The 57538-nt window shown below is 65.7% G+C and carries 44 protein-coding genes, 5 tRNA genes and 1 other RNA gene (2 of these 50 cut by a window edge); 15 read left to right on the top strand and 35 right to left on the bottom strand.

The window, feature by feature from the left end:
- A protein-coding gene (locus tag AC1RQK_RS11645) for a sensor histidine kinase (protein WP_492809166.1) crosses the window boundary here: on the top strand, positions 1–1405 show its 3' portion. 35 nt of this gene lie to the left of the window's left edge; 1405 of the gene's 1440 nt are visible here — the last part of the coding sequence; its start codon lies beyond the left edge, outside the window; it ends in the stop codon at positions 1403–1405.
- Positions 1406–1517: 112 nt separating this feature from the next.
- Here the strand turns inward: AC1RQK_RS11645 and AC1RQK_RS11640 are convergent, their stop codons facing one another.
- The 13 genes from AC1RQK_RS11640 to AC1RQK_RS11580 all read right to left on the bottom strand — a co-directional run bounded on the left by AC1RQK_RS11640 (position 1518) and on the right by AC1RQK_RS11580 (position 16359).
- A complete protein-coding gene (locus AC1RQK_RS11640) occupies positions 1518–2222 on the bottom strand; it encodes a hypothetical protein (RefSeq protein WP_492809165.1) in 705 nt (234 codons plus the stop codon).
- A 208-nt stretch (positions 2223–2430) separates the two neighbouring features.
- Positions 2431–3222, bottom strand: a complete 792-nt coding sequence (locus AC1RQK_RS11635) for an ABC transporter permease (protein ID WP_492372442.1) — start codon at positions 3220–3222, stop codon at positions 2431–2433.
- Positions 3223–3285: 63 nt separating this feature from the next.
- Positions 3286–4098 (bottom strand): ABC transporter ATP-binding protein, encoded by an 813-nt coding sequence (locus tag AC1RQK_RS11630; protein ID WP_492372443.1) that lies wholly within the window; start codon positions 4096–4098, stop codon positions 3286–3288.
- A 197-nt stretch (positions 4099–4295) separates the two neighbouring features.
- Positions 4296–5342 carry an ABC transporter substrate-binding protein gene (locus AC1RQK_RS11625; RefSeq protein ID WP_150993111.1) on the bottom strand — a complete coding sequence of 349 codons (1047 nt, stop codon included), beginning with the start codon at positions 5340–5342 and terminating at the stop codon, positions 4296–4298.
- A gap of 232 nt (positions 5343–5574) precedes the next feature.
- Positions 5575–6612: a Bug family tripartite tricarboxylate transporter substrate binding protein gene (locus tag AC1RQK_RS11620; RefSeq protein ID WP_416049079.1), complete on the bottom strand. Its 1038-nt coding sequence runs from the start codon at positions 6610–6612 to the stop codon at positions 5575–5577.
- A gap of 146 nt (positions 6613–6758) precedes the next feature.
- A complete protein-coding gene (locus tag AC1RQK_RS11615; RefSeq protein WP_492372444.1) occupies positions 6759–7727 on the bottom strand; it encodes a hydroxymethylglutaryl-CoA lyase in 969 nt (322 codons plus the stop codon).
- Positions 7724–8920 (bottom strand): CaiB/BaiF CoA transferase family protein, encoded by a 1197-nt coding sequence (locus AC1RQK_RS11610; RefSeq protein WP_492809164.1) that lies wholly within the window; start codon positions 8918–8920, stop codon positions 7724–7726. The genes AC1RQK_RS11615 and AC1RQK_RS11610 overlap by 4 nt, the downstream gene beginning before the upstream one ends.
- A gap of 205 nt (positions 8921–9125) precedes the next feature.
- On the bottom strand, positions 9126–10031 hold the full coding sequence (locus tag AC1RQK_RS11605) for a LysR family transcriptional regulator (protein ID WP_492372446.1): 906 nt from the start codon (positions 10029–10031) through the stop codon (positions 9126–9128).
- Positions 10032–10083: 52 nt separating this feature from the next.
- Positions 10084–10698, bottom strand: coding sequence for a recombination mediator RecR (gene recR, locus AC1RQK_RS11600; protein ID WP_492372447.1), 615 nt, complete (start codon positions 10696–10698; stop codon positions 10084–10086).
- Positions 10695–11012: an antibiotic biosynthesis monooxygenase family protein gene (locus AC1RQK_RS11595; protein WP_174423318.1), complete on the bottom strand. Its 318-nt coding sequence runs from the start codon at positions 11010–11012 to the stop codon at positions 10695–10697. Before AC1RQK_RS11595 ends, recR begins: the two co-directional genes overlap by 4 nt.
- 18 nt (positions 11013–11030) lie before the next feature.
- Positions 11031–11363 (bottom strand): YbaB/EbfC family nucleoid-associated protein, encoded by a 333-nt coding sequence (locus AC1RQK_RS11590; protein ID WP_006157727.1) that lies wholly within the window; start codon positions 11361–11363, stop codon positions 11031–11033.
- Positions 11364–11445: 82 nt separating this feature from the next.
- Positions 11446–13755, bottom strand: a complete 2310-nt coding sequence (locus tag AC1RQK_RS11585; protein WP_492809163.1) for a DNA polymerase III subunit gamma/tau — start codon at positions 13753–13755, stop codon at positions 11446–11448.
- Between the two features lie 93 nt (positions 13756–13848).
- On the bottom strand, positions 13849–16359 hold the full coding sequence (locus AC1RQK_RS11580) for an adenosylcobalamin-dependent ribonucleoside-diphosphate reductase (protein WP_492373879.1): 2511 nt from the start codon (positions 16357–16359) through the stop codon (positions 13849–13851).
- A gap of 116 nt (positions 16360–16475) precedes the next feature.
- On the opposite strand from AC1RQK_RS11580, the gene ffs reads away from it, so the two are divergent.
- Positions 16476–16574: signal recognition particle sRNA small type (gene ffs, locus AC1RQK_RS11575), an RNA gene on the top strand.
- A 183-nt stretch (positions 16575–16757) separates the two neighbouring features.
- Here the strand turns inward: ffs and AC1RQK_RS11570 are convergent.
- From AC1RQK_RS11570 to AC1RQK_RS11560, 3 genes are all read right to left on the bottom strand, one after another.
- On the bottom strand, positions 16758–20375 hold the full coding sequence (locus AC1RQK_RS11570; RefSeq protein WP_492809162.1) for a UvrD-helicase domain-containing protein: 3618 nt from the start codon (positions 20373–20375) through the stop codon (positions 16758–16760).
- Complete coding sequence (locus AC1RQK_RS11565; protein ID WP_492809161.1) at positions 20372–23287, bottom strand: PD-(D/E)XK nuclease family protein; 2916 nt, start codon at positions 23285–23287, stop codon at positions 20372–20374. The genes AC1RQK_RS11570 and AC1RQK_RS11565 overlap by 4 nt, the downstream gene beginning before the upstream one ends.
- 126 nt (positions 23288–23413) lie before the next feature.
- Positions 23414–23680 carry a hypothetical protein gene (locus AC1RQK_RS11560; RefSeq protein WP_150983336.1) on the bottom strand — a complete coding sequence of 89 codons (267 nt, stop codon included), beginning with the start codon at positions 23678–23680 and terminating at the stop codon, positions 23414–23416.
- A 530-nt stretch (positions 23681–24210) separates the two neighbouring features.
- Here AC1RQK_RS11560 and trxA point away from each other — a divergent pair.
- The 6 genes from trxA (at position 24211) to AC1RQK_RS11530 (ending at position 30806) form a co-directional block, all read left to right on the top strand.
- Entirely contained in the window at positions 24211–24537 is a 327-nt protein-coding gene (trxA, locus tag AC1RQK_RS11555; RefSeq protein ID WP_010814265.1) for a thioredoxin TrxA, read from the top strand.
- Between the two features lie 188 nt (positions 24538–24725).
- Positions 24726–25988, top strand: coding sequence for a transcription termination factor Rho (gene rho / locus AC1RQK_RS11550; protein WP_043347534.1), 1263 nt, complete (start codon positions 24726–24728; stop codon positions 25986–25988).
- A 104-nt stretch (positions 25989–26092) separates the two neighbouring features.
- Entirely contained in the window at positions 26093–26947 is an 855-nt protein-coding gene (locus AC1RQK_RS11545) for a M90 family metallopeptidase (protein ID WP_492809160.1), read from the top strand.
- Positions 26948–27190: 243 nt separating this feature from the next.
- Positions 27191–27454 carry a type B 50S ribosomal protein L31 gene (locus AC1RQK_RS11540; RefSeq protein WP_006157720.1) on the top strand — a complete coding sequence of 88 codons (264 nt, stop codon included), beginning with the start codon at positions 27191–27193 and terminating at the stop codon, positions 27452–27454.
- A gap of 187 nt (positions 27455–27641) precedes the next feature.
- Positions 27642–29429: an ArnT family glycosyltransferase gene (locus AC1RQK_RS11535; RefSeq protein WP_492373883.1), complete on the top strand. Its 1788-nt coding sequence runs from the start codon at positions 27642–27644 to the stop codon at positions 29427–29429.
- Between the two features lie 24 nt (positions 29430–29453).
- Positions 29454–30806, top strand: coding sequence for an MATE family efflux transporter (locus AC1RQK_RS11530; RefSeq protein WP_492809159.1), 1353 nt, complete (start codon positions 29454–29456; stop codon positions 30804–30806).
- A 250-nt stretch (positions 30807–31056) separates the two neighbouring features.
- Here the strand turns inward: AC1RQK_RS11530 and AC1RQK_RS11525 are convergent.
- The 4 genes from AC1RQK_RS11525 to gltX all read right to left on the bottom strand — a co-directional run bounded on the left by AC1RQK_RS11525 (position 31057) and on the right by gltX (position 33152).
- A tRNA-Asp gene (locus AC1RQK_RS11525) sits at positions 31057–31133 on the bottom strand.
- A gap of 68 nt (positions 31134–31201) precedes the next feature.
- Positions 31202–31277, bottom strand: a tRNA-Glu gene (locus tag AC1RQK_RS11520).
- A gap of 110 nt (positions 31278–31387) precedes the next feature.
- Positions 31388–31463: transfer RNA gene (locus AC1RQK_RS11515), tRNA-Ala, on the bottom strand.
- Between the two features lie 282 nt (positions 31464–31745).
- Positions 31746–33152, bottom strand: coding sequence for a glutamate--tRNA ligase (gene gltX, locus AC1RQK_RS11510; RefSeq protein WP_492809158.1), 1407 nt, complete (start codon positions 33150–33152; stop codon positions 31746–31748).
- A gap of 248 nt (positions 33153–33400) precedes the next feature.
- On the opposite strand from gltX, the gene AC1RQK_RS11505 reads away from it, so the two are divergent.
- Positions 33401–34351 (top strand): patatin-like phospholipase family protein, encoded by a 951-nt coding sequence (locus AC1RQK_RS11505; protein ID WP_492373886.1) that lies wholly within the window; start codon positions 33401–33403, stop codon positions 34349–34351.
- Positions 34352–34431: 80 nt separating this feature from the next.
- Here the strand turns inward: AC1RQK_RS11505 and AC1RQK_RS11500 are convergent, their stop codons facing one another.
- The 5 genes from AC1RQK_RS11500 to AC1RQK_RS11480 form a co-directional block, all read right to left on the bottom strand.
- Positions 34432–35118, bottom strand: a complete 687-nt coding sequence (locus AC1RQK_RS11500) for a C40 family peptidase (RefSeq protein ID WP_150983330.1) — start codon at positions 35116–35118, stop codon at positions 34432–34434.
- A 286-nt stretch (positions 35119–35404) separates the two neighbouring features.
- On the bottom strand, positions 35405–37045 hold the full coding sequence (locus AC1RQK_RS11495) for an ABC transporter ATP-binding protein (protein WP_492373906.1): 1641 nt from the start codon (positions 37043–37045) through the stop codon (positions 35405–35407).
- A 101-nt stretch (positions 37046–37146) separates the two neighbouring features.
- Positions 37147–38274: an ABC transporter permease gene (locus AC1RQK_RS11490; protein ID WP_150983329.1), complete on the bottom strand. Its 1128-nt coding sequence runs from the start codon at positions 38272–38274 to the stop codon at positions 37147–37149.
- Positions 38271–39323, bottom strand: a complete 1053-nt coding sequence (locus AC1RQK_RS11485; protein ID WP_150983328.1) for a microcin C ABC transporter permease YejB — start codon at positions 39321–39323, stop codon at positions 38271–38273. Before AC1RQK_RS11485 ends, AC1RQK_RS11490 begins: the two co-directional genes overlap by 4 nt.
- An 18-nt stretch (positions 39324–39341) precedes the next feature.
- Positions 39342–41222: an extracellular solute-binding protein gene (locus tag AC1RQK_RS11480; RefSeq protein WP_492373887.1), complete on the bottom strand. Its 1881-nt coding sequence runs from the start codon at positions 41220–41222 to the stop codon at positions 39342–39344.
- Between the two features lie 238 nt (positions 41223–41460).
- Here AC1RQK_RS11480 and fabI point away from each other — a divergent pair, with 238 nt between their 5' ends.
- Positions 41461–42249, top strand: coding sequence for an enoyl-ACP reductase FabI (gene fabI, locus AC1RQK_RS11475; protein WP_492373888.1), 789 nt, complete (start codon positions 41461–41463; stop codon positions 42247–42249).
- Positions 42250–42352: 103 nt separating this feature from the next.
- Here fabI and AC1RQK_RS11470 read toward each other — a convergent pair whose 3' ends face one another.
- From AC1RQK_RS11470 to AC1RQK_RS11460, 3 genes are all read right to left on the bottom strand, one after another.
- Complete coding sequence (locus AC1RQK_RS11470; protein ID WP_492373889.1) at positions 42353–43240, bottom strand: alpha/beta hydrolase; 888 nt, start codon at positions 43238–43240, stop codon at positions 42353–42355.
- A 164-nt stretch (positions 43241–43404) separates the two neighbouring features.
- Positions 43405–43481, bottom strand: a tRNA-Arg gene (locus tag AC1RQK_RS11465).
- 129 nt (positions 43482–43610) lie between these two features.
- Entirely contained in the window at positions 43611–44828 is a 1218-nt protein-coding gene (locus tag AC1RQK_RS11460; protein WP_492809157.1) for a GGDEF domain-containing protein, read from the bottom strand.
- 398 nt (positions 44829–45226) lie between these two features.
- On the opposite strand from AC1RQK_RS11460, the gene AC1RQK_RS11455 reads away from it, so the two are divergent.
- The 4 genes from AC1RQK_RS11455 to AC1RQK_RS11440 all read left to right on the top strand — a co-directional run bounded on the left by AC1RQK_RS11455 (position 45227) and on the right by AC1RQK_RS11440 (position 48154).
- Positions 45227–45303, top strand: a tRNA-Pro gene (locus tag AC1RQK_RS11455).
- A gap of 748 nt (positions 45304–46051) precedes the next feature.
- Complete coding sequence (infA, locus tag AC1RQK_RS11450; RefSeq protein WP_006157708.1) at positions 46052–46273, top strand: translation initiation factor IF-1; 222 nt, start codon at positions 46052–46054, stop codon at positions 46271–46273.
- A gap of 412 nt (positions 46274–46685) precedes the next feature.
- On the top strand, positions 46686–47162 hold the full coding sequence (locus tag AC1RQK_RS11445; protein ID WP_150983323.1) for a SixA phosphatase family protein: 477 nt from the start codon (positions 46686–46688) through the stop codon (positions 47160–47162).
- Positions 47163–47299: 137 nt separating this feature from the next.
- Positions 47300–48154: a GNAT family N-acetyltransferase gene (locus AC1RQK_RS11440; RefSeq protein WP_082054896.1), complete on the top strand. Its 855-nt coding sequence runs from the start codon at positions 47300–47302 to the stop codon at positions 48152–48154.
- A gap of 84 nt (positions 48155–48238) precedes the next feature.
- Here AC1RQK_RS11440 and ppx read toward each other — a convergent pair whose 3' ends face one another.
- The gene (gene ppx / locus AC1RQK_RS11435) at positions 48239–49771 is read right to left on the bottom strand and encodes an exopolyphosphatase (protein ID WP_043347570.1); all 1533 of its coding nucleotides are present in this window, start codon (positions 49769–49771) and stop codon (positions 48239–48241) included.
- 145 nt (positions 49772–49916) lie between these two features.
- Here ppx and ppk1 point away from each other — a divergent pair, with 145 nt between their 5' ends.
- On the top strand, positions 49917–52040 hold the full coding sequence (gene ppk1, locus AC1RQK_RS11430; RefSeq protein ID WP_492809156.1) for a polyphosphate kinase 1: 2124 nt from the start codon (positions 49917–49919) through the stop codon (positions 52038–52040).
- A gap of 77 nt (positions 52041–52117) precedes the next feature.
- On the opposite strand, the gene phoR is transcribed toward ppk1, so the two are convergent.
- The 6 genes from phoR to pstC form a co-directional block, all read right to left on the bottom strand.
- The gene (phoR, locus tag AC1RQK_RS11425) at positions 52118–53461 is read right to left on the bottom strand and encodes a phosphate regulon sensor histidine kinase PhoR (RefSeq protein ID WP_492809155.1); all 1344 of its coding nucleotides are present in this window, start codon (positions 53459–53461) and stop codon (positions 52118–52120) included.
- Positions 53462–53577: 116 nt separating this feature from the next.
- Positions 53578–54285, bottom strand: a complete 708-nt coding sequence (gene phoB, locus AC1RQK_RS11420) for a phosphate regulon transcriptional regulator PhoB (RefSeq protein WP_043347578.1) — start codon at positions 54283–54285, stop codon at positions 53578–53580.
- Between the two features lie 23 nt (positions 54286–54308).
- Positions 54309–55013 carry a phosphate signaling complex protein PhoU gene (gene phoU / locus AC1RQK_RS11415; RefSeq protein WP_441636912.1) on the bottom strand — a complete coding sequence of 235 codons (705 nt, stop codon included), beginning with the start codon at positions 55011–55013 and terminating at the stop codon, positions 54309–54311.
- A 55-nt stretch (positions 55014–55068) separates the two neighbouring features.
- The gene (pstB, locus tag AC1RQK_RS11410) at positions 55069–55857 is read right to left on the bottom strand and encodes a phosphate ABC transporter ATP-binding protein PstB (protein WP_492373893.1); all 789 of its coding nucleotides are present in this window, start codon (positions 55855–55857) and stop codon (positions 55069–55071) included.
- Positions 55858–55910: 53 nt separating this feature from the next.
- Positions 55911–56801 (bottom strand): phosphate ABC transporter permease PstA, encoded by an 891-nt coding sequence (pstA, locus tag AC1RQK_RS11405; RefSeq protein ID WP_416049100.1) that lies wholly within the window; start codon positions 56799–56801, stop codon positions 55911–55913.
- An 11-nt stretch (positions 56802–56812) separates the two neighbouring features.
- On the bottom strand, positions 56813–57538 hold the 3' portion of the coding sequence (gene pstC, locus AC1RQK_RS11400) for a phosphate ABC transporter permease PstC (protein WP_174423342.1). Its footprint extends 240 nt past the window's final position; the window shows 726 of its 966 coding nt (coding positions 241–966); its start codon lies beyond the right edge, outside the window; its stop codon occupies positions 56813–56815.

Raw genomic sequence — 57538 nt, 5'->3', positions numbered from 1 at the left:
CTGGTTGCTGCTGCCGTTGCTGGCCCTGCTGGCAATGGACGCATGGATGACCTATCACCGTGCGATGGACGCCGCCCACGTGGCGTTCGACCGCACGCTGGAAGCCTCGCTCAAATCGATGCGCGAAGGCATCCGCCTGCATGAGGGCCGCTTCGCCATCGACGTGCCTTACCTGGCGCTGGAGATCTTCGAGTCCGAGGCCGGCAGCCGGATCTACTACGTGATTCGCGACGAGCACGGCGCCACGCTGACCGGCTACGACGACCTGCCGATGCCGGCCACGCCAAAGCAGCCGCTCTACAAGACCGTCTTCTACGACGCCGTTTTCCGCGGCGAGCCGGTGCGCATGGCGGCGCAGCCGCTGCCGGTGCGCGACATGCCGTCGGGGCAGGCGCGGCTGGTCTGGGTGCTGGTCGGCGAGACCATCGAGCCGCGCCAGTCGCTGGCGCACGAGATCCTGGCCGGCTCGTTGCAACAGGAAATGGTACTGGTCACGCTGGCGCTGGGCATCGTGTGGTTCGGCGTGCGGCGCGGCCTGCGGCCGCTGCACCGGCTCAGCGCCACGGTGGCCGAACGTGGCGCCGACGACCTGGCGCCGCTGGAGAAAAAAGACCTGCCCGCAGAAATGAAGCCCCTGGTCGAGGCGATCAACCAGTACGTCGCGCGCCTGCATCGCATGTTGCTGGCGCGCAAGCGCTTCTTTGCCGATGCCGCCCACCAGTTGAAGACCCCGCTGGCCATCATGCAGGCGCAGTCAGAACTGGCGCTGCGCGAGCGCGATGGCGAACGCATCCTTCGCCATCTGCGGCCGCTGCACGATACCGTGCGCCACGCCGCCAAGGGCGTGCAGCAACTGCTTTCGCTATCGCGCCTGGAACCGGACAGTGGCTACGCGCCGGCGTTGCTGCCCTTGCGCCTCGATACGCTGGCCAGGGACGTGGCCCTCGAATGGGCACCGGTGTCGCGGGCCGGCCAGGTCGACCTGGGCTTCGAAGCCGATGCGCCGGTGCAAGTCTTGGGGCAAGCGGAACTGCTGCAGGAGTTGGCCGGCAACCTCGTGGACAACGCGATCCGCTATGCCGGCCCCGGCGCGCAGGTGACGGTCCGCGTGGCGGGTCCGGAGAACCAGCCGTTGTTGCAAGTGGTGGATAACGGCCCGGGCGTTGCTGCCGACGAGCGCGACAAGGTATTCCAGCGCTTCTATCGCGGCGAATCCACCCCGGGGCAGGATGGCAGCGGCCTGGGCCTGCCGATCGTGCGCCAGATCGCGCGCGCCCATGGCGCCACGGTGGCGCTTGAGGAAACCCCGGGCGGCGGCCTGACCGTCAGCGTGCGCTTCGCGGTGACCGCGGTGGCAGGCGCCGGGGCCGGGCTCGCGTCGCGCCAAAGCTGGCGGGACCACTAAGCGGCGGTTTCAAAATGAAGCGAAGCGGTTCTGGCTAGGCGGGCGGCCGCAGACAGTCAAGTGGATCGGCCAAAGCCGTGCAACGACGCCAGCATCCTTTTGGAAATGGCCTCTAAGGCGGGCAATTGGACGGCAGCGCCAGCTCCTGCCGAAACGGATCGACCTTCAGGCTTGGATCCTTCATGCGCAAGCAGTAAGTCCCTGCAGCGCCGCGCACGCGCGCGGTACGATTCGTGCCCACCTGCGACTCGACAAGGGCTTCGCCTTGCGCGGCCCCTGCCATGCCCGCGGCAAGCCGCTGCGCAGGCGAGGCCACCGCGTCAGAGGCGGCGCGCTCGAAGGCGGCCTCGCCCCGCTGACGACTGCGGGCGATATTGTCCCGCGCAACGCCAGTGGCAGATGCCGGATCTGCGGAGCGCATTGGTGCCAGCGGCAGCATGGGCACGCTGGCCGCACTCGAACTGTTGAAAGGTACGCCCGCCCCGGGCGGCAAAGCCATCGTTGCGACTGGCTCCCGGCCGGGCTGCCCTGCGCACGCGCGCTCAGGCCGAGGCGCAGGCAAGGTCTGCGGCTTGGGAGAGGATGCAACGGGCTTGACGGTAGCAGCCGGCGTTGGCAACCCGGTGAACGGCAACACTGTCACCCACTGCATGGCCCGCGGGTCCCGCTCGCCCGGCCAAGGCAACGAGAGCGAGGCCTGCCGTGCCGGCCAGGGCACCGGACCCAGCACGAGCCCATGCGCCACCAGCACCAGCGCCACCACGATCGGCCACTGGCGGCGGCGCATGGCGTTCGCGCCGCGGTCAGCATTGGGCATCACGCTGGCTTAGCACCAGCTGACACGGACGATGCGTGAGGAAACAGGAGGATGCATAGCGACTCCGGTGACGGTGAGCAAGTCGTGATTCTATGCGGAAATGATTGTTTTACAAACAATTTTTATTGTAAAACAATAAATTACAGCCAACTTCCACCACGTCCCGGCTCACTCTCGCTATCGCCCGGGCGCCAGCCCGACGGCTGGCTTACAGCCGCTCGGTCTCTCCGCTCTTGGGCTGCCACTTCATCAGCCGCTTCTCCACGCTGCCGACCAGCGTATCCAGCATCAGCGCCGCCGCGGTCAGCACCACGATGCCCGCAAACACGGTGTTGATGTCGAAGGTGCCCTCGGCCTGCAGGATCAGGTAGCCGACGCCGCGCGCCGAGCCCAGGTACTCGCCCACCACCGCGCCCACGAAGGCCAGGCCGACTGACGTATGCAACGAGGAAAACACCCAGCTGGTCGCGCTCGGCAGATAGACATGGCGCAGCAGCTGCTTGCGGTTCGCGCCCAGCATGCGCACATTGGACAGCACCACGGGGCTGACTTCCTTGACGCCCTGGTAGACGTTGAAGAACACGATGAAGAACACCAGCGTCACCGCCAGCGCTACCTTTGACCATATGCCCAGGCCAAACCAGACGGCGAAGATCGGCGCCAGGATCACGCGCGGCATCGAGTTCATCGCCTTGATATAGGGATCGAGGATGGCCGAGGTGAGCGGGCTGAGCGCCAGCCACAGGCCAACGCCGAGGCCCGCGGCCGTGCCGATGCCGAAGGCCAGCAGCGTCTCGATCAGGGTCACGCCGAGGTGGACGTAGATGTCGCGCTCGACGACGAACCAGTTCCAGATGCGCTGGGCCACCATCAGCGGCTCACCGAAGAAGAAGGCAACCTGCTGAGAGCGCGTGGCGGCATGCCAGGCGCCGAGGATCACAACGAGGACGAGCAACTGCCAGAATCGCAGCATGCCCTTGGAGTCGGGACGGAAAGCCATGGGAATCGAAACTCGAATTGAAATCAGACCGGATTGAATGGGAACGAAGCGCGCCAGGCCGTCTCAGGCCACCTTGCGCTGCTGCGCATAGCCCTTGAGGACTTCCTCGCGCAGCACGTCCCAGATGGCCGCGTGCAGCTCGATGAAGCGAGGATGGTTGCGGATCTCGGCCACGTCGCGCGGGCGCGGCAGGTCGATGGCGAACTCGCCGATCGGGTGCGTGCCGGGACCTGCCGACAGCACCACCACGCGATCGCTCATGGCGATGGCCTCGTCAAGATCGTGGGTGATGAACAGCACTGCCTTGCGCTTGGCCGCCCACAAATCCAGCACCTCGTTTTCCATCAGCTGGCGGGTCTGGATGTCGAGCGCGGAGAACGGCTCGTCCATCAGGATGATGTCCGGATCCAGTATCAGCGTCTGGGCCAGGCTCACGCGCTTGCGCATGCCGCCGGAGAGCTGGTGCGGATAGCGGTCGCCAAACCCGCCCAGGCCGACGCGGCGCAGCCAGGCCTCGCCCTCCTGCTGCGCTTCGGCACGCGCCATGCCGCGGAACTCAAGCCCGGCAATGACGTTGTCGAGCGCGCTGCGCCACGGCATCAGGGCTTCGGCCTGGAACATGTAGCCAGCGCGGGTGTTAATGCCGCGCAGCGGCTCGCCGAACACCCGTACCTCGCCGATCGAGGGCTGCAGCAAGCCGGCCCCCACATTCAGCAAGGTGGACTTGCCGCAGCCGGTCGGCCCCACCACGGAGACGAACTCGCCGGGCTGGATGTCCAGGGTGGTCTCCTTGACGGCGGTATAGCGCTGGCTGCGATCGTCGCGGGAGACGAAGGTGCAGGTGACGTTGTCGAGGGAAAGTGCGGGAGTGCTCATGGCAGGCTCTTGGCGGATACGGTGCTGAATGACGCAACGGGTGCGATCGATGCAGGCACCGCGGCTCCGCGCGATAGTAATGACGTGGAAAGCAGGTTCAGGACGGCGCACCGGATGCCATGCATGGCATCCGGTGCGCCAATGCAAAGGCCCGCTGCACGCAGCGGGCCGCCGGCACCCTGGGCGCGGGCGATGCCTTACTTGTACTTGGCGTTCGCCTTCTGCACGAAGGTGTTGGTGAAGGTGTTTTCCAGCTTGATGGTCTTGCCCTTCAGGTCCGGGTCGAACTGTTGCAGCGTGTTGAGCGCGGTCTTGGGACCGTCGGCCGGCATGGTGCCGTCCGGCGAGATGGCTTCCTTGACCTTTTCCCAGGCGGACAGGTACAGCGCGCGGTCGCCCAGCAGGTAGCTTTCCGGCACGGTCTTGACGATGTCCGACGGGCCAGCCTTCTGCAGCCACTTGAGCGCGCGCACCATGGCGTTGGTCATGGCCTGCGTGGTGTTCGGGTTTTGCTGGATAAAGGCGGTGGACGCGTACAGGCAACCCGACGGCATATTGCCGCCGAAGACAGCCTGGGTGTCCTTGAGCGTGCGGGTGTCAGAGGCGATGTGCACTTCATTCTTCTGGGTCAGCATCGACACCACCGGATCGAGGTTGGCCATCGCGTCGATCTGGCCGGAGCGCATGGCCGCCACCGCGCCAGCGCTGGCGCCGACACCGATGAAGGAGACGTCCGATGCCTTCAGGCCCGCCTTTGCCAGCACGAAGTTGGCCATCATGTTGGTGGAGGATCCCGGCGCGGTCACACCGATCTTCTTGCCCTTGAGGTCGGCCACCGACTTGAAGTTGGGCATGGTCTTGTTGGAGACCACCAGCACGATCTGCGGGGCGCGGCCCTGCAGCACGAATTCCTGGTACTGCTGGCCCTTGGCCTGCAGGTTGATAGTGTGCTCGTAGGCGCCGGAAACCACATCGGCGCTGCCGCCCACCACGGCCTGCAGCGCCTTGGCACCGCCGGCGAAGTCGACGATCTCGACGTCGAGCCCTTCATCCTTGAAGTAGCCGAGGCGCTCGGCAATGGTCAGCGGCAGGTAGTAGAACAGGTTCTTGCCGCCCACGGCGATGGTGACCTTGGTCTTCTCGGGCTTGCCCTGTGCCTGGGCGTAGCCGCCAAAGGTGAACCAGCCCGCAAGGAACAGCGCCAGCGCGAGCAGCGCCTGCTTCCAGAATTTCTTGTTATACATTTCTCTCTCCTACCTGATTACCCGTCAACTGCAGCTCTCGCGCTGATGCATGCCGCTTGTGCTACGGCTTGCGTCGTGCCGCGTAGCGGCAAGTTGCGATGCTAGCCGATGCCGCAAAGGGCCGCATCGGGATCAACACCTATGCCACGCCGGCATCCGCACCAGCGTGTGGGCATCGAAGATACAGGGTGCGCCTTTCGGCCGGCTTACTACCGGCCCCAGGGCACAGGCATCATTCCGCGTGGATATCGGCCGCCTTGATGACCTTGGCCCAGCGGACCAGCTCGTTGCGCTGATAGGTCGCGAGTTGCTGCGGGCCCATGAACTTCGCCTCGGCGCCGAGCTCTTCCGCCTTCTTGCGGAAGGCCTCGGTCTGCATGATGCGCTCGATCTCGCCGGCGAGCTTGTCGATGATCGGCTTGGGCGTGCCGGCCGGCGCGTACATGGCGAACCAGGACGACACATCGAGATCGGGGTAGCCGGCTTCCGGGGCGGAGGGCACGTCTTTCAGGCTGGGCAGGCGCTGCTTGCTGGTGACCACCAGCGCTCGCAGCTTGCCGCCCGCGATATGCCCCATCAGGGGCGGCGGCGTGGTGATGGTGAGATCCACCGAGCCGCCCAGCAGGTCGGTCATGGCCGGGCCGGTGCCTTTGTACGGGACATGGGTGATCTGGATGCCGGCCATCTGGTTCAGCAGCTCGGTGGAGACATGCTGCAGGGAGCCGTTGCCCGACGAGGCGTAGTTGAGCTTGTTGGGGTTGGCCTTGGCATAGGCCACCAGCTCCTTGAGCGTCTTCACCGGCAAACTCGGGCGCACCACCAGCACCTGCGGGGCCGAGAGGATGTTGGCGACCGGCGCGAAGTCCTTCACCGGGTCCCACGCGTTCTTCATCAGCAGCGGCGAGATGACCTGGTAGCCCGAGTACTGCACCATCAGGGTGTAGCCGTCCGGCTTGGCGCGCGCCACCGTCTGCGCGGCAATGCCGCCCGAGCCACCGGGGCGGTTGTCCACGACCACCGGCTGGCCCAGGGCCTTGGACAGGGGCTCGGAGATCATGCGCGCGGCCAGGTCGGTCGTGCCGCCGGCAGCGGCGGACACCACCAGCGTGACCGGGCGCGTCGGGTAGGCGCCGTCCTGCGCCCATGCGGCCGTGCCGGCCAGGCCGGCGGCAGCCAGCGCCACGGCGGCGGCGAGCGTCTTGCGGCGCGCGCCGGATGCGCACAGGGAAGATTGGGGACGTGCGATGGCAGATGCCGGATTGCGAGGCATGAAGTGTCTCCTGCTTGGTGCTTGTTGATCTTGGTTTTCTGTTCAGCGCCCGCCGGCCCTCGCCGTGCGGTGCGCACCCGTCCTTCGGGATTCTTGCGGCGGGCCCGCTGTCAGCCCTAGCATCAGCCCTGATGTCAGCCCTAGCATCAGCCCTGCCCGGCGAAATGCTCGGCCAGCCAGGCCGGCGGCTGGTGCGTGCGCAGGCGCGTGCCCGCGCGCAGCAACTGGCTGGCGGTGTCACGCTGGACCAGCGCGGGCAAGCCAGCCACCACGTCGAGCAGGCGCGCCAGGTCCACGCCGGTGTCCACGCCCATGGCATCGAACATATGCACCAGCTCTTCGGTGCTGACGTTGCCGCTGGCGCCGGGCGCAAAGGGGCAACCACCGAGGCCGCCGGCAGCGGCGTCGAAGCGGGTCACGCCCGTCTGCCAGGCGGCCAACGCGTTGGCCAGGCCCATCCCGCGGGTGTTATGCAGGTGAATGGTGAGGCCCGCCTGCGGCAGGCTTCGCTGGAAACGCTCGCACAGCGCCGCCACCTGCGTGGGATACGCCATGCCGGTGGTGTCGCACAGCGTGATACCTGCCGCGCCGGCATGGGCGAAGGACTCGGCCAGCGCCATCACGGCATCGGCATCGACCTCGCCCTCGAAGGGGCAGCCGAACACGGTGGACAGCGAAACATTGACCGGCACAACCGCCGCGTTAGCCGCCTCGATCATTGCCAGCAACTGCGCTTGCGACTGGGCGCGCGTCATGCGCAGGTTGGCGCGGTTATGCGTCTCGCTGGCCGACATCACCAGGTTGAGCTCATCGGGCCGGCACGACAACGCGCGCTCCAGGCCGCGCAGGTTCGGCACCAGCGCGGTGTAGCGCACGTCCGCGCCGCGCTGCATGCGGTGCATGACCGCCTCGGCATCGGCCAAAGCGGGGATGGCCTTGGCCGAGGTAAATGACGTGGCTTCGATGCGGGCAAAGCCACAGGCGGACAAGGCGTCGAGGAAGGCGACCTTGGCATCGGTGGGCACCACGGCCGGCTCGATCTGCAGGCCGTCGCGCGGTGCGACTTCGTTGATCTCGATGCGGGCCGGGCCGCGCAGCATGGATGACGCGCTCATGCCACCACCCCGCGTGCGCGCATGTCAGCGATGGTGGCAGCGTCGAAGCCGGCCGCCTCCAGCACGCTGTCGGTGTGTTCGCCCAACGTGGGCGCACGGTCGTGGATGGCGCCCGGGCTGGCCGAAAGCTTGGGCATGATGCCCGGCACTTCGACGGTCAGGCCGCTGGCCGCGGTCACGCTCTCGATCACGCCGCGCGCACGGTAGTGCGGGTCTTCCGAGATGTCCTTGACGGTGTAGATGCGCCCGGATGGCACTTCGGCCTGCTTGAGCACCACCAGCGCGTCTTCCACGCTTTGCGTGCGGGTCCACGCCGTGATGGCGGCATCGATCTCGTCGACGCGTTTCACGCGCCCGTCGTTGCGCGCGAGCGCCGGGTCGTCGCCCAGGTCGGCGCGGCCGATCGCGTGCATCAGGCGCTTGAAAATGGCGTCTCCGTTGGCGGCCACCAGCACGTACTCGCCACTGGCGCAGGGATAGGCGTTGGACGGCGCGATGCCGGGCAAGGCGCCGCCAGCCGGCTGGCGCACGGCACCAAACGCCGAATACTCCGGCAGCAGGCTTTCGCTCAGGTTGAACAGCGACTCGTACAGCGCCACGTCGATCACCTGCCCTTCACCGCCGCGCGCATCGCGTTCGTACAGCGCCAGCAGCACGCCGAGCGCGCCATGCAGCCCGGCAATGGTGTCGCCTAGCGACAGACCGGCGCGCACCGGCGCACGGCCCGGCTCGCCCGTGAGGTAGCGCAGGCCACCCATGGCCTCGGCCACCGCGGCAAAGCCCGGCTCGTCCTTCTTCGGGCCGGTCTGGCCGTAGCCGGACACGCGCACCATGATCAGGCCGGGGTTTTCCGCGCGCAGCGCTTCATAGCCCAGGCCCCATTTTTCCATGGTGCCCGGGCGGAAGTTCTCGATCAGCACGTCGGCCTCGGCGGCCAGCTTGCGCACCACGGCCTGCCCTTCCGGAATGCGCAGGTCGATGCAGATGGATTGCTTGTTGCGCGATTGCGCTTCCCACCAGACAGAGGTGTCCTCGTAAAGCATGCGCCATTTGCGCAGCGGGTCGCCCTGTCCGGGCGGCTCCACCTTGACCACGTGAGCGCCGAAATCGGCGAGGGTCTTGGCGGCGAAGGGGCCGGCAATCAGTTGCCCGAGTTCGAGGACCCGAATGCCTTCAAGGATCTGTCGCGCCATGGTGGGGGTGTCTCCGTGCGGTGTGGGTTACAGCGGGCGTGTGCCGATGGGAAGCGCCGCGGCTAGTGCGGCCGGTGCGGCTGGCAGCACGCCTTGTTTCGACGCAGTGTGCCCCAGCCGGGCGGCTGGCGGAATCGGCATTCGGAGAAGCGGGCCTTCTCGGAACGCGAAAGCCCCGAACGAGCCACGTTGAAGCCCAAGGGCGTCAGAACGGCGCGCGGTCGCCGCAGAGATGGGTAATGAGCAGCCGCGCCGACACCGTCAGCGCCGCAGGGTCACGCATGCCGATCAGCAGCGTGCGGCGTGCCCACGCATCCTGCAGCCCCACCAGCGACAACCCCATCGACTGCACGTGCGGCTCGGCCGCGATGCGCGGCAGCACGCCCACGCCCAGCCCCGCCATCACCATGCGGCACATGGCGTCGAAGCTGCGCACCTGGATGCGCAGGCGGAAAGGCCGGTCCAGCCGGCTGCTTTCCTCCAGCAGGCGAGCCGCCAGCGAGGTGACCTGCGGCAAACTGACGAAGTCGTATTCCAGCGTGTCCGCATAGCGCACGGGCCCGCGCTCCGACAGCGGATGGCCCGGCGGCGTGACCAGCACCAGTTCGTCCTGCCGGTACTCCACCGTGACCAGGCCCGCGCTGGGCGTGCGGTCGGCAAAGATGCCCACGTCCGCGCGGTTTTCCACCAGCGCGGCCACGATCTCGCTGCTGTTCTGCTCTTCGAGCTCGATGCGGATGGTGGGATGCAGCGCCATGAAGGTCGCCAGGTCGTCGGGCAGGAACTGCGTGATGGCCGAGGTATTGGCGCACACGCGCACCTGGCCACGCACGCCGCTGGCGTAGTCCGACATCACGCCGGCCATGCGCTCCACGTCCTGCAGGATGGTCAGCGCATGGTGGAAGCAGGCCTGCCCGGCCTCGGTCAGCTGCACCCCGGCCGCGTGGCGAAAGAACAGCGGCGCGCCAACGGCGGCCTCCAGGTCGGAAATGCGCTTGCTGGCCGCCGCCACCGCCAGGTGAGACTGGCGCGCGCCGGCGGAAATGCTGCCCTGGCGGGCCACGGCCACGAACAGGCCAAGCGTGACAAGGTCGAAACGGGCGAGATTCATGCGGTTGTGGCCCCGCGCACGGACCCAGGCATGGCAATACGACCGGGCACGGCTACACCGCGCGCCGGTCCATCACCGCGCGGGCAATGGTGCCGGCATCGACGTATTCGAGTTCGCCGCCCACCGGCACGCCGCGCGCCAGGCGCGACACCTTGAGGCCGCGCGCCTTCAGCATCTCCCCAACATAGTGCGCCGTGGCCTCGCCTTCGCTCGTGAAATTGGTGGCGACGATCACCTCCGTCACCGGGCCGCCCATGGCGGGGTCGGTGGCGCGCGCCAGCAACCGGTCCAGGTGGATTTCGCGCGGGCCGATGCCGTCGAGCGGAGAGAGCCGGCCCATCAGCACAAAATACTGGCCGCGATAGGTCAGCGTCTGCTCGATCATGATCTGGTCGGACGGCGTCTCCACCACGCACAGCAGCGAGGCGTCGCGCCGCTGGTCCAGGCAGGTCGCGCAGATTTCCTGCTCGGTGAAGGTATTGCAGCGCGAGCAATGCTTGATGCCGTCGGCCGCGCCGCGCAAGGCGTCGCCCAGCTTGCGGGCACCTTCGCGGTCGTGCTGCAGCAGGTGGTAAGCCATGCGCTGGGCCGACTTCGGCCCCACGCCCGGCAAGACCCGCAACGCCTCGATCAGCGCCTGCAGCGACGTCGGGGGGGCGCCCTTCATGCCGCCCCCCCGGACGCCGCCATGCTCACCACCGGCAAGTGATGCAGCACGGTGGGAAACGGCTCATAGAAATGATGCAGCAAGGCTTTCCACTGCTGGTACTCGGGCGAGCCGCGGAAACCCTCGGTGTGGTCTTCCAGCGTGCGCCAGCGCACTGTCAGCAGGTACTCCGACGGCTGCTCGATGCCGCGATGCAACTCAAGCCCAAGAAAGCCCGGCATGCCCGCGATGATATGACGCGCCTGCCCGAAGGCCGCTTCAAAGGCGGCTTCCTGGCCGGGGCGCACCGGCAGCACTGCGGATTCGAGAATCATGCGGGCTCCGTGTCAGGCTCAGAACGGCAGCTTGAAGCCCGGGGGCAACGGCAGGCCGGAGGTCATCGAGCCCATCTTTTCCTGCGAGGTGGCCTCGGCCTTGCGCACGGCGTCGTTGAACGCAGCGGCGACCAGGTCTTCCAGCAGTTCCTTGTCTTCGCCTTCGGCAAGCAGGCTGGGGTCGATGGAGACGCGCTTGACATCGTTCTTGCAGGTCATCACCACCTTGACCAGGCCGGCGCCGGACTGGCCCTCGACCTCGATCAGGGCAAGCTGCTCCTGCATCTTCTTCATGTTTTCCTGCATCTGCTGGGCTTGCTTCATCAGCCCAGCCAGTTGGCCCTTCATCATGGAGTGCTCCTGATTAGCGTTTGGATAGAAGTTACGGGCCGCCGCGCGTCATGGGCGCCGGCAGCCTGGCAAAAATAAGAGGTCAGGCGGCGCGCGGCTGGATCGATCCCTCCAGGATCGTGCCACCGAACTCGCGCAGCAGACCCTGCACGAAGGGATCCCCTTCGATGGTGGCCTCGGCTTCGCGCTGGCGCTCCGCGCGAGCCTGCGCATCCGCGGCGGCGGCGGTATCGGCTACCGCGCCAATCTCGCACTGCACCCGCACGTCGGTGCCGAGGTGCTCGGCCAGCGTCTGCTGCAGGCGCTCGACGACGCCGGCCTCGGTAATGGGCGCCACCGGCGCGCGCAGGTGGAAGGTACGGCCCACGACCTGGACAAGCTCGCTCTGGTAGGCCAGTTGCTGCGCAAGGCCCTTGAGCGGCAGGCTGGCAGCCAGTGCCGGCCACGCGCCGGTAAACACCGGCGGCGTGCCATCTTCGCCGGCCACCGGCGGCTTAGGCGGCGTGAGCCGCACCGGAGCCACGGGTTCGGCCGGGGCAGCTTGCACGGCAGCGGGAGCAGGCGGTGCGGCGCGCGGGGCAGGTTCGCGCCGGGGCGCGGCCTGGCGCGAGGGCATCGGCTCGGGATCGCTGTCGTACGGCCCGATCACGGGCAGGTCGGGCGGGAGGTCTTCCCAGGGCGGCACGTCGCTGCTGCCTGCGTGCTCCCACGGCGGGACGTCGTCGCTCGGGCCGCTGTCGCGGACATCGCGCGCATCCGCGGCGGCTTGCCGCGCGGGCGCAGGCTCCCGGCGCGAAGGGGCTGCGGCCTGGGCGGCAGGCATCGGGGCCGCCGGCCTCGACACCGCAGCGGGTGGGCCGGGCGGACGCAAGGGCTGGGCCGAGGGCGGGCGCGCAGCTGGCGCAGCAGCAGCTACGGCTGCAGGCGGCAGCGTGCGCGGGCTGCCCCCTGCGCGCGCGGCGGAGGCCAGGCGCGCCGCGGCCAGCGCCGCACGGGCCGGCGACATCGGCGCCCCGGCGGCGGGAGCGGCTGCCGGCGCGACAGCTGCCGGAGCCGGGCTCAGCGTCCTTGCGGGTGCTGCCGGCGTCGGGGCCGACACTGGCTGTTGTGCCTGGACTGGCGCGGGATCGCCGGCCGGCATCGGCGCGGCCGCACGCAAGCTCGGAGCAACAGGCGCCACGGCGGCGCTGGCTGCGGCCGCATCTGCCGCAACCCGGGCCACCGGCGCAGCGCCACCGCGTGCGCGCGGCGCCTGTTGGCCGCCACCCTGCGCCACCGCAGGTGTGGGGCTGGCCGACGGGCGGAACGCCAGCATGCGCAGCAGCGTCATGGTGAAGCCCGCGTACTCGTCGGGCGCCAGCGCCAGCTCACTGCGGCCAAGGTTGGCGATCTGGTAGAACAACTGCACTTCCTGCGCATCGAAGGCGGCGGCAAAGCGGCGCACTTCGGCGGCTTCCGGCCATTCTTCCTGGACCGAGGCGGGCACCGCCTGCGCCAGCGCGATCTTGTGCAGCAGCGAGGCCAGGTCCTGCAAGGCGCCGGCAAACGACAGGCTGCGATCCGCCATGCCGTCCGCCACCGCCAGCATGGCGGGGCCGTCTTCGGCGGCCAGCGCATCCAGCAACTGCACCAGGTAGCTCTGATCGATCGCGCCCAGCATGCCGCGCACGGCGGCCTCGGATACCTGGCCGGCGCTGTAGGCAATGGCCTGATCGGTCAGCGACAGCGCGTCGCGCATCGAACCGTGGGCGGCCTGGGCCAGCAGGCGCAGCGCATTGGGCTCGCGCACGATGCCCTCCTCGCCCAGCACGTGGTCGAGGTGGCTGACGATATGGCCCGGCGGCATCTGCTTGAGGTTGAATTGCAGGCAGCGCGACAGCACCGTGACCGGGATCTTCTGTGGATCGGTGGTAGCCAGGATGAACTTGACGTGCGCGGGCGGCTCCTCCAGCGTCTTCAGCATGGCGTTGAAGGCGTGGTTGGTCAGCATGTGCACTTCGTCGATCATGTAGACCTTGAAGCGCCCCGCCGTGGGCGCGTACACCGCCTTGTCCAGCAGCGACGCCATTTCATCGACACCGCGGTTGGAGGCCGCGTCCATCTCGATATAGTCGACGAAACGCCCGCTATCGATCTCGGTGCAGGCCTTGCACACCCCGCAAGGTTGCGCGGTGATGTCGCCCGTGCCATCCGGCCCGATGCAATTCAGCGCCTTGGCGAGAATCCGGGACAAGGTGGTCTTGCCGACGCCCCGCGTACCGGTAAACAGGTAGGCATGGTGCAGCCGCTGTTGTTCCAGCGCGTGCGTGAGCGCGCGGACCACGTGCTCCTGGCCGACCAGCGTGGTGAAATCCCGGGGGCGCCATTTGCGCGCTAGCACTTGATAACTCATGGCGGCGATTGTAGCAAAAGGCAGCCGTCCTTCAGGCGGGATTCACGCCCGCTTCACATGGTGGCCAGGTGCGTTGCCCTGCGCCCCAGGCCCCTAGCCACATTCCCCGACATACCCGCAGTTGGCGCACTTGGCGCAGCCATCGACCTTATGCAGGGCATGGGCACCGCACTCCGGGCATGGCTTGCCCGAGCGCAGCCCCATCCCGGCGGCCGGCATGCCAGCGCCACCCGTTGCCGGGGCCGCGCCACCACTGTCAACGGCACCGCCGCCTGGCCCTTCCAGCCCGGCCAGGCGGGCCGCAAGCGCCGCCACCGGCACTTGGATGCCCTCCGCATCGAGGAAACCCCGCTTGATCAGGATGCGCTGCAGGGCATACCCGATCGCCGCCACCTCGGAATCGTGGAAGCGCGGCACCTCGGTGCCGTCCTGGCGCGCCAGCATGCCATAGCGCACCGTGCCTTTATCCCATACAACATTGCGCATATCGGCCAATGCCTTGGCGATCGAGCCCCCGGAACGCGCCACCATCGACAGCAGCCGCATGGTGGACGTGATCCACTGCTGGCCGTCGTTGCGTTGCCCGGCCGGCATGAAAAACTCCACCGGACGCTCCACGGCCACCGGCTTGCCATCGAGCTGGCCGGCCACACGCATGAAATTGACCGTCAGGTAGACCGTCTTGTGCCCCTCGTAAGTCATGTACTCGACCTTGGACGTCACCCCTTCAAGGTCACCCACAGGCCGGCTCGCGAATGGCTTGCGCAGCGGGTCATCCGTCACAGCGGCCGTGGCGGGCGCAGCCGGGGCGCCGGCCGGCGGCGGCGTCACCGACAGCACCGCGCCCAGCACGCTATTGGGGCGGTAGGTGGCAAGCCCCTTCAGCCCCGCGCGCCAGGCTTCCAGGTAAAGATTGCGGAAGGCCTCGTATGGATAGTCCTCCGGCACGTTCACCGTCTTGCTGATGCTGGTGTCGATATAGGGCTGGACCGCCTCGAGCATCTTCATATGATCGAGCGCCGACATCTGCAGCGCCGTGACGAAACTGTCAGGCAACTGCGCCATATCACCGCCGAGGTGGCGATAAAGGCGCCAGGCATGATCGGCCACCTCGAACACCTTGTAGCTATCGTCCGCCATGCGCTTCTTGCGGTTGTAGGTCCACGAGAAAGCGGGCTCGATGCCGTTCGACGCGTTGTCGGCGAACGCCAGCGTGATGGTGCCGGTCGGGGCGATCGACAGCAGGTGCGAGTTGCGGATGCCGTCGCGGCCGATGGCGTCACGCACCGCCGCCGGCAGGCGCCGCGCGAAGCCGCTGGCCAGGTAGGCCTCGGCCTTGAAGAGGGGGAAGGCGCCCTTCTCCCGCGCCAGCCCGGCCGAGGCCAGGTAGGCTGTGTCGCGCAGGGTCTGCGCGATGCGCGCAGCCAGCGCGCGCCCCGCCTCGGCGTCATAGCGGATGCCCAGCATCACCAGCGCGCTGCCCAGCCCGAGGAAGCCCAGGCCAATGCGCCGCTTGGCATGCGCCTCGGCCTGCTGCTCCGGCAACGGCCAGTAGGTAACGTCGAGCACGTTGTCGAGCATGCGCACCGCCAGCCGCACCACCTCGGCGAAGGCTTCGAAATCAAAGCGGCTGTCCGTGCCGAAGGGCTGGCGCACGAAACGGGTCAGGTCGATCGAGCCGAGGTCGCAGCAGCCATAGGACGGCAGCGGCTGCTCCGCGCAGGGATTGGTGGCCTCAATGCGCTCGCAGTAATAAAGATTGTTGTCGTCGTTGATGTGCGACAGAAACAAGATGCCGGGCTCCGCATGGTCGTAGGTAGCCTGCATCACCTGATCCCACAGCTGGCGAGCCGGCACGCGGCGATAGGCCCACTGGCCGTCGTCGCGCCGGTACGCGCCCGCGGCGATGGTTTCCGCCGCGGGCTCGGCCTCGTGCACCAGCTCGACCTCGCCATCGGCCTCGACTGCGCGCATGAAGTCATCACTGACGCCGATCGAGATATTGAAGTTGGTCAGGTCGCCGCGGTCCTTGGCGTGGATGAAGGTCTCGATATCCGGGTGGTCGCAGCGCAGCACGCCCATCTGCGCGCCACGGCGCGAACCGGCAGATTCCACCGTGGCGCAGGAGGCATCGAACACCTTCATGAACGACACGGGCCCCGAAGCGCGCGAGTGTGTGCCCCTCACCAGCGCGCCGGCTGGGCGGATCGCGGAGAAGTCGTAGCCCACGCCGCCGCCGCGCCGCATGGTCTCCGCCGCCTGCGCCACCGCGGCGTAGATGCTCGGCTTGCCGCCACGCGCCTCGGAAACTGAGTCCCCCACCGGCTGCACGAAGCAGTTGATCAGCGTGGCCTCGATGCGCGTGCCGGCCGCCGAGTTGATCCGCCCCGCCGGCACGAAGCCCTGCTCCTGTGCCCACAGGAAGCGCTCAGCCCATTGCGCGCGCTGCGCCTCGGGCTCTGCCTCGGCCAGCGCGCGCGCCACCCGCTGGCGCACGTCGGCGGCGGTCGCCTCCTCACCCTTGGCGTACTTCTCCAGCAGGACTTCCGTGGAGATGTCCTGGGGCGGCAGCGTGGCGCGGAGCATCTGGTCTTTGGCATTCATCGTGGATCTCGCAGGTGTCTGGGTTGCATGGCTCAATCAAGCGACTCAATCAATTTACGCAATCAATTTCGCGGAAAACTGCCGGACCCGCCCGCTCTGGGTTACAATGCCGACCGGACGGGCCTCCTCGCATGGTGGCGCGGTCAACCTGGTCAGGTCGGGAACGAAGCAGCCACAGCCGTTTTCCGCCAGTGCCGAGGGTCAGGCTCGTCCCCCTAACATCCCCCTAGCTGTATTGCGCAGCTATCCAGCCGCAGCTGTCCAGCAGTAACTCCCCTCGCATCATCGCGCTTTCTTCAGGTCTGCGCATCAGGCCGCCGATAGCACAATGTTCGGCAGGGCCTCGCTGAATCCGCATCCACGCAATGCCCTCCCGCTTTCCATGATCCAGGACTCGCCTAGAACAGCGTGCCCTGGCGCGACGTTTGCAGCGCATCCGCCGCAATCCACTCCCCATCGGCCGTGGCCACGCCGGCCTCGACCCGCCGCCCGGGGAACATGGGCCTGACCGCTGCCACATAGCCTGCGAGCTGCTGCGCGTAGGCCGCGTGCTCCTGCGGCAGCAGGCGCAGCTTGTAATCGATGATCACCACCCGATCGGCAAACTCCACCAGGCGGTCGATCCGCAGCAGGCGGCCACGCGCATCGTAAAGCTCGACCTCATTGCGGGCGCTGAGCGCGCCCTGCGGGAACAGCAACGGCCGCAATGCCGGCGCCTCCAGCATCAATCGCGCGCCTTCGACCGCGGCATGCGCCTGGTCCCGCCACAGCGTGCGCGCCTGCGCCGTACCGGCTCCTGCCAGCGGGAACCAGCGCATCACCACCTCGGGCGTGGGCAAGCCCTCGAACGCCTCCGGGTAGCGCGTCACGCGTTCCAGCAGCGCGTGCAACAGTTCGCCATGGCGCGCCGCGTCGGCATCGAACACAATCGTGTGGTCGCCGTCCTCGCTCGTGGCGGCGCCCTGCCCCGCCTCCTCGTCCTCCCACGCCAGCACCGGCGCCAGGCTCTCGGCCGCTTCACGGTAACGCTGGCGAAAATCGGTAAAGCGCACGCATGCATCACTGCCGGCGGCGGCATCCGCCACGTCCTGCGCGGTGGCCGCCGGAAAGGGCTCGACTTCCACGCCGACGCCGGCCGCAAGCAGCCGCGCATACCAGCTACCGGCGATCTCGCGGTTGCCCTCGGCGCTGTCGGCGCTGCGCGATGCGCGCCCCTTGACACCGCTCACCAGCAAGCCCTGGCGCGCGCGCGTCATCGCCACATAGAGCAGGTTCCAGTTCTCGCGTTCGGCCAAGGCGGCCTCAGCCTCGAACAACGGCGCGCGAGCGAGCCCGCGCGTGCTGCGCTTGCCATAGGCGGAAAAATGCACCGGCACGCTTGAGGACGGCGGCCAGTCGATCAGGATGCCGCTCCGATCCGCGGCGGCGTCGCTATGATTTGCGTCGAGCAGCACGACGAACGGGGCCTCCAGCCCCTTGGCGGCGTGCACGGTGAGGATGTGGACCGCGTCCTGCGCATTGTCGGTGGCGTCGTCGGCATCGGCCTCGCCTTCCGCGTCTTCGGCGCTATCGGCCATGCCGCCTTCATCCGGGCTTTCGCCTTCTTCGCCGCGCCGGATTTCCTGCAACTCGTCGATGAACTTGGGCAGGCTCGGGTAGCGCCCGCCATCGAGGTCAAGCGAGAGCTTGAGGAAGGCATCGAGGTTGGCTAGTACCTGGTCGCGGATCTCGGCCGGCGCGGCCTTGGCGTAGCGCCGGCGCACTTCGCCGCCATGGTAGATGTGGTCGATCAGGTCATGCACCGGGCGATGCGGCGCCACCTCAAGCCAGTGGCGCAGGCGCGCGACGCCATCGCGCAGCGCCGGGCTGCCGAATTCGGGCAGCCCCTGCTCCCGCAGGCAGGCCCACCAGCCTGGCCGCGGCTCGCGCGCCTGGGCCATCTGCGCGATGGCGATCAGGTCCTCGTCGGTCGCGCCCACCAGCGGGCTCTTGAGCACATGGGCCAGGTCCAGGTCAGACTCCGGCGTCATCAGGAACGCCAGCAGCGCGGACAGGTCGAGCGCTTCCAGCGTAGCCAGCAAACCGCCGCGGCGCGGGCTCAGGCAGGGAATGCCGGCCTCGCGGAAAGCGCGCTCGTACTCCGCCAGATGCGTCTTGCGGCGCACCAGCAAGTGCACATCGCTCCAGCGCGCGGGCCGCGGGCCATTGCTGTCGGCAACCGGCACCGTGGCGCGGACATGCTTTAGCCAGGCCGCCACGCGCCGGCCCTCTTCGAGCCGCAGCGAATCGCCTTCGTGCTGGCGCGGCTGCGTCAGCGTATCGCGGTGGATGGCGGGGTCCCGCTCGGCTTCATCGTCATCGCTAGCCGCGTCGTCCTGCGGTGCCGGCTCTGCCTCGGGCTCGACCAGTGGCAACAGCCACACCGGGCCGCCGGGCTCGTCCAGCGCGGTCGTCTGCGTCTCGAACAGCGGATAGCGCCCGTCGGCGCGCGCGGTGTCGAACACCGCGTTGACCCAATCGAGCACTTCCGGGCGGTTACGGCGGGTGCGGTTGGTCCGCAGCACGGTGGCGCCAAAACCCGACTGCAGCATCTCGCCGGCGGTCTGGAACAGGCGCGCATCGGCGCGGCGGAAGCGATAGATCGATTGCTTGGGGTCGCCCACCAGGAATACCGTGGGCCGCTCACCCAGGCCTGCGTAGCCGGCCAGCCAGCCCTGCAGGATGCGCCATTGCAACGGGTTGGTATCCTGGAACTCGTCGAGCAACAGGTGGCGGTAGCGCGCATCGAGCCGGACTTGCAGGTAGGTCGCGGTCTCTTCGTCGCGCATCAGCCGCGCGGCCAGCCATTCGAGGTCGGCGAAGTCCATCGCGCGCTGCTCGGACTTGTGGTGCTGGTAGCGCGTCAGCAGCGCGTCGCCCAGTTCATACAGCGCCAGGTTGACCGCCAGCACCGCGGCCTCGCAGCGGCGTTGCGCGACCTGCTCCAGCGCGGCGCACATGTCGCCGTGCTCGGCGAGGAACGCATCGACCATCGCCTCGCCACCGAGCGCTTTGGTCAGCGCCGTGGTGGCGCGTAGCGATCGCGGCTTGCCGGCGGCGGTAAAAAACGCGTCGCGCAATATCGCGAAGGTGCGCTCGGCGGGCTCGCCCCCTTCGGCGCCCGCCTCGCGCCAAGCGCGGATCGCCAGGATCGCATCGGCCAGGCGCGTAGCGTGAGCCTGCTCGGTCTTGCCGCCCCGGCCCAGTTGCGACGCCATGCCCTGGCAAGCGTCAAGCCAGCCGTCATCGGCCAGCACGTCCAGCAGCACGTCGACCTGGGCATCCTCGCCCAGGTCCGCGGCGAGCGCCTCGGCGGGATCGGCGCTTTCGCGGAACGCAAACCACTCGCTGCGCGCATGGAACATGGCGTCGAGCAAGGCCCGCGCCTGGAACTCGCCGATGGCATCCACCAGCCGCTCGAAGGCGACGCGCAGGTTGGCATACGGCGGCGTGGCCAGGGCCTGCCAGAACGGCGCCCAGGCCTCGCGCTTCATGCGCAGTGCGTCTTCGCGCAGCGTGGCGCCCGGCACGATGCCCGACGCCAGCGGCGCGCCGCGCAGCAGCGTGCCAAACCAGCCGTGGAAGGTATCGATGGCCATGCGCCCGGGCGCGGCCAGCACCTGTGCATGCAGGCCGCGCGCGCGCGGCAGCGCGGCGCGTGCGGCATCGGGCGACAGCCCGCGCTGCGTGAGCGCGGCAATCACCGCGTCGTCATCGTCGCGCGCGAGCTGCGCCAGCACTTCCAGCAAGCGCTCGCGCATTTCCTCCGCGGCCTTGCGCGTGAAGGTGATGGCGAGGATCTCGTGCGGCGCCGCGCCGGCCAGCAGCAGGCGCAGCAGGCGCGCCACCAGCAGCCAGGTCTTGCCGCTGCCCGCGCAAGCCTCGACCACCACGGAGCTGGCGGGGTCGCAGGCCGCGCGCGTGAACTCGGCCTCGGCCACCGGCTGGCCATCGCGCAGATAGGCGTGGATGCTCATGCGCGGCCTCCGATCCCCGGCGGCAACGCCGTGCTTTCCCAGAAGCCCTTGCGACACAGGCCGCGGGCGGTGCAGTAGGTGCATGCGCTGGCGTCCCCGAAGGCCGGCAGCGGCGCGTCCTGGCGCAGGCGCATCACGTCGCTGCGCAGTTGTTGTTCGAGCCACGCCACTGCGGCATCGAAGTCAGGCAGGCTCACTTCGCGCTGTGGCGCCGGCGGCCCGTCCTTCGCGCCTTCGAGCGCCACCCAGCTGCCAGCGGCAACGTCGGCGCGCAGCAATCCATAAAACGGCAACTGGCAATCCTCTTCCACGTCCCCGACCTTGCGCTTCAAGCGCAGCACGGTCTGGGTCTTGTAATCGAGCACCGCGCGGCTGCCGTCGCGCGCGCGATCGAGCCGGTCGATGCGGCCATTGACGCGCAGCGACTGGCCGTCGGGCATGGGCAGGTCGACAGTGGCATCGAGCTCGCCATCGTCCCAAAACCATCCCTGTGCCTCGCGTTCAGCCTGCCATGCCACGTAGGACGGCAGCACTTCGCACCAGCGGCGGTAGTAGCCGATGGCGTTGCCGTCTTCCTTCATCAGCGCGCCGAACTCGTGATCGGAAATCTCGCGCAGGCGCGCCAGGCGAGCATCTTCACGGCGCAAGCCGTCCTGGGACGCTTCGCGGTGGTAACGCAGCAGCACGCGGTGCAGCAGCTCGCCGATGTCGCGTTTTTCGAGGTCGTCGCTGACGACTTCCAGCCCCGCCAGCCCGAGCATGCGGCCGGCAAAAAACTGGTAGGGACAGCGACGCAGCATGTTGTACGCCTGCGCGCTCCAGCGCGCAGGCACCAGCTCCGATGCCGCGGGCGCGGGCATGCCGTCCACCTCGGCGAAGGTCTCGTGCAGCACCGGCAGCGCGCTCGCCTCGATCGGCGCGCCCGCGCGCGAGCACAGCGCGCTGAGCCGCTCGATCCAGCCCGACACATGCTTGGGCTCGCCACGCGCGCCAAGGCGCTGCCAGGTGAGCACCACGTCGTCGTTGTTCAGCAGGACTTCGGCCAGGTCGCGCGCCTGCTGGGCGAAGCGCACCTCGCGGTCTTCCAGTGCGAGCTCGCGCCGCATCTGGTTGGAGAAGAACATCAGCTCGGCCGCGCTGGAGGGAAGCTGCGTGTCGTCGCACCCCACCACCACGACCCCATCGAAGCGGCGCATGCGCGCGCCGTTAAGCGGCAGGATGGTGATGCGCGCGGCGCCGCTGGCCGAGGGCTCCTTGTAGGCAACCGACTCAAGCAAGGCTGACAGCATGGAGCGGAATTCGCCGAGATTGAGCGTGGCGCCCGCACCCGTCTCGTCCTGCGGCAGGTCGGCAAGACGCGCCAGCGCATCGAGCATTTGTGTGCCCGCATCGTCGGCAGACAATGCCTTGCGCATGCCGAGCACATCCAGCGTGGCATCGAGGCGTTCCAGCCAGGTCGAGACCGGATGCTGTGCGTTGCCGCGCGGCCACGCGCCGGCTTCGGCCGCAAGGTGCTGCACCAGCTCGCAAGCGGCCTGCCGGGCGGCGCGGCGCGCGTCGTCTTGCGCGGCGTCGCCGGCATTGCTATCGCCGCTGGCCTGGTCGGCCGTATCAGGACGGAAGCGCTGCTGCAAGCGGCGCCAGCCACCGCTGATGCCGTCGCGCCGGATCTGCCGCTCCAGCGCGGCAATGGCCTCGCCGCGCAACGCAAAGTCTGGCAGGCAAAACGGGCTCTTTAGCAGGTCGAGCAAGGCCGAGGTATCGCCGTCCTGGTTGAGCAGGTCGAACCATCGCATCAGCGCAGCCGCGGCTCGCGTGGTCGAGAGCTTCCAGCCGGTTTCATCGCGCACCGGCGCACCGGCCCGCGCCAGCAACGCGCGCGCGCGCCGCGCTACTACGCGATCGTGCGCCACCAGCGCCACGTGGCGGCGGCCTTCGTTGAGCCACTGCACCAGTTGCTCGGCGGCAGCGCCGGCCTCGTCCTCGAAGCGCGCGCTGCCGATCACGCGCACGCGCGGGCGCTCGGCCGGCAGGCTACGTGGCGCGCGGCGCGCGGCGGCTTCGTTCGCGCCAGGCAGCCGCGCCTCGGGCCACAGTGCCAGCAAGGTGTCGTACCAGTCGAGCTCCCCGTCCTCATCGCCCAAATCGGCATCGAGCGCGCTGCTCGGCGCCTGCGCGGACTGCGCGGTCCAGTCGTAGCCGATGCGGATCACCGGCACGAGCTCGGCGGCCTGCCGCAGGAACGCTTGCTCGATCGGCTGGGGCGGCGTTGGCCCGAGCCAGATGACCGGGCCGTCCAGGTGCTGGGCCAGCCGGTGCAGCGCGCGCCGGCGCGCGGGCAGCGGATCGTCCGGGCCGGACAAGGCTTGCCAGAAGGCCATCACGATGCGGGCTTCCTCACCGAGGAAGCGGGAGGACAGATGCGCGTAGGTCCGCTCCAGCGCGCCCTGCAGCAGGGCTGCTCGATCGTCCCCATCGACATCTTCATCGCGGATGGCGTCATCGTCGAGCCAGCGTGCGCTCAGTTCGTCGCTGATGGTGAGCAGCGTCTGCGCCAGCCCCCACGCCGCGGCCTCGGTCTGCGCGCCGAATGCCCGCCGCAGCCAGTCCTGCGCGCGGATGGCTTGCTGCACGGCCAGCAGCCGCGCCGCATGGCTGCGCACCGGGATCGGGTCGGGCGGCAGGTCGAGCAGCCAGTGGCCAATGGTGACGACCCGCGGCAGCAGCCGCGGCTTGCCGGCCGCGCGCGCGGCAGCATCCAGCGCCTGGCGCACGCCCGGGATCTGCGCAGCGGTGGGCACCACCACATGCGCGGCGGCTTGCTGCTCCCCGCAATGGTCGAGGAAATACCAGGCCGCGGCGGCGGCCTGCGGCAGGAAGTCGGGGCCGGGACGAAATTGCAGCGAGGTCATGAAGCGAGAGTAACGGCCGGATCGGATGCCATGGCGAGAAAGCGCACGGCGGTCAGCGCGCGCAGCCGGGCATCGCGCACGGGATGCGCGAAAGACGCGGGAATAACCGGCGAGCCCGGAGAGCCCTCAGTGACTGCCGGCCTCGAGGCGCGAGCGGATTTCGCGCGCGGTCTCCAGCAGGCCCTGGTAGCCGGAGCGTGCGTGCTCTGGCAGGTCGGGGTCGCCCACCAGCGTGCCCAGGGTCTCGATGACGCTGTAAAGGAGGCCCTTGGCCGCGCCGCCGGCAATGCTCTCTTGCTCGACCGCGGCATTGATGTGATCCAGCGCGTCGCTCAAGTGTTCCACTTCGGGGGGTTGCTGCGGATCCGGCTTGGAAGGGGTGTCTGGCGTCATGGTCTGTAGCCTTGTCTGTTGCGCGGGAAGGCGCCGGGCCGAGGCCGGGCGCATGATTCTATTCTACGCGCCCGGGGGCGCCGCGCGACCTTTGCATCGCATTGGATTGCGTTTGCTCAAGCCCCCCGCGCCGCGTATCAAAGCCGTGGCGGCGTTACTCATAAGTCACACATCAGGCACCTGACGGCGAGCTTCGGCGCGGCTCCCGATTGATAAAAGCTCTTGCGCCGATTAATACAATCATCCCACCAGGCTTGGCTTCGCGGGCAGAATGGTGCTACACGCCGCCGCATCGGCGGGTTTCATCACCGCGTACGGCAGCGCACCGTGAGGTTGATGGGCAGGGTATTGAATTCCCATCAACTGGTAACATATGAGCAACATCCCGCCAATCGTGGCTGTCCCGTCGCTCGGGACAAGCCCGCACCGGGTAAGGCGCGTGCCTACAGGTATGCGCAAACTCGTGTAATGTAGCGGTTCGGCAAATCCCGCCTTCAAATTAAACAGAGCGAAACCAGAGGTTTTCCGCCATGAGTGAACAAATCAAGTATGTGAGCGACGCCTCCTTCGACGCAGACGTGCTCCAGTCCGACAAGCCTGTCCTGCTCGACTTCTGGGCAGAATGGTGCGGTCCTTGCAAGATGATCGCCCCGATCCTGGACGAAGTGGCCAAGGACTACGGCGACAAGCTGCAGATCGCGAAGATCAACGTCGATGAGAACCAGCAAGTGCCGGCCAAGTTCGGCATTCGCGGCATCCCCACGCTGATCCTGTTCAAGAATGGCGCGGTTGCCGCGCAAAAGGTCGGCGCGCTGTCCAAGTCGCAGTTGACCGCATTCCTCGACGGCAATCTGTAATATGCCGGCCCGGGGCGCGGCGCCATCAGGCGCCCCCCCGGTGTAGCCACAATCCGACGTGCGTGCGCCTTCCCTGGCGCACCGTCCGGATTGTGCTAAGATGGCATCAACAACTTCCCCGAGCGTTCGCTCATTTCCTCCCCCTCCTTTAGGTCCAGCCCGTCCGGGCGCCTCTGTACCCCTCGTCTATGCACCTGACAGAACTCAAATCGCTTCACGTGTCTGCGCTTCTCGAAATGGCCGCGACCCTCGAGATCGACAACGCACAACGGATGCGCAAACAGGAGCTGATGTTTGCGATCCTGAAGAAGCGCGCCAAGCTGGGCGAAATCATCTTTGGTGACGGCACCCTGGAAGTCCTGCCGGACGGCTTCGGCTTCCTGCGCTCGCCCGAGACCTCCTACCTGGCAAGCACGGACGACATCTACATCAGCCCTTCGCAGATCCGCCGCTTCAACCTGCATACCGGCGACACGATCGAGGGCGAAGTACGGACCCCCAAGGACGGCGAGCGCTATTTCGCACTGGTGAAGGTGGACAAGGTCAACGGTCAAGCACCTGAAGCGGTCAAGAACCGCATCATGTTCGAGAACCTGACGCCGCTGCACCCGAACCGGCCGCTGACGCTGGAGCGCGAAATCCGCGCCGAGGAAAACATCACCGGCCGAATCATCGACATGATCGCGCCGATCGGCCGTGGCCAGCGCGCCCTGCTGGTGTCCTCGCCCAAGTCCGGCAAGACCGTGATGCTGCAGCACATCGCCCACGCGATTGCGAACAACCATCCGGAAGCGGACCTGTTCGTGCTGCTGATCGACGAACGCCCGGAAGAAGTGACCGAAATGATGCGCTCGGTGCGCGGTGAAGTGGTGGCGTCGACCTTCGACGAACCCGCCATCCGCCACGTGCAGGTCGCTGAAATGGTGATCGAAAAGGCCAAGCGCCTGGTCGAGCTCAAGCGCGACGTGGTGATCCTGCTGGACTCGATCACCCGCCTGGCACGTGCCTATAACACGGTGGTGCCGGCCTCGGGCAAGGTGCTGACTGGTGGTGTGGACGCCAACGCGCTGCAACGCCCCAAGCGCTTCTTCGGCGCTGCGCGTAACCTGGAAGAAGGCGGCTCGCTGACCATCATCGCCACCGCGCTGATCGAAACCGGCAGCCGCATGGACGACGTGATCTACGAAGAGTTCAAGGGCACCGGCAACATGGAAGTGCACCTGGAACGCCGCCTGGCGGAAAAGCGCGTCTATCCGTCGATCAACCTGAACAAGTCCGGCACGCGCCGCGAAGAACTGCTGATCAAGCCCGAGATCCTGCAAAAGGTCTGGGTGCTGCGCAAGTTCATCTCGGACATGGATGAAGTGCAGGCCATGGAGTTCATTCTCGACAAGATGAAGGCGACCAAGAACAACGCCGAGTTTTTCGATATGATGCGCAGAGGCGGCTGATCGTTCGCTATGCCGCGCGCTGCGGTTCGCGCGTTGGCAATGCACTGGAAGGGCGCGCCTCGGCGCGCCCTTTTGCATTTCCGCCCTGTGCCTGCAGGAGTCCCATGTTCGGCCGACTGAGCCACTTCCTGCGTGCGCGCTCGCGCGTGCGCAAACTCGAACACTACGCCATTCCCGACGCGCTGTGGGCGCACACGGTGGCCACGCTGCCGTTCGTGCAGCGCTATGGCGCCGCCGAGCTCGCCGCCTTGCGCGAGCTCGCCACCCTGTTCATCGCCGACAAGGAATACTCCACCGCGCACGACCTGCCGCTCACCGACGAGATGGTGACGAGCGTCGCGCTGCAAGCCTGCGTGCCCATTCTCAAGCTGGGCATCGAGTGGTATCGCGGCTGGCGCGGCATCGTGCTCTATCCCGGCGAATTCGTCATCCGCCGCACTGTCGAGGACGAGATCGGGCTGGTGCATGGCGTGGTCGAGCAAGCCAGTGGTGAAGCCTGGGAACACGGACCGGTCATCCTTTCCTGGCCTGATGTGCAGATGCCCGGCGCCGGACTGAATGCACGCCATGCCCACCACCCCGATGACACCTACAACGTAGTCATCCACGAGTTCGCCCACAAGCTCGACATGCTCGACGGCGAGCCGGACGGCGTGCCGCCCTTCTCACGCGTGCTCCATCCGGGCATCGACCGAGAGCAATGGGCCGAGTCCTTCCTCACAGAGTACGACCGCTTCGCGGACGCCTGCGAGCAGCAGTCCGACCATGCCTGGGACCATCCGGAACGGCTGCCGCCCGCGCTGCGGGTGATCGACCCATATGGCTGCGAGGCGCCGAGCGAGTTCTTCGCCGTGGCCTCGGAGACCTTCTTTGTCGAGCCGGCCGGCCTTCGCAGGCACTGGCCGGTCCTCTATGATTCGCTCGCGGCGTTCTATCGTCAGGATCCGGCCTCGATGTGATCGAAGATCAACCTTTCGGCACCCTCGGCCGCCGTGCGCATCGCGCACTCAAAACTTGCCCAGCTTTTTGTTTTTCTGCGATAATCCCGGATTGTCCGTTATCGGCAAGTGGTTCGTTCGCCGCAACGCTGCCAGTGCAATCAGCACATCCAGCTTCTGGCGCTTTTTTTAGCGCTTTTGGCAATGGCAGCAGCAGCAGCACGGCAAACAACGGACTGGCTACCCAACCTGAAAGGAAACACCATGAAAGAAGGCATTCACCCGAATTATCGCGAAGTCGTATTCCTCGACGTGTCGAACGACTTCAGCTTTGTGACCCGCTCGACCATCCAGACGCGCGACACGATCACCCGCGACGGCAAGGAATACCCGCTGGCCAAGATCGAAGTGTCGTCGGAATCGCACCCGTTCTACACCGGCACCCAGAAGATCATGGACACGGCCGGCCGCGTCGAGAAGTTCCGTCAGAAGTTCGGCAGCAAGCTGAACAAGCTCACCGCGAAGTAATTCGCCGCGAGCCCGCTCGCTGCATGGCCTCGGACAAAATGCTCCGGCGCCGCGCACCCAAGCAAAGAGGCAGCATCGGCTGCCTCTTTGCTTTTGCAGCCTCCGCGCGATCGGCACCAACCGGCGCCCTGCGGACGCAGCTAACCGGGAGCGCCCCGCCCCGGCGGCCCCCTAGACCCACCAATCAATGAGCGCAGCCAAGACTTCCCGTGTCCACCTGACCGCAGCCGCCACCGGTACGCTTCCGCGCGCACTGTTGCTGGCCATCTGCATCATTTACGGCCTGGCTGGCCTGTTCGGCCGCGATCCGTGGAAAAACGAGGATGCGGCCGGCTTCGGCGTGATGTGGCAACTGGCCACCGGCGGCACCCAGGACTGGCTGATGCCCAATATCGTGGGCCGCCCTTACGGCGAAGACGGCCCGCTGGTGTTCTGGGTTGGCGCCCTGATGATCCGCCTGTTTGGCGGCTGGCTTGGCGCGCCGGACGCGTCGCGCATCGCCACGGCACTCTTTTACTTCGGCACCTGTTCACTGATCTGGTACGCGACCTACCTGCTCGGCCGGCGCGCCGAGGTCCAGCCTTTCGCCTATGTCTTCGGCGGCCAGCCCAACGCGCGCGACTACGGCCGCACGCTGGCCGACGGCGCCCTGCTGATCTTCCTGGCCTGCGTGGGCCTGGCCATGCGCGGCCACGAAACCACGCCACAGGTTGGGCAGGTTTGCTTTGTCGCCATGAGCCTGTATGGCATGGTGCGTAGCCTGGACAAGCCAATCCAAGGTGGCATCTGGCTGGGCGTCGGGCTGGGCGCGCTGACCCTGTCCAGCGGGCCAGTCATTCCGCTGGTCTTGCTGGCGTCGGTCATCATCTGCGGCCTGGCCTGCAAGCCCCTGCCCCTGCCGCGCGTGCTGCTGGCAAGCGTGCCGCTGGCACTGGCGCTGGTGGCAGCCTGGATGGCCGCCGCCTACTTCGGCGCGACCGACCACAACGATGCCGTGACTTTTATCCGCGAGTGGTCGCGCTACGATCGCCGCACCTATGGCGCGCCGAACGCCGCTGCGCTCAACTTCATTGCACGCAACCTGCTGCTGTTTACCTGGCCGGTGTGGCCAATTGCCTGCTGGGCCTGGCTGAGCTGGTCGGGCATGCGCCGTGCGCCGCATGTGGCGCTGCCCCTGGCGATGCTGCTGCCGCCGCTGCTGCTGCTGTTTCTGCTGCGTGCGCCGGGCGACGTACAGTTCATCCTGCTGCTGCCGCCGATGGCCGTGCTTGCCGCGTTCGGGTTGCCGACGCTCACGCGCGCCGCCATCAACGCGATCGACTGGTTCGCCTTGCTGTTCTTCACCATCTTCGGCGGCTTCGTCTGGTTCATGTGGATCGCCAGGACGACGGGCCAGCCTCCGCGCGTCGCGGCCAATATCTATCGCCTGCTGCCGGGCTTCCAGCAAGACTTCACCGTCAGCGCAGTCGTCTATGCGCTGCTGGTGACGGCAGCCTGGATCCTGATCGTGCGCTGGCGCCTGTCGCGCGCGCCGAAGCAGATCTGGCGCCCGGTGGTGATTTCGGCCGCCGGCACCACCCTGATGTGGGTGCTGGCCATGACCCTGTGGATGCCTTCGATCAACTACGGCAAGACCTATCGCGACGTGGCCCAGGCCGCCTCGATGGCGCTGCCCACGGCGTATAACTGCGTGCAGCCGATTCGCATGGGCGACGCGCAGCTGGCTTCGTTTGCCTATTTCGGCCATATCCGCTTTGGCGGCCCGGATGACGGCTGCGACGTCCTGCTGCGCCACGACCCCGTCGACTACGGCGAGCCCACCAGCATCTCGCACTTCGAATGGCGCCTGATCTGGGAAGGCCGGCGCCCCTCCGATCGCGACGAGCGCTTCCGCATGTATCGCCTGGTCGATATGTCCCGGGTCGCACCACCCCGGCCCAGCCTGCCTGGACGCCGGCTGCCAAGCCACCCCTGACGTGGCGGCGCCACGCCTGCCCGCATGAGCATGTTCCACGATATCCGCCGCATTTCCGTGCTGGCCGCGCCGGTCCTGGTCGGCCAGCTTGCGGTGATCGCCTTTGGCGTGATCGACACCATCATGGCCGGGCGAGCCTCTGCCATCGACCTGGCCGCCGTGGGGCTGGGCGGGTCCATCTACATCACGGTCTACATCAGCTTGATGGGCGTGCTGCAGGCGCTTTCCCCGATCGCCGGTCAGCTCCATGGCGCCGGGCGCGCGGCGGAAATTGGCAATGAAGTCAGACAGGCCGCCTGGCTGGGACTGGCGCTGGCCATCCCCGGCATGTTGCTGCTGTTGTTCCCCGGCCCGCTGCTGGAGTTTGCCCAGGCACCGCCGGAGCTGGTCGAGAAGGCAACGCAGTACCTGCATATCCAGGCGTTTGGCTTGCCGGCCGCACTGGGCTTTCGCATCTACTCCGCGCTCAACAACGCCTTGTCGCGCCCGGTCATGGTGACCGTACTGCAGCTCGTCGGGCTGGTAGTAAAGATTCCGCTCAATGCCTGGTTCATCGACGGTGGCTTCGGCCTGGCCCCGATGGGCGGGCCGGGCTGCGCGCTCGCCTCGGCGCTGATCAGCTGGATCTGGTGCATCTCCGGCATCCTGATCCTGCGGCGCAACGCGGCCTACCGCCCTTTGCAGATCTTTTCCAGCTGGGCGTGGCCGCAAGCGCGGCCGATCCGCGCACTGCTGCGCCTGGGCGTGCCGATGGGGCTGACCTACCTGATCGAGATCACCTCGTTTACGTTGATGTCGATCTTCATCACGCGCATGGGCACCGTGGTGCTGGCTGGCCACCAGATCATTGCCAACCTGGGGGCCGTGGCCTATATGTTGCCGCTGTCGCTGGCGATTGCCACCTCCACGCTGGTAGCACAGTCCATCGGTGCGCGCGATCAGGACAGCGCACGCCGTATTGCCCGCCGCGGCATCTGCCTGGCAGCTACGCTGGCGATCATGGTCGGCGGCCTGCTGTGGATCCTGCGAGAACCGCTGCTGCATGCCTACGCAAAGGATCCGGCAGTGGTACGCGCCGCCCTTCCTCTCATGTTGTTCATCGCCTTCTACCAAGCATTCGACGCGGTCCAGGTCATGACGGCATTCATCCTGCGCGCCTACAAGATCGCACTGGTGCCGACCTTGATCTACGCGATATCTCTCTGGGGAGTCGGCCTGGGGGGCGGCTACGTGCTGGGCTTTGGCCTGATCGATGCCCTGCCCGCCTTCACGCGTGGAGCAGCGGGGTTCTGGCTGGCTAACAGCATCAGCCTCGCGATCGCCGGCTCGCTGCTGGTGCGCTACTTCGTCACAGTCAGCCGGCGCCGTACAAGCTGAGCAAGCCTGGAACGCGCAGCGGATGGATTATCTCCGCTGCGACAAGCGCATATAGCCGAACAAGCGCAGACCGCGGCCAGCCACAACGCGATAATGCCTGCCTGGCTATCAGGCATGGCCCGGCATAATGTCGCCGCACCACCACCATGCGCGAGCCGAATCAAATAGCAGGGATTATCGGAAACTGATCGAGTGAATTCCGAACGGCAAAAGAAAAAACCCGCATGGCATAACCATGCGGGTTTAGTTTTGGCGGAGTGGACGGGACTCGAACCCGCGACCCCCGGCGTGACAGGCCGGTATTCTAACCAACTGAACTACCACTCCATACTCTTACTTATCATCGACAGTGATGCTTTCGACGACAAACCGAACGTTTGGTTACGTTCGTTATTTGGCGTCCCCAAGGGGATTCGAACCCCTGTACTCACCGTGAAAGGGTGATGTCCTAGGCCTCTAGACGATGGGGACAGAAACTTGTCTTTCGACTTATTCCGTCTGGCACCGTGAATATCCCAAAAACAAGATTTTCACAGAACCCTGGAAATCTCGATTTACTACACTCGAAACTTCCGGCATTTTGGTGGAGCTAAGCGGGATCGAACCGCTGACCTCTTGCATGCCATGCAAGCGCTCTCCCAGCTGAGCTATAGCCCCATGGTACTACGTTACCGCCCACTTCTTTTTTTCTGCCGCCGCCTTCGCAGCGTTTCGCGTTTGTTTCTTCGTTTCAGCGAAGACAAGATTATATAAACAACCTTGCTTTTTTGCAACCCCTTTTTTTAACTTTTTTCTGCGATCCACATTACTGCGGGATTACTTCTTATCGCTTCCATCCGTTATGCCCGCTTGGTTTTTGTCCGCGCTGCAGGGAGAACAAGATTATGCTGAATTCCTGGCAGTAGCGCAAGCCCCTGTCAGGAATTTCTGCAAATTATTTCAGGCGAGCCCGGCCTGGATGCGGCGCAGCACCGTATCGCGCCCAAACAACTCCAGCACGGCATCGATGGCAGGCGTCTGCAACTGCCCCGCCACCAGCAGGCGGACCGGCATGGCCAGCTTGGGCATCTTCAGGCCGAACTCGGCCAGCACCGCTTTGAAGGCCGCGCTGATCTCCTCGCGCTTCCACTCGGTGAGTGCCGCCAGCCGCGTGGCCAGGGCCTGCAGTGCCGGCAGGATGTCGGCGTTGAGGTGTTCTGCCTTGAGCGCCGGATCCGGCTGCGGCTCGCCGCGGTAGAACAGCAGCGCGGCCTGAGCCACGTCCTTCAGGGTATTGGCACGGTCCTTCACCAGCCCGATGACACCCTCCAGGCTTGCGCCCTCCACCTTGCCACCCAGCGCCTCGATGAACGGCTGGGTCAACCCGGCCAGGCGCGCATTGTCGCCTACCTTGATGTAGTGGTTGTTCAGCCAGGCCAGCTTTTCCGGGTTGTACTGCGCCGGCGACTTGCCCAGGTGCTCCAGGTCGAACCATTCCACGAACTGCTCGCGCGAGAAGATCTCGGCGTCGCCATGTGCCCAGCCCAGGCGGGCCAGATAGTTTAGGACGGCCTCGGGCAGATAGCCTTCGTCGCGGTAGCCGGTCACGGGCATGGCGCCATGGCGCTTGCTCATCTTCTCGCCCTGCTCGTTGAGCACGGTCGGCAAGTGCGCGTACACGGGGGCAACGCCACCCAGTGCGCGGATAATGTTGATCTGGCGCGGGGTGTTGTTGACGTGGTCGTCGCCGCGGATCACGTGGGTGATGCGCATGTCGAGATCGTCGATCACCACGCAGAAGTTATAGGTCGGCGTGCCGTCCGGGCGCGCGATCACCAGGTCGTCCAGCTCGTCGTTGGAGATTTCGATCCGGCCCTTGACCGCATCGTCCCAGACCACGCTGCCGCCAATCGGGTTCTTGAAGCGGATCACCGGCTGCACGCCGGCCGGCGGCGCCGGCAGGACCTTGCCCGGCTCGGGACGCCAGAACCCGTTGTAACGCGGCTTCTCGCCGCGCTCGCGCTGCGCGTCGCGCAGCGCGTCCAGCTCTTCGGTGCTCATGTAGCAAGGATAGGCCAGCTCGCTGTCCAGCATCTGCTTGACCACCTCGCGATAGCGGTCCATGCGCTCCATCTGGTAGAACGGGCCTTCGTCGATATCGAGATCGAGCCAGGCCATGCCTTCCAGGATCACGTCCACCGATTCCTGCGAAGAACGCTCGACGTCCGTGTCCTCGATGCGCAGGATGAAATCGCCCTTCATGCGGCGCGCAAAGGCCCAGGGGTAGAGCGCGGAGCGGATATTGCCGAGGTGAATGAAGCCGGTCGGGCTCGGCGCGAAGCGGGTGCGGACGCGTTGTTGTGTCATAGAGGAATGAAACAAAAAAGCCCGCGCACGAATGCGCGCAGGCCGGAGTGTAGGATCGCCGCATTATAGCAAGCAGGGCGCGGCATCCCGCCCCATCCGGCGCCGGGATGCCCGGCCGCGCGGAATCATTTATGCTCTGCCCGGTCTGAATGCTGTCGCGCGGGACGCGTGGCCAGCGCGGACGGCACATTCCTGCCGTCGCGGCGCTAGCTATGCCTAATGCGCCACTTCTCTTCCCTCGGTTATCCATGCAACGACGCAATTTCCTTGGCGCCGGCGCGGCAGCACTGCTGGCCGCCTGCTCCTTTGGCCCCAGGCCGGGCACCCTCACCGCCACACCGGAAACACCGGTCGTGCCGTCCCTGGTGCCCGTGGTGCCACCTCGCCCCATCAGGATCGGCCTCGCGCTTGGCGGCGGCGCCGCGCGCGGCTTTGCCCATATCGGCGTGATCAAGGCGCTGGAGGCGCAAGGCATCCACCCGGACCTCGTCACCGGCACCAGCGCGGGCGCGGTGGTCGCAGCGCTCTACGCTTCGGGCATGAGCGGCTTCCAGCTCAACAAGCTGGCGCTGACGATGGACGAAGCCGCCATCGCCGACTGGGCCCTGCCCTTTGGCACCCGTTTCGGCGGCTGGCTCAAGGGCGAGGCGCTGCAGAACTATGTGAACAAGCTGATCGCCAATCGCTCCATCGAGTCCATGAAACTGCCGCTGGGCATCGTCGCCACCGATCTCAAGACCGGCCAGGGCATCCTGTTCCGGCGCGGCAATACGGGCCAGGCGGTGCGTGCGTCGAGTAGCGTGCCGGGGGTGTTCCAGCCAGTCTCGATCCAGGGACACGATTATGTGGACGGTGGCCTGGTCGAGCCCGTGCCGGTGGACTCCGCGCGTACCATGGGCGCGGACTTCGTGATTGCCGTGAATATCTCCGCCGAGCCTTCCAGCCAGAAAAGCAATGGCCAGAGCGGCGTATTGCTCCAGACCACCGCCATCATGGGGCAGTCGATCAGCAAGATGGCGCTGGCGCGAGCCGACATTGTGATCCGCCCCGACCTGCCGGACATGAGCGGCAGCGACTTCAACTCGCGCAACCGCGCCATCCTGGCCGGCGAGCAAGCCGCCGCCGCCGTGATGGCGAGCCTGCGCGACAAGCTCGCCCAGGCACGGCTGCGGCCCGCCGGCACGGTAGCCGCGCAGTAAGCGGCAGGCAGCACAAACGAAAAAAGGACTGCGTGGCAGTCCTTTTTCCTTGACTGGCGCGGACCGCGTCCGCGCGCCGATCAGCCGCCGTAGAGCGGGCGATTGACTGCATTCGGATCGAAACGCTTCAGGGTCTCGACCATATTGCCAAGGTTGTTAGCACTGCCGCTGTCCTGCGGCGCGTCATCGATACGGCGCGCGCCGTTATAGCGCGTCACCCAATACGAGGCACGCATGTCGTCGACGCGGATCTTGCTGCCGGTGGACGGCGCGTGGACGAACTTGTTGTCGCCAATATAGATGCCAACATGCGAGAAGGTGTGGCGCATGGTGTTGAAGAACACCAGGTCGCCGGGGCGCAGGTCGTTGGATGCCACGGTGGTGCCGACCTGGCTCATCTCGACCGAGCGGCGCGGCAGCACAAAGCCAAAGGTGTCATTGAACACGTAGCGAACGAAGCCGCTGCAGTCCAGGCCCGATTCTGGGCTGTTGCCACCGAAGCGGTAGCGCACGCCAATCAGCCCGAGGGCATTCATGACCAGGTCGCCGGCCTTGCTGGCCACATGGCTGGTGGAATTCATGACCGAAGAGAGCAAGCCGCGCTTGCCTTCCGGATGCGGGTCCGCACTCAGTTCGGTACGTGCATCGATGCGGGCGTCGGGATCCTTGAACACCGTATCAGCCAGCACTCCATTCGATAGAGTGGCACCGCAGGCAATGGCAATTCCTACGGCGCCGCGCGCCAGGGAATGAAGCATTCGCTGCATTGGTTCTCCTGATGAATCGTTCTTGACCGCCCCCGGGAAAACACACCGGGCGGGCTTGAAATCAATGGGATGACTCGCACGCAAAAAGCGGACCAAGTGATGCAAACCACTCGCCACACGCATAAGCGACGCGCGAACCACCCCCGAAAATAGTTCTCGCCGGATGGTATAAGGTTGTCATCCACATGTCAAAGTTCGTTACAAAATTCAAATAAAACGCTTTGCAATCAAGGCTATACGACGAAAGTCGCAGATGCTTTCTCGGTTTGATTATGTCAACCGCAGGTCAATCGGGTGACACCCTGAGTTCAGCTGCACCAAGTTGTGGCGGCGTCGGGTCGCTCGCACCAATTTCGGCCGCGATCATGAGCTTGCGGGTATATGCGTGCTGCGGAGCACCCAGGACGGCCTCGGTATCCCCTGCTTCGACCACCTCGCCGGACTTCATCACGATGACGCGGTGCGCCATGGCGCGGATCACCGCGAGATCGTGGCTGATGAAGAGATAGCTCAGGTTGTACTTGCGCTGCAATTGCGTCAGGAGCGCCAGCACCTGCTGCTGGATGGACACGTCGAGCGCCGAGGTGGGTTCGTCGAGCACCAGCACCTGCGGCTTGAGGATCAGCACGCGCGCGATGGCAACGCGCTGGCGCTGGCCGCCGGAAAACTCGTGCGGATACCGCCCCAGGGCAGTGCGGTCCATGCCTACCTCTCGCAGCGCCTCGGTGACGCGCTGGCGCATGGCATCGCGCGACAAGCCAGGCTGGTGCAGGGCCAGGCCCTCCCCCACGATCTGCTCAATGGTCATGCGCGGCGACAACGAGCCGAACGGATCCTGGAACACCACCTGCAAGCGCGAGCGCAAGGCGCTGCGCTCGCGCCGGGAGACCTCGTCCAGGCTCTTGCCCAGGAACTGGATATCCCCGGCGCCGCGGCGCTGCAGGTTCAGCACCGCATGGGCCAACGTGGTCTTGCCTGAGCCCGACTCGCCCACGATGCCGATGGTCTCGCCCTCGCGCAGCGCGAAATTCACGTCCTTGACGGCGGCAAACTGGTCGCGGCCAAACCATCCGGCCAGGCCGCGGCGCTTGCGCGCATAGTTCACGCACAAGCCGCGCGCCTCCAGCAACACGGGGGCTAGCGGCACAAGCGGAAGCACCTCGCGCCGCGGACGGCTGTCGATCAGCTTGCGGGTGTAAGGATGCTGGGGCGCTGCGAAGATCGCGGCAGTCTCGCCAACCTCGACCAGCACGCCCTTCTCCATCACCCCCACTCGCTGGGCGAAGGCCCGCACCAGGTTGAGGTCGTGCGTGATCAGCATCACGGCCATACCGAACTCCGCCTGCAGGTCGCGCAGCAACTCCAGGATCTGGACCCGGATGGTGACGTCCAACGCCGTGGTGGGCTCGTCGGCCAGCAGCAGCTTGGGCCGGCAGGCAAGCGCCATGGCAATCATGGCGCGCTGGCGCTGGCCACCCGAAAGCTGGTGGGGAAAGCTGTCGAAACGGTGCGCCGCGTCGCTGATGCCCGTGCGCTCGAGCAGCGCGATGGCACGCTCGCGCGCCGCGCGCCGGTCCAGGCCCTCATGCAGCGCCAGCGTCTCCACAATCTGGTTGCCAATGGTGTAGAGCGGATTGAGCGCGGTCATCGGCTCCTGGAAGATCATGGCGATGTCGGCGCCGCGGATGCCGCGCATCTCGCGCTCCGACACCTTGAGCAGGTCGCGCCCCTCGAAGCGCACCGAGCCCTGGTAGCGCGCATCGTCCACCAGGCGCAGCATCGCCAGCGCCGTGACAGTCTTGCCCGAGCCTGACTCGCCCACCAGCGCAAAGCGCTCGCCGGCGCGCAAGTCGAAGCTGACATCGCGCACCGCCCGGGTGGCATCCTCGCCATGACCGAAGGTGACTGACAGGCTGTCGATGCACATCAGCGGGCCGCCGGCATCCCCCTTGGCTTGCGCGGGTTGCGTTGGGTCGTTGGCGCTGGCTTGCGTGGCCCGTGTGGCCTGTGCGGCTTGTTGCATTGCGCTCATGACACCGCCTCGGCCGCGGGAGAACCCTCTGGCGCCTTCGGCTCAACACGGCCGCGCAGCTGGGCCAGGCCCAGGCGCGTATCGAAGGCGTCGCGCAGCGCGTCGCCCATGAACGTCAGCAGCAGCAGCGTCACCACTAGTACGGCAAAGGTCGACAAGGAAATCCACCAGGCATCGAGGTTGGCCTTGCCTTGCGCCAGCAGCTCGCCCAGGCTTGGCGTGGTGGGTGGCACGCCGAGGCCGAGGAAGTCGAGGCTGGTCAGGGCCAGGATGGCCGCACTCATGCGAAATGGCAGGAAGGTGATAACCGGTGTCAGGCTGTTGGGCAGGATATGGCGCCACATGATCTGTACATTGGACAGTCCCAGCGCCCGCGCCGCCTTGACGTAGTCGAGCGAGCGGTTGCGATAGAACTCGGCGCGCACGTAGTCGGACAAACCCATCCAGCCGAACAGCGAAAGCAGGATAATCAGCAGCGCCAGGCTCGGCGTGAAGATGGACGCGAAGATGATCAGCAAGTAGAGCTCGGGCATCGAGCTCCAGATCTCGATGGCGCGCTGCGAGATCAGGTCGAAGCGCCCGCCGAAGAAACCCATCAGCGCGCCCGTCAAGGTGCCGATCACCACGCCGATCAACGTCAGCGCCAGGCTGAACAGCACCGAGACGCGGAACCCATAGAGCAGCCGCGCCAGCACATCGCGCCCGCGGTCATCGGTACCCAGCCAGTTCTCCGCAGAAGGCGGCGCCGGGTTCGGCTCCTTGGAGAAATAGTTGATCGAGTCGTATGAGTACCGGTTGGGCGGGAAAATGGCGAAATTGCCGTTGCTGGTGATGCGGTCGCGGATAAACGGATCGAGATAGTCAGCCTTGGTGGGAAAGTCCCCGTCGAAGGTGCTCTCGGCGTAGGTCTTGACGATGGGGAAATACCACTCGCCCTTGTACTTCACTACCAGCGGCCGATCGCTGGACAAGGTCTCGGCAACCATGCTCAGCAGGAAAATGGCGACGAAGAGAATCAGGCTCCAGTAGCCCAGGCGATTGCGGCGAAAGCGCTGCCAGGCGCGCTGGCGCGGTGACAGGGAATGCGGCAGCCCGTTGGGGAGCGTGCGCGAGCTGAATTTCATCGGTGCACCGCCTCGAAGTGGATGCGCGGGTCGACCATCACATAGCAAACGTCGGAGATCAGCCGCGTCACCAGGCCGATCAGGGTGAACAGGTAGAGCGTGCCCAGCACAACAGGATAATCCCGCCGCAGCACCGCCTCGTAGGACAGCAGGCCAAGCCCGTCGAGCGAAAACAGGGTTTCGATCAGCAGGGAGCCGGTGAAGAAAGCGCCGATGAAGGCTGCCGGGAAACCGGTCACGAGCGGAATCAGCGCGTTACGGAAGACGTGTTTCCAGAGCACGCGCCGCTCCGCCAGCCCCTTGGCGCGGGCGGTCAGGACGTACTGCTTGCGGATCTCTTCCAGGAACGCGTTCTTGGTCAGCATGGTGACGACCGCGAAGCTGCCCACCACCGAGGCGGTGATCGGCAGCACGAGGTGCCACAGGTAATCCATCACCTTGCCCATCAGCGTGAGCTGGTCCCAGTTATCCGATGTGAGGCCGCGCAAGGGGAACCACTGCACAAAGGTACCGCCTCCGAACAGCACCAGCAGCAACACGCCCAGCACGAAGCCTGGAATGGCATAGCCCACCAGCACCACCATGCTGGTCACGACATCGAAGCGGCTGCCCGCCCGGATCGCCTTGGATATGCCGAGCGGCACCGATATCAGGTAGGTCAGGAAAAAGGTCCATAGCCCCAGGCTGACCGAGACCGGCATCTTCGACTTCACCAGCTCCCACACGCTACGGTGCTGGAAATAGCTCTGCCCCAGGTCAAACTGGGCGAAGCGCTTGAGCATCATGAAATAGCGCTCCAGCGGCGGTTTGTCGAAGCCATACAGGGCCTGGATCTCCTTGATCTTGTCGGGGTCCACGCCGCGCCGGCCGCGATACTCCGCGCCGCCGCCGCTGGCCTCCCCGCCACCGCCACCCCGCCCCTTGAGTTCCAGCATCATTTGTTCGACCGGCCCTCCCGGAACGAACTGGATCACCGCGAAGGTCAGCGTGATGACGCCGAGCAGGGTCGGGATCATCAACAGTACGCGCTTGAGCAGATAGGCGAGCATCTTGTTTCCTTGTCGCGCTTATTGTGCGGCCGGCTTGGTGTCGGCACGCCACCAGTTGCTCAGGACCCAGCCCTCCGCCGTGTAGTAGTACGGCAGGCGCTGCGGATAGACCAGCTCTTTCCGGTATGCCACCCGATGCGACGCGCTATACCAGTTGGGCACGATGTAGTAGCCGTGCATCAGCACGCGGTCCAACGCACGCCCGGCGTTGATCAGTTCTTCGCGAGTATGGGCGTGCAGGACATTGTCCACCAAGCGGTCGATCGCCGGCGATTTCAGGCCAAACAGATTGTCGGAGCCAGGCGTGCCGGCCGCCTCGCTGTTGAAGCGGTCGCGCAACTCGTTGCCCGGGCTCTGCGAATCAGGGAAACGGATCGACACCATGTCGAAGTCGAAGTCTTCCAGCCGCTTCTGGTACAACGCGAAATCGGTGGTGCGCTGGTTCACCTCGATCCCCAGCTTTTCCAGGTTGCGCACGTAGGTGGTGATGACGCGGCTCATGGCCCCGCCGTCGTCCAGGAACTCGAAGACAAAAGGCTCGCCCTTGGCATTGCGCAGCGCACCATCCGCGTAGGTCCAGCCGGCCTGTGCCAGCAGCCGGCGCGCATCGCGCAGGTTGTCGCGCAGCGAACGCGGCGGATTGGTGGTGGGCATCGACACGATGGGGCCAAACACCTCGGGCGCCAGCTGCGCGCGCAGCGGCTCGAGCAGTTCCAGCTCGCCGGGGCCGGGCCGGCCGTCGAACGTGGCGCTGGCGGCCAGCTCGCTGTTGGAAAACCAGCTATCGAGGCGGCGATACGCGCCATAGAACAGCTGGCGATTGAGCCACTCGAAATCCAGCGCCAGGATCAGGGCCTGCCGCACCCGCACATCCTGGAACATCGGCTTGCGCATGTTCATGACGAAGCCTTGCATGCCGGCTCCGTTGCGGTGCGGAAAATCGGTCTTGAGCAGTTCGCCATTGGAAAAGCGCTTGCCCTCGTAGCTCTTGGCCCAGCTCTTGGCCTTGTACTCGACGATGGCATCGAACTCGCCAGCCTTGAAGGCTTCGAGCTTGGCGGTCTCGTCCTTGTACAGGCGATAGACCACCCGGTCGAAGTTGAAAGTGCCGCGGCGCACCGCCAGGTCCTTGCCCCAGTACGACGGATCGCGCTTGAAGGTGATGCCGCGCCCGGCATCGTAGCGCTCGATCAGGTAAGGCCCGCTGGCCACTGGATCCTCGAAGGTCAGCTTGTCAAACGGCACCGTGGCGGTCCACTTCTTGGAGAACACCGGCAAGGAGCCAACGATCAGCGGCAGCTCGATGTTGCGCTGCCTGAAATCGAACCGTACCGTGCGCGAATCCACCACCGTGACGGCCTTCACGTCGGTGCACATGCTGCGGTAGCCAGGGCTGGATGCCTTGCTCATCAGCATGTCGTAGGAGTACTTGACGTCGCCGGCCAGCACCGGATCGCCGTTGCTGAAACGCGCCTGCGGCCGGATGTGGAAGGTAACGGACAGTTCGTCCGGCGCCACGGTCACGTCATCCGCCAGCAAGCCATAGGCGCTGGCGGTTTCATCGCTGCTGGCAATCAACAGCGACTCGAACATCAGCGCGTTCACACCCGGGGCGGAGGTACCCTTGAGCGTGAACGGGTTGAACTTGTCGAAGCTGGTGCGGCGGTCCGGGTTGGCAAGCGTCAGCGTGCCGCCGCGCGGCGCGTCCGGGTTAGCGTAGTCGAAATGGGTGAAATCGGCGGGATACTTGAGGCCGCCATACTGTGCGAAGCCATGGGCGGCTCCGGCTGACAAGGGAAAACCCGCGGTACACAGGGCTACTAATCCACAGCCCAGCGCCGCAAATGTGCGGAAGCGCTGCCATGCCGCCTGAAGCGGTCTACGTGCGCGAATATGCATCCGGTTTGGGTCCTCCACCTGAATCGGATCGTCCGCAGCCTTCGGCGGCGCGGTCAAGTTATGAGACAATTTTACATGGGTTCGGCTGGCATCCAGCCATCCGGACATTCCAGTACGCGGCACCGCCGTTTTGCCGGTCGTCAGCCTGCTGAAAAGCAGCCGCCGCGCGGTGCGCGCCGCAACCCGGACGCCATTGCACGAAACGTGCCCGTCCACCTCGAACATCATTGGAGAAGTTATGGGATTTCTCGCAGGTAAGCGAATCCTGATCACCGGCTTGCTGTCCAATCGCTCGATCGCCTACGGCATCGCGACGGCCTGCAAGCGCGAAGGCGCCGAGCTCGCCTTCACCTATGTCGGCGAGCGCTTCAAGGACCGCATCAACGACTTCGCCAAGGAATTTGGCAGCAGCCTGGTATTCGAATGCGACGTTGGCAGCGACGAACAGATCGCCGCCACCTTCGCCGCGCTTGGCCAAAGCTGGGACAAGCTCGATGGCCTGGTGCACTCGATCGGCTTCGCGCCGCGCGAAGCCATCGCCGGCGACTTCCTGGAAGGCCTCTCGCGCGAGTCCTTCCGCATGGCGCACGACATCTCCGCCTACAGCTTCCCCGCGCTGGCCAAGGCCGCCTTGCCCATGCTGTCTGACAAGGCCTCGCTGCTGACGCTGACCTACCTTGGCGCGGAGCGCGTGGTCCCGAACTACAACACCATGGGCCTGGCCAAGGCATCACTGGAAGCCAGCGTGCGCTACCTGGCCGCTTCGGTGGGCCCGCGCGGCATTCGTGCCAACGGCATTTCCGCCGGCCCGATCAAGACCCTGGCCGCATCCGGTATCAAGGGCTTCGGCAAGCTGCTGGGCCACATCGAGGAGGCAGCGCCGCTGCGCCGCAATGTGACCATCGACGAGGTCGGCAACGTGGCCGCCTTCCTGCTGTCGGACCTGTCCAGCGGCGTGACCGGCGAGATCACCTACGTGGACGCCGGCTTCAATACCGTGGGTGCGAGCCTGCCCGAAGAAGCGTAATCCCGGCGCGGCCGCCTCTCACGGCGGCCATCGCGAAAAAGGGGCGTGCGGCTTTGGCCGACGCCCCTTTTTCGTGCCCGCCCGGCGGCACAGCGTGCGCGGCCTATTTGGCGACCTGCCCGCCCAGGCAGCCCGAGCGCAGATAGGTGACGATAGGCGCCCAGAACGCGTCCTGGCGCTCCGGCAGGATCGCCGCATCGTGCGGCAGCGCCGACAGCGCCACCAGCCGGCTGGGGCCACCGGCGGCGCGCTCCAGCCGCTCGGCATATGCAAAGGGAATCACTTCGTCCGCGCGGCTGTGCACAAGCAGCAGCGGCAGCATTGAATTTCGCAATTGGTCCTCGTTGTCCCACGGTTCCGGAAGCAGCCTTGCCACCCACGCCGGCACCCGCCCGGTCACCACCGCCGCCTCGCGTGCGGACGTGAAGCCGGCGGCAATCACCAGGCCAGCGGGCGCCGGGCGCAAGGCGGGGATCACGTCCAGCAGCACCCCGGAACCCAGCGAAAAGCCCATCACATAGCGCCGGCTGGCACGCGGCGTCATGGCGAGGAACTGGCCATACGCGGCCAGGCCGTCCTCATGCAGGTTGACCACGCCGGGCTTGCCGCCGCTGGCGCCATAGCCGCTGTAGTCGAATACGCAGGACGAGATCCCATTGTGGTAGAGCAACGCCTGCGCGCTGGCCCAGTCCGACAAGTTTTCCTCGTCGCCGTGGTAGATCAGCACGGCGGGCGCGTCACCGCCCTGAGCCAGGACGCAAGAGGCGCGCAGCATGCGCGCGCCGCTGGCAAACGCGAACTGGCGCGACGCGACCCCCAGGCGGTCCGGCGTCATCGCGTCGGCCGCATCGGCCGGCTTGGGCTCGAACGCGTCCTCCTCGACCGCCAGGAACAAGGCATGGCGGGCAATGGCGGCCAGCATCAGCAGGCACGCGCCGCCGGCCAGCCAGTAACGGAGCTTCCTGCCTGCACCTGTGTTGAACTTCGCCATGGGACTAGCCTCGGGAAAGGCGCCGTGCCAGAAAAAACCACGGCATCCCCGAAATCTTAGACCGGACTGGCGGCCATCGGCAGCCCATCGCCTGAGTTCGCGATGCGATGGCGCCTCTGGGCGATGGAGAATGCTGGGGGAATGCTGAGGAATGCGGGAGAAAATGGTCCGCCCTACACGATTCGAACGTGTGACCGCTCGCTTAGAAGGCGAGTGCTCTATCCAACTGAGCTAAGGGCGGACAGGAGGAACTACTGAAATGCAGAGGGCTTCGCATGCTGCTGAACGGCTTAGCATGCGAAGCCCGGTATTCTACCTCAGCCCCGCGGCCGATCCTACCGTGTCGGCATGCGGCCCGACACAGCCCGGCTCAGGATGCCTGCGAAACCCGCATTCGCGGCGTCGTGGCCATGCCGGCAAGCCGGTCAATGGGTTGCGTGGACACACAGTTGCGCCCCATGGTTTTGGCATCGTAGAGGGCATTGTCGGCGCGGCGCATGAGCGTATCCGCCCCCTCCCCCGGCAGCCGCTCCGCCATGCCGATGCTTACCGTGTAGGAAATCGCATCCGGCTCGGAAGGGCACGGCGTGGTGCGCACAAGCGCACTCAGGCGCAGGCTGATCGCCCGGCCCTGGTCCAGCGCGGTGCCGGGCATCACGATGCCAAACTCCTCCCCACCCAGCCGGCCGACGAAATCGTCCGCGCGCACCGACTTGCGCAGCAAGCCGCTGAAGTGGCGCAGCACGCTGTCGCCGGCCAGATGGCCATAGAGATCGTTGATGGCCTTGAAATGATCCAGGTCGATGAACGCCACGGTCAGCGGGCGTTGCTGGCGGTCCGCTTGCTTGCAGGCCTCTTCCAGCGCCTCCCAGTAAGGGCCGCGCGACAGGACGTCGGTCAGGTCGTCATAGCTGGCGCGGCGCTCCAGACGTCGGCGCAGGCTATCGTGGGCAAGCAGCGCGAAGCTCACGGCCAGGCTGACAATGCCAAAGGCGTGCAGGACGGCAAAGGTTTCCCGGGGCGGGCGCTTTGCCAGCCAGGCCAGGCCAGCGGGGAGCAGCTTGAGGTCGATGGCTTGATAGAGGCCCATGACCGCGCAAGCGAGCGCGATCAGCCCGAGCGACAGCGCCGCCAGGCGGCCGGTGCCGCGCCTGGCGCGCACTTGCGGCGCCACCACGCGCAGCAACAACAGCGGAAGATAGGTATTGGCCAGGATAAAGACGAGCGCCGGCTCCGCCGGCGACACGCCCGCCCAATCGAAGTACGCGGCGTTGGCCAGCACGGCAAGGTTCAGCAAGCAGAGCGCAGCCGCACCCCCGCGCTTGCCGAAAAAGCGGCGCGTGCCATAGACCATCAAGGACAAAGCCGCCGTCATGACCAGATCCACCAGATTGAGCGTAAGCCATTCCGGCAGATAGTCCTGCGCAGCGAGCAAGACGGTGGCTGCGGTGACCAGCAACGCGCCGGTCACCCAAGAATTCAAACCGGCGCGGCCCATGCCGGGTGTGCGCTGCAAGACTGCGAACACCACCGCCATCTGCAACCCGAATAGGCCCGCGACCAGCACACTAACCTGCGACTGAAACATGATTTCCCCGTCCAACTTGGCAGGCAGCGTTCCGTCACGCCACCATGCGCCCCGGGACCCGCGCGGACCCGAGGTTTTCGCCATTCCTTCTTTTTAAGCTTCTGACCGTCTTCATGCGCCCCGGCGGACAGGGGCTGGGCCTCGCGATCGTGGCGAGGGCACTCTTATTCTCATGTTCGGCGCCAGTCCCGCTAGCGGCACGGATTGCCTGTGCGCCTGACCGGGCGCGGGGCCTGGCCGCTGCGGTGTGCGGATTATGTCAGCGCTTGCGACCAAGTCAAGCGAACCTTTTATCCATCAAATCCTGCGGCGACCCCCACATCGGCCGGCGCCTCGCTTGGCCGGTGCAAAAGTAAAATTTGACCCCGGCCCCGCCGCCGAGCTACAATCCACGGCTTCGGGGCGTAGCGCAGCCTGGTAGCGCATCTGATTTGGGATCAGAGGGTCGCATGTTCGAATCATGTCGCCCCGACCAGTATTTAGCAATAAGATCAAAGGCTTAGACCGTAAGGTCTAAGCCTTTTTTTGTCGCCTGATTTTGTCCGGGCCAGTGCCGGCCGCTGCGCCGGGCACCCACCTCACTGCACCGCAGCACCCAATGGCAATGCCATGAATATGGGATCCCCTGCGCGCTTGAAACACAGACACTGGCAGCGGGCGGGTCTGCGAACCGCCCGCACCACTTTTAAGCCCGCAACCCACCCGGCGGCGGGCTTTTTCTCTTGTTTTCGCGGCCATATCCGGGTAAGGCGGCCATGCGCGCGCCACGCCTGGACTGCACACCCATGATATAATCGCGCGTTAGCCCGGGGTTTATGCAGCATGCCCTGTAACCGGGCGCCCTTGCCGAGGAATGCAGCCATCACACTGCAGCGCAGTATCCAGCGCAGTTCGGCAAGCCACCGGGAACATCTTGCCCGCTTCATTGCCCCCGCGCCTATCACGGTAGCACGGCCGCATTAGCTTGCGACCGCAACCGGCAAGGCAATCTGCCGGGCACTGACGCGCCCCCCGGCGATTCCCTAACGTGGACTTTTTTGCACGCGCTTTTTTGCCGTGCCGGTCCGGGTCAGCTTGCCTCCCGCAACTTCAAGGCGCAACCAAGCAAGCCGGCGCTTGTCACTGCTGGCACCCGGACCTCGCGAGCATGCAGGCATGCCAGCGCTCGCCTCACCGGATTTACCTAAATTCATGCAGCCCAAGGCTGCCGTAAAGGAAGAAGATTGGCTAAGGAAGAACTTATCGAATTTGGCGGTGTTGTCTCGGAAGCCCTGCCGGACAATCGTTACCGCGTGACGCTGGAAAACGGCGTGGAAATCTGGGCCTATGCCTCGGGCAAGATGCAGAAGCACCGCATCCGCATTCTGGCTGGTGACCGCGTGACGCTGGAAATGTCGCCCTACGATCTGACCAAGGGCCGCATCAACTTCCGCCACAAAGTCTGATCTTCTTCCACACTCGCCCCCGGCGAGCGTTGCGCTAGACCGCATTCCAGGGCACCGCATCGCGGCGGTCCCGCCCTGGGAGACATCTGGCCATAGCCACCTGCACGCATCGTGCATTAGCGGCTCCACTGAAACAATCATGATGGCTATTCCATCCTGATGCCTCAGGCCTGGAGCGCTGGTCGATGCCGGTGGCTTGTCGGCCATTGCCCCCCCCTATCGCTTCACCCCAGGCTGCGGCAGCTTCCGCCATGTATGGCTCGCCACGTGCGTGTCATTTGGCAGTGCCATGCTGCGTTCCCGCCCGGTGTTTGCCCGTCTTGCACGCACCTGCGCGCGTGGCCATACTCGAAACATCCATTTCCCGTTTTCCCTTTCCCCTTTTCCCCTTTAGCTTGAGCACACCGCTCTCATGAACCTGATCCTGTGGCGTCATGCCGAAGCCGAGGAGTTGTCTGGCGCGCTTGGCTTTTCCCGCAATGCCGACCTGCAACGCCCCCTGACCAAACGCGGACATAAGCAGGCGGATGCCTCCGCCGCATGGCTGCGCAGCCATCTGCCTCCCGGTACGCGGGTGGTCTGCAGCCCGGCCCTGCGTACGCGCGAAACCGCCGCCGCCCTGCGCGAGAACGCAGAGGTGTTGCCCGAGCTTGCCCCGGGCGCCGATGTCAGCGCGGTGCTGGCTGCGATCGATTGGCCTCAAGGCGCCGAGCACACCGTGCTGGTCGGGCACCAGCCTTGGCTTGGCCAACTTGCCAGCCTGCTGCTGGCGGGCTCGGAAATGAACTGGAGCGTGCGCAAGAGCGGCATCTGGTGGCTGTCGGGGCGCACGCGCGAAAGTGAATCGCAGGTCGTGTTGCGCGCAGTCATCAATCCGGAATTTCTCTAGCATTTTTGGGCACCCCGCAACGGCGCGGCCCGGCTTTCCGGGCCGCCGTCACTGAACCGTCACGACCGCTTCACGGCACTGTCACCTGCCCTCTCTACATTCGACCGCAACAGTTTCGTCACCGAAAGGACATACTGATGCGAGAGCTCCCGACGCCCACCCAGCCGTTGTTCGATTCCCTGCCCAGTGGCCTGTCAGGCCATTCGGCGCGGAGGCGTCTTCATCGCCAGCAACCTGCACAAGCACATGAACAAGCGCATGACCAGCCTGCTTTCAGCGTGGCGTGGGCGCGCCACCAGGATGAAGTAGAAGAAGCGCAGCGCCTGCGCTACAAGGTCTTCGCCGAAGAAATGGGCGCCAGGCTGAACCCGTCGAGGCCTGAACTCGACGTGGATATGTTCGACGCCTACTGCGACCACCTGATCGTGCGCGATACGGCCACGCTCAAGGTGGTCGGCACCTACCGCGTTATGGCGCCCCACCAGGCCAAGCGTATTGGCTGCCTCTATGCCGAGTCGGAATTCGACTTGGTGCGCCTGGCTCACCTGAAGCCCAAGATGGTGGAACTGGGCCGCTCGTGCGTGCACCGCGACTACCGCTCGGGCAGCGTGATCATGGCGCTGTGGGGTGGCCTGGGCGAGTACCTGCAGCGCTGGGGCATCGAGTCGATGCTCGGATGCGCGAGCGTGCCGATGAGCGATGGCGGCCACTATGCGGCCAGCCTGTACCGGGTCTTCGCCGAGCGCGCCCTGGCGCCGATCGAATATCACGCGTTCCCGCGCCTGCCTCTGCCGATCGACGAGCTCAATCAGACGCTGGACGTAGAGCCGCCGGCGCTGATCAAGGGTTACCTGCGGCTAGGCGCGCGAATTTGCGGCATGCCGGCGTGGGATCCCGACTTCAACGTGGCGGACTTCCTCACGCTGCTGCGCGTAAACGACATGAACCCCCGCTATGCGCGCCACTTCCTTGGCTTGAACCGCGACGCCTGAGCCTGTGCGGGCGCTCGCCGCCTGCATTGGTTCACGCCCGCCGATCGAAACGGGGGCCGCCATCTGGCCGCCCCCGCGCTCTGCTTAGGCGTACACCACCTTGTAGCGCTTGCCGATGCGCTCCCACTCATCGGCTTCTTGCGCCAGGCTGTATTCGACCAGCGGGTTGGCCTCGATCCAGGCCTTGGGCAAGCGCACCTCGAAACCTTCGTCCAGCGCATCCGAACGCTGGCCCACGGTGATCTCGGGCAGCGGTTCGTCAGCACGGCGCCGGCACAGCACGAACGCCAGGCGCAGGCTGAAGAGCATCCGCCAGTCGAGGAACTTGCCGCTGCCGGAAAGCTTGCCTAGCTTGCCGGCATGCCCGAGCAGCAGCGTTGCCAGCCGTGCCTGGTCGGTCTTCGAGAAGCCCGGCATGTCGGCGTGCGTGGCGATGTACGCCGAGTGCTTGTGGTAGCCGCTGTGCGAGATGGTCATGCCGATCTCATGCAGCCCGCCGGCCCAGCCCAGCAGTGCCAGATTGTCGTCGCGGCGCTCATTGCGCGGCTCGGGAAACTGCGCCAGCAAACCCAGCGCGGCCTGGCGCACGCGTTGGGCTTGCGCGCGGTCTACGCCATAGCGGCGCATAAACTGATCCACGGTGATGGTGCGCATGTCCTCGTGGTGCGTGCGGCCCAGCAGGTCGTACAGCACACCCAGGCGCAGCGCGCCGTCGGTGACGTCCATGCGATCGATGTCGAGCTCGGCGAACACGCCGAGCATGATCGACAGGCCACCTGGCAGCACGGGGATGCGGTCCGCCTTCAGGCCCACCAGCTTGACCCGGTTGGCGTTCTCCGCCTTGACCAGCGCGCGCTTGAGGCGCTCCAGGCCTTCGCGGGTGATGCCGTGCTCGGCCGGGTTGTCGTTCATGCCGTTGAGCTCGATCAGTTCGGCCAGCGCGCGCGCCGTACCCGACGAACCCACCGCCTGCTGCCAGCCGGCCGCCCGGTACTGGCGCACGAGCACCTGGATCTCCCTGCGCGCGGCCAGTTCCGCCTGCTTCATCGCGTAGTCATCGACGTTGCCGCTGGGGAAGAACTGGCGGCTGTGCGAGACACAGCCGATGTAGAGGCTCTCCATCAGCTTGGATGTGTAGCCGCTGCCGATGATGAACTCGGTCGAGCCGCCACCGATATCGACCACCAGCCGGTTGCCGGCACAGGCCGGCGCATCGTGCGAGGCGCCCAGGTAGATCAACCGCGCCTCTTCGCGCCCGGCAATCACTTCAATCGGGAATCCGAGCGCGTGCTCGGCCTCGATCAGGAATTCCGACGCGTTCTTGGCTACCCGCAGCGTATTGGTCGCCACCGCCCGCACCTGGTCAGGGGAGAAATCGCGCAGGCGGTCGCCGAAACGCCGCAGGGCGTCGATGCCGCGCCGGCGGGCCGGCTGGTCCAGGTACTTGTCTGGCGTCAGGCCCGCGGCCAGGCGCACCGGCTCGCGCAGCGCATCGACCTGGAATAGCTGGCTGGCCGGCCCGGATGCGGTCAGGCTCTCATCCACCCGCCCGATCATCAGGCGGAAGCTGTTTGAGCCCATGTCGACGGCAGCCAGCAAGCGAGGGGTTTGGTTCATCGCGGTAGGGGAATGTGGGTAAAAGCCGCAAGCCGCGGCGTCAATAACGGTGTCGGGCAGTCAGGTTCGCCCAACCTTAGAAAATATGTCTTTATCATGTCTGCATCGTGACAAAATCACATTGTCATCAATTTGACATGATTCTATGAAAAAGTCGCCGCATTACCAAAAGAAGGTCATGCCTATGTCGACAAGCCCACCCGGCACGCTGCTCAACCGCGAAATGGGCATTCTGGAATTCAATACGAGAGTCATGGCACAGGCAGCTGACGCCAGCGTGCCGCTGCTCGAACGTCTGAAATTCATCTGTATTGTTTCAAGTAATCTGGACGAGTTCTTCGAGATCCGCATGGCCGGCTTGAAGGAGCAGATGCGTGACAATCCTTCCGGCATCACGCCCGACGGCCTTTCCTTGCAGCAGGCATACCAGATTGTCACGGAGCGCGTGCAAAAGCTGGTGGCCATGCAGTATGACATGCTGCAAAACGTGATTTTCCCCCTGTTGGAAAAAGAAGGGGTGTTCTTTCACCTCGCCTCCACCTGGAACGAGGCGCAGCGCGAATGGGCGCGCAGCTTCTTCACGCGCGAGCTCGGCCCGGTCCTGACGCCGATCGCGCTGGACCCGGCCCACCCCTTCCCGCGGGTGCTTAACAAGAGCCTGAATTTCGTCATTGAGTTATCGGGCAAGGATGCCTTCGGCCGGGAGGCCGACCTGGCCATCGTGCAGGCACCCCGCGCGCTGCCGCGCGTAGTCAGGATGCCCGAGGAACTCTCGGGCTATCCCTACGGATTTGTGCTGCTGTCGTCCTTCATGCAAGCCTTCGTGCATGAGCTGTTCCCCGCTATCAAGGTCAACGGCTGCTATCAGTTCCGCGTCACCCGCAACTCTGACCTGTTCGTGTCGGAGGACGATATCACGGACCTGCGCGAGGCACTGCAAGGCGAGCTGCCGACCCGCCACTTCGGCGACACCGTGCGCCTGGAAATCTCGGCCGACACCCCGCCGGCCATGGCGCGCCGCCTGCTGCTCGAATCCGGCCTGGGCGAGCAGGACGTGTACCGCGTGAGCGGCCCGGTCAACCTGGTGCGGCTGATGCAGATCCCCGACCTGGTCGACCGCCCCGCCCTCAAATACCCGCCGCACGTGCCGGCGCCGGTCAAGGTGTTTGCGCCCGGCGCTTCGATGTTCGACGCGATCCGCCAGCAGGACGTGCTGCTGCACCATCCCTACGAGAGCTTCAGCTCGGTGCTCGACCTGCTGCAGCAAGCCGCCGTCGACCCTGCCGTGGTAGCCATCAAGCAGACCGTCTACCGCACCGGCAACGAGTCGCCGGTGATGGAGGCGCTGATGACCGCGGCGCGCAATGGCAAGGAAGTCACTGTAGTGGTGGAACTGCTGGCGCGCTTTGACGAGGAAACCAACATCAACTGGGCCGAGCGGCTCGAATCCGCCGGCGCGCATGTGGTCTATGGCGTGGTTGGCCACAAGTGCCATGCCAAGATGCTGCTGATGGTGCGCCGCGAACTGGAAGGCGCCAAGAGCAAGCAGTTCAAGCTGCGCCGCTATGCGCACCTGGGCACCGGGAACTATCATCCGCGCACCGCGCGGCTATACACCGATTTCGGCCTGCTCACCGCCAACGAGAAGATCTGCGAGGACGTCCAGCACGTGTTCCAGCTGCTAACGGGCACCGCGGGCACCATCCGCCTGAATCACCTGTGGCAGTCGCCGTTCACCATGCAGAGCAATCTGGTGGAGCATATCCGCGCGGAGGCCCGCAACGCCCGTGCCGGCAAGCCCGCGCGCATCATGGCCAAGATGAATGCGCTGCTGGAACCATCCATCATCGACGAGCTGTACAAGGCATCACGCGCCGGCGTGAAGATCGACCTGATCATCCGTGGAGTGTGCGCGCTGCGCCCAGGGGTGCCGGGCCTGTCGGAGCACATCACGGTGCGCTCCATCGTCGGGCGCTTCCTCGAGCATCACCGGGTCTATTACTTCCTGGCCGGCGGCACGGAGGTGGTCTACCTGTCCAGCGCGGACTGGATGGACCGCAACCTGTTCCGTCGCGTCGAGGTGGCATTCCCGGTACTGGACAAAGTACTGAAGGCGCGGGTCATCAAGGAGAGCCTGCGAGTACATCTGCACGACAATGCCTCCGCATGGATCATGCAGCCCGACGGCAGCTACATCCGCAAGCACACCAAGTCCAAGCAGCCGCACGTCAGCCAGAACGACCTGCTGGCCCTGTTCGGCAGCGCCTGAGGGTGAGGGTGAGGTGAGGTCGGCACGGCGCGCCTCGCGTGCGCCGTGCCATGCACCACGCCGCGAGCAGGCGCTGCTCAGGCCGCCTTCTGCGGCGACTCTCCCGGCCGCGGCAAGGCGCTAGGCATATAGCCGCTGCGATCGACAGGGAAGACCACGCGGAACACGCTGCCGCGCCCCACTTCGCTGGTGATGCGCAGGTCGGCATGGTGGCGCGACAGCACATGCTTGACAATGGCGAGCCCGAGGCCGGTCCCACCGGTATCGCGCGAACGGCTGCGGTCGACCCGGTAGAAACGCTCGGTGAGGCGCGGGATATGGTCGGCGGCAATGCCCAGGCCCGTATCGGTGACCGAGAAAATGGCGTGCTCGTTCTCGTAGTTCAGCGCGATGCTGATGCGCCCGCCCTCCGGCGTGTAGCGCACCGCATTGGAAACCAGGTTGCCGAAGGCCGACAGCAGTTCACGTTCCGCACCGCGGATCATGACGGCCGGGTCGATCTGCGCGGAGATCTGGTGCTCGCCCTGGGACAGCGCCTCGGCGTCGTGCACGAGGTGCGCAACCAGCTCGGCCAGGTCGATCCGGTCCTGGCTCGGCGGCTGCTCGTCGCTTTCCAGCTTGGCCAGCACCAGCAAGTCCTCGACCAGGTGCTGCATGCGCATGGACTGCACCAGCATCATGTCGAGGTAGCGGTTGCGATCCTGCTCCGACACAGGCAGGTCGCGCACCGTTTCCAGGAAGCCGGTCAGCACCGTCAGTGGTGTCTTCAGTTCGTGCGAGACGTTGGCGACGAAATCCCTGCGCATCGCCTCCGTGTTCTCCACCTTGGTGATGTCGTGTGTCAACACCAGCTTGCGGCTTTCGCCGTAAGGCAGGATCTGCACGGCGATCACGCTGCGCTTGTGCTCGCCCATGTCGCGCATCACCAGCGGCTCATCGAAACGCTGCAAGTGCAGGTACTGGACGAATTCCGGCCGCCGGATCAGGTGGGTGATGCGCTGGCGCACGTCGCGCCGCGCATTGAGGCCAAAATGCTGCTCGGCCACATCGTTGCACCATTCGATCTGGTCGGCATCATCCAGCATCAGAACGCCATTGGGCGACGCCTGGATGGCCTGGATAAAACGAGTATGTTGCTGCTCGACCTGCAACACCTGGGTGCGCCAGCGCTTGACCAGGCGATGCAGGCGGTAATACACCTCGCCCCATAGCCCCAGCGCGCTGGGAATCTCGCCGTAGGCAGGCGCGTCCAGCACTTTCCAGAGCCGGTTGATCTGGTAGATGTAATAGAGCAGATGCCCCAGCAACCCGACGCACAGCACGGCCAGCGCAAGCACGGGGCCAAGGAAGAAGTACAGCCCGGCCGAAGCCAGGGCCAGGAAAATCAGGATGGCCGCCGAACGGGCCCAGATGACGTTCATGAAGAAGTGAGAAGGTCAGGCAGGCGGCAAGACCGCATGGAATGCGGTGGAGTGTGCCACGAAACAGGCAAGCTGTAACAGGCGCCACGCCGGAAACGACGTGGCAAGCCTGCCCATCAGTGGCTGGGCGCGCGAGCCAGGCGGTAGCCGCTGCCGCGCACCGTCTCGATCATGTTGCTGTAGCCACCAGGAGTCAGCGCGGCGCGCAGGCGCTTGATGTGCACGTCGACGGTCCGCTCTTCCACGAACACGTGATCGCCCCACACCTGGTCCAGCAACTGCGAACGGCTGTGAACGCGCTCCGGATGCGTCATCAAAAAGTGCAGTAAACGGAACTCGGTAGGACCCAGGTCCAGCTTGATCAGGCCAGATTCATCCTGGCCGGTGACCCGGTGCGTAGCCGGGTCAAGGCGCAGGCCATTGATGGCAACGACGTCGTCGGTCAGTTGGGGGGCGCGGCGGCGCAGCACGGCCTTGATGCGGGCCAGCAGTTCCTTGGGCGAGAACGGCTTGGTGACGTAGTCATCCGCGCCGGCCTCGAGCCCCAGCACCTTGTCCTGCTCCTCGCTGCGCGCGGTAAGCATGATGATAGGAATCTGCTTGGTGCGGTCGTTATTGCGCAGCTCCTTGGCGAAGGTGGCTCCCGACTTGCCCGGGAGCATCCAGTCGAGCAGCACCAGGTCGGGCAGCACGTCGCTCATCAGTGACAGCGCCTGCTCGGCGTTATAGGCCCGGATCGGATAGTGTCCCGCGTGTTGCAGGTTAACCGCGATCAGTTCGGCAATCGCGGGTTCGTCTTCGACAACAAGAATGCTGCTTGGCATGTAATTTTCTCCGCGGTGGCGCCTTAACTCAGCGCTTCGCGCTCCATGTCCTCACGCGAGGCGTGGCGGACGTCGGTTCCCTTGACGATGTAGATGATGAATTCAGCGATGTTCTTGGCGTGGTCGCCAATGCGCTCGATCGCCTTGGCGATAAAGAGGAAATCCAGCGCGACCGAGATCGTGCGCGGGTCTTCCATCATATAGGTGATGAGCTTGCGCACGAACGCACGGAATTCGTCGTCGATGGCCTTGTCGTCCTTGACGATCCGGGCGGCAGCCACGGTGTCCAGGCGCGCAAAGGCATCGAGTGCCTGGCGCAGCAGCGCGATGGCCAGATCACCCGAGAGCTTCACCTCGGAGTAATTGATCTGGTGGGCGCCTGCGTCTTCCATGATGTGCTTGGTGCGCTTGGCGATCTTCTCCGCTTCGTCGCCGGCGCGCTCCAGGTTGGTGATGGTCTTCGAAATCGCCATCACCAGGCGCAGATCGCGCGCGGTCGGCTGCCGGCGCGCGATGATGTTGCCGCAATCGGCATCGATCTCGAGCTCCAGGGCATTCAGGTGGTGCTCGCGCGCGATGACCTGGTCGGCCAGGCCCGCGTCGAACTCCGAAAGCGCCCGCATGGCGTTTTCGATCTGCGACTCGACCAGACCGCCCATCTGCAGCAGTTTCGTGCTGATGGCGTTGAGGTCGGCGTCGAATTGGGTCGACAGATGCTTGTCAGACATGTTGCTCTCCTAGCCGCTCTATTCGTATGCTATGCGTTATGTGCGTAACGCTCAATCAGCCGAAACGGCCGGTGATGTAGTCTTCGGTTTCCTTGCGATGCGGCTTGATGAAGATCTTCTCGGTCTCGCCGAACTCGATCAGTTCACCCAGGTACATATACGCGGTGTAGTCCGAGCAGCGCGCGGCTTGCTGCATATTGTGGGTCACGATCACCACCGTGTACTCGTCCTTCAGCTCCGCGATCAGCTCTTCGATGCGGCCGGTCGAGATCGGGTCAAGTGCGGAGCACGGCTCATCCAGCAACAGCACTTCGGGGCGGATGGCAATACCGCGCGCGATGCACAGGCGCTGCTGCTGGCCGCCGGACAGGCCGTAGCCCGACTGGTTGAGCTTGTCCTTGGCTTCGTTCCACAACGCCGCCTTGGACAGTGCCCATTCCACGCGGTCGTCCATCTCGGAGCGCGACAGCTTCTCGAACAGGCGCACCCCAAAGGCGATATTGTCATAGATCGACATGGGGAACGGCGTGGGCTTCTGGAACACCATGCCAACCTTGGCGCGCAGCAGAGCGATGTCTTTCTTGGCGGTCAGCAGGTTCTCGCCATCCATGTTGATCTCGCCCTCGGCACGCTGCTCCGGATAGAGCGCGTACATCTTGTTGAAGGTACGCAACAGGGTCGACTTGCCGCAGCCGGACGGGCCGATAAAGGCCGTCACCTTGCGCTCGGGGATCGACATATTGACGTTCTTCAACGCATGGAACTGGCCGTAGTAGAAGTTCAGGTCGCGCACATCGATCTTGGCGCGGGTCGTGTCGGGAATGTCGATGACGGTCGAGGTCATGCTCGTCTCTCGCAAAGAATTTGGGGTAGGCCGTGCGGCTATCGCGCTGCCGGTCATTTCTTGAACAGCATGCGTGCCAGGATATTGAGCGCCAGCACACCAACGGTAATCAGGAACACGCCGGCCCAGGCCAGTTGCTGCCACTCGACGAACGGGCTCATGGCGAAGCGGAAGATGGTCACCGGCAGGTTCGCCATCGGCTTGTTCAGGTCGCTGGTCCAGAACTGGTTGGACAAGGCCGTGAACAGCAGCGGCGCGGTCTCGCCGGCGATACGCGCAACCGCCAGCAGCACGCCGGTGACGATGCCTGCATATGACGACTTCACCGTGATCGACAGCACCATCTTCCACTTGGGCGTGCCGAGCGCGAAGGCGGCCTCGCGCAGCGCATTCGGGACCAGGTTCAGCATGTTCTCGGTCGTGCGCACCACGATCGGAATCTGCAGCAACGCCAGCGCGCAGATGCCGGCCCAGGCGGAAAAATGGCCCATGCGGGTCACCACCAGCGCGTAGACGAACAGGCCGATCACGATCGACGGCGCCGACAGCAGGATGTCATTGATAAAGCGGATAAAACTGGCCAACGGCGACGTCTTGCCGTATTCGGCCAGGTAGATGCCGGCCAGGATGCCCAAGGGCGTTCCGCACAGCGTGGCGAGGCCCACCATCACGAAGCTGCCGTAGATCGCATTGGCCAGGCCGCCGCCAGCGGTATTCGGCGCCGGCGTCATCTGCGTGAACAGATCCATCGACAGGCCGCCCACTCCCAGCGAAATGGTGGTCCACAGGATCCAGGCCAGCCAGAACAGACCGAACCCCATGGCGCCCAGCGACGCCGTCAGGGCATAGAAGTTGGTGCGGCGGCGCCGTGCCTGCAGACGCGTGCGCGTGGCATCCGCATCCGGACTGACTGCCGGAATCGACGTAGAGGAAGAGGAAGACATGGCGGCTTGGCTCATTTTGCACCCTCGTTCTTGGCCAGGCGGAGCAACAGGATCTTGGACAGCGCCAGGACCACGAACGTGATAAAGAACAGGATCAGGCCAAGCTCCATCAGCGCGGCGGTATGCAGGCCGGCGCCGGCTTCGGCGAACTCATTGGCCAGTGCCGAGGTGATGCTGTTGCCCGGCGAGAACAGCGAGGCGTTGTCCAGCAGGTTGGTATTGCCGATCACGAAGGTGACCGCCATGGTCTCGCCCAGCGCGCGGCCCAGGCCCAGCATCACGCCGCCGATCACGCCGGCACGGGTGAAGGGCAGCACCACACGCCACATCACTTCCCACGTGGTGCAGCCGATGCCATAGGCCGATTCCTTGAGCAAAACCGGGGTAACTTCGAACACATCGCGCATCACAGACGCGATGTAGGGAATGATCATGATCGCCAGGATCACGCCGGCGCACAGCAGGCCGATGCCCAGGGGCGCACCCTGGAACAGCTTGCCGATCAGCGGCACCTGGCCCACGGTGGCGGCCAGCGGCTTCTGGAAGTACTCGCCGAAGATCGGCGAGAAGACCAGCAGGCCCCACATGCCGTAGACGATCGAGGGTACGGCAGCCAGCAATTCGATGGCGGTGCCGAGCGGGCGGCGCAGCCAGGCCGGCGACAGCTCGGTCAGGAACAGCGCGATGCCAAAGCTGATGGGCACCGCGATGATCAGGGCGATCAGGGAGGTGACGAT

The organism is Cupriavidus sp. GW822-FHT02D05 (assembly GCF_058802485.1).
Note: the sequence above shows the minus strand (reverse complement) of the source record. Positions and strands in the feature narration are given on the sequence as shown.

Excerpts from the sequence above, each read along its gene's own strand:
- AC1RQK_RS11640 (WP_492809165.1), bottom strand. The coding sequence starts at position 2,222 with ATGCCCAATGCTGACCGCGGCGCGAACGCCATGCGCCGCCGCCAGTGG.
- AC1RQK_RS11445 (WP_150983323.1), top strand. The coding sequence starts at position 46,686 with ATGAACCTGATCCTGTGGCGTCATGCCGAAGCCGAGGAGTTGTCTGGC.
- AC1RQK_RS11580 (WP_492373879.1), bottom strand. The coding sequence starts at position 16,359 with ATGAATGCCAAAGACCAGATGCTCCGCGCCACGCTGCCGCCCCAGGAC.
- AC1RQK_RS11460 (WP_492809157.1), bottom strand. The coding sequence starts at position 44,828 with ATGTTTCAGTCGCAGGTTAGTGTGCTGGTCGCGGGCCTATTCGGGTTG.
- AC1RQK_RS11545 (WP_492809160.1), top strand. The coding sequence starts at position 26,093 with ATGTTCGGCCGACTGAGCCACTTCCTGCGTGCGCGCTCGCGCGTGCGC.
- gltX (WP_492809158.1), bottom strand. The coding sequence starts at position 33,152 with ATGACACAACAACGCGTCCGCACCCGCTTCGCGCCGAGCCCGACCGGC.
- AC1RQK_RS11470 (WP_492373889.1), bottom strand. The coding sequence starts at position 43,240 with ATGGCGAAGTTCAACACAGGTGCAGGCAGGAAGCTCCGTTACTGGCTG.
- AC1RQK_RS11530 (WP_492809159.1), top strand. The coding sequence starts at position 29,454 with ATGAGCATGTTCCACGATATCCGCCGCATTTCCGTGCTGGCCGCGCCG.
- ppx (WP_043347570.1), bottom strand. The coding sequence starts at position 49,771 with ATGAACCAAACCCCTCGCTTGCTGGCTGCCGTCGACATGGGCTCAAAC.
- phoB (WP_043347578.1), bottom strand. The coding sequence starts at position 54,285 with ATGCCAAGCAGCATTCTTGTTGTCGAAGACGAACCCGCGATTGCCGAA.
- AC1RQK_RS11535 (WP_492373883.1), top strand. The coding sequence starts at position 27,642 with ATGAGCGCAGCCAAGACTTCCCGTGTCCACCTGACCGCAGCCGCCACC.
- AC1RQK_RS11485 (WP_150983328.1), bottom strand. The coding sequence starts at position 39,323 with ATGCTCGCCTATCTGCTCAAGCGCGTACTGTTGATGATCCCGACCCTG.
- fabI (WP_492373888.1), top strand. The coding sequence starts at position 41,461 with ATGGGATTTCTCGCAGGTAAGCGAATCCTGATCACCGGCTTGCTGTCC.
- AC1RQK_RS11605 (WP_492372446.1), bottom strand. The coding sequence starts at position 10,031 with ATGAATCTCGCCCGTTTCGACCTTGTCACGCTTGGCCTGTTCGTGGCC.
- AC1RQK_RS11620 (WP_416049079.1), bottom strand. The coding sequence starts at position 6,612 with ATGCCTCGCAATCCGGCATCTGCCATCGCACGTCCCCAATCTTCCCTG.
- AC1RQK_RS11490 (WP_150983329.1), bottom strand. The coding sequence starts at position 38,274 with ATGAAATTCAGCTCGCGCACGCTCCCCAACGGGCTGCCGCATTCCCTG.
- AC1RQK_RS11630 (WP_492372443.1), bottom strand. The coding sequence starts at position 4,098 with ATGAGCACTCCCGCACTTTCCCTCGACAACGTCACCTGCACCTTCGTC.
- AC1RQK_RS11590 (WP_006157727.1), bottom strand. The coding sequence starts at position 11,363 with ATGATGAAGGGCCAACTGGCTGGGCTGATGAAGCAAGCCCAGCAGATG.
- ppk1 (WP_492809156.1), top strand. The coding sequence starts at position 49,917 with ATGAAAAAGTCGCCGCATTACCAAAAGAAGGTCATGCCTATGTCGACA.
- AC1RQK_RS11585 (WP_492809163.1), bottom strand. The coding sequence starts at position 13,755 with ATGAGTTATCAAGTGCTAGCGCGCAAATGGCGCCCCCGGGATTTCACC.
- AC1RQK_RS11595 (WP_174423318.1), bottom strand. The coding sequence starts at position 11,012 with ATGATTCTCGAATCCGCAGTGCTGCCGGTGCGCCCCGGCCAGGAAGCC.
- AC1RQK_RS11615 (WP_492372444.1), bottom strand. The coding sequence starts at position 7,727 with ATGAGCGCGTCATCCATGCTGCGCGGCCCGGCCCGCATCGAGATCAAC.
- AC1RQK_RS11505 (WP_492373886.1), top strand. The coding sequence starts at position 33,401 with ATGCAACGACGCAATTTCCTTGGCGCCGGCGCGGCAGCACTGCTGGCC.
- AC1RQK_RS11625 (WP_150993111.1), bottom strand. The coding sequence starts at position 5,342 with ATGTATAACAAGAAATTCTGGAAGCAGGCGCTGCTCGCGCTGGCGCTG.
- recR (WP_492372447.1), bottom strand. The coding sequence starts at position 10,698 with ATGAAGGGCGCCCCCCCGACGTCGCTGCAGGCGCTGATCGAGGCGTTG.
- AC1RQK_RS11480 (WP_492373887.1), bottom strand. The coding sequence starts at position 41,222 with ATGCATATTCGCGCACGTAGACCGCTTCAGGCGGCATGGCAGCGCTTC.
- pstB (WP_492373893.1), bottom strand. The coding sequence starts at position 55,857 with ATGACCTCGACCGTCATCGACATTCCCGACACGACCCGCGCCAAGATC.
- AC1RQK_RS11540 (WP_006157720.1), top strand. The coding sequence starts at position 27,191 with ATGAAAGAAGGCATTCACCCGAATTATCGCGAAGTCGTATTCCTCGAC.
- AC1RQK_RS11500 (WP_150983330.1), bottom strand. The coding sequence starts at position 35,118 with ATGCAGCGAATGCTTCATTCCCTGGCGCGCGGCGCCGTAGGAATTGCC.
- AC1RQK_RS11565 (WP_492809161.1), bottom strand. The coding sequence starts at position 23,287 with ATGACCTCGCTGCAATTTCGTCCCGGCCCCGACTTCCTGCCGCAGGCC.
- AC1RQK_RS11610 (WP_492809164.1), bottom strand. The coding sequence starts at position 8,920 with ATGGCGCGACAGATCCTTGAAGGCATTCGGGTCCTCGAACTCGGGCAA.
- AC1RQK_RS11440 (WP_082054896.1), top strand. The coding sequence starts at position 47,300 with ATGCGAGAGCTCCCGACGCCCACCCAGCCGTTGTTCGATTCCCTGCCC.
- rho (WP_043347534.1), top strand. The coding sequence starts at position 24,726 with ATGCACCTGACAGAACTCAAATCGCTTCACGTGTCTGCGCTTCTCGAA.
- phoR (WP_492809155.1), bottom strand. The coding sequence starts at position 53,461 with ATGAACGTCATCTGGGCCCGTTCGGCGGCCATCCTGATTTTCCTGGCC.
- AC1RQK_RS11495 (WP_492373906.1), bottom strand. The coding sequence starts at position 37,045 with ATGTGCATCGACAGCCTGTCAGTCACCTTCGGTCATGGCGAGGATGCC.
- AC1RQK_RS11635 (WP_492372442.1), bottom strand. The coding sequence starts at position 3,222 with ATGGCTTTCCGTCCCGACTCCAAGGGCATGCTGCGATTCTGGCAGTTG.
- pstA (WP_416049100.1), bottom strand. The coding sequence starts at position 56,801 with ATGTCTTCCTCTTCCTCTACGTCGATTCCGGCAGTCAGTCCGGATGCG.
- AC1RQK_RS11570 (WP_492809162.1), bottom strand. The coding sequence starts at position 20,375 with ATGAGCATCCACGCCTATCTGCGCGATGGCCAGCCGGTGGCCGAGGCC.
- AC1RQK_RS11560 (WP_150983336.1), bottom strand. The coding sequence starts at position 23,680 with ATGACGCCAGACACCCCTTCCAAGCCGGATCCGCAGCAACCCCCCGAA.
- trxA (WP_010814265.1), top strand. The coding sequence starts at position 24,211 with ATGAGTGAACAAATCAAGTATGTGAGCGACGCCTCCTTCGACGCAGAC.
- phoU (WP_441636912.1), bottom strand. The coding sequence starts at position 55,013 with ATGTCTGACAAGCATCTGTCGACCCAATTCGACGCCGACCTCAACGCC.